Source organism: Faecalicatena sp. (assembly GCF_058819085.1).
The window spans coordinates 57,672-115,342 of record NZ_JBZUUL010000005.1; the positions used below are offsets into that span (position 1 = coordinate 57,672).

The 57,671-nt window shown below is 45.6% G+C and carries 47 protein-coding genes and 1 tRNA gene (2 of these 48 cut by a window edge); 13 read left to right on the top strand and 35 right to left on the bottom strand.

Translation table 11 applies throughout. The features are described from left to right. The 14 genes from AC4OGX_RS03955 to AC4OGX_RS04020 form a co-directional block, all read right to left on the bottom strand. Positions 1–112, bottom strand: the 5' end (the start) of a protein-coding gene (locus tag AC4OGX_RS03955) for an ABC transporter substrate-binding protein (protein WP_493328609.1). Its footprint begins 1,253 nt before the window's first position; only the first 112 of its 1,365 coding nucleotides appear in the window; it begins with the start codon at positions 110–112; the stop codon falls past the left edge of the window. A 217-nt stretch (positions 113–329) separates the two neighbouring features. Beyond that, positions 330–1,016: a FadR/GntR family transcriptional regulator gene (locus AC4OGX_RS03960; protein WP_493328611.1), complete on the bottom strand. Its 687-nt coding sequence runs from the start codon at positions 1,014–1,016 to the stop codon at positions 330–332. Positions 1,017–1,319: 303 nt separating this feature from the next. Next, a complete protein-coding gene (locus AC4OGX_RS03965) occupies positions 1,320–3,854 on the bottom strand; it encodes an ATP-binding protein (RefSeq protein ID WP_493328612.1) in 2,535 nt (844 codons plus the stop codon). A 21-nt stretch (positions 3,855–3,875) separates the two neighbouring features. Next, positions 3,876–5,189 carry an ABC transporter substrate-binding protein gene (locus AC4OGX_RS03970; RefSeq protein ID WP_493328614.1) on the bottom strand — a complete coding sequence of 438 codons (1,314 nt, stop codon included), beginning with the start codon at positions 5,187–5,189 and terminating at the stop codon, positions 3,876–3,878. A gap of 328 nt (positions 5,190–5,517) precedes the next feature. Continuing rightward, a tRNA-Lys gene (locus AC4OGX_RS03975) sits at positions 5,518–5,590 on the bottom strand. Positions 5,591–5,851: 261 nt separating this feature from the next. Next, positions 5,852–7,318 (bottom strand): sulfatase family protein, encoded by a 1,467-nt coding sequence (locus AC4OGX_RS03980; protein ID WP_493328615.1) that lies wholly within the window; start codon positions 7,316–7,318, stop codon positions 5,852–5,854. Positions 7,319–7,320: 2 nt separating this feature from the next. Beyond that, positions 7,321–8,067 carry an ABC transporter ATP-binding protein gene (locus AC4OGX_RS03985; RefSeq protein ID WP_493328699.1) on the bottom strand — a complete coding sequence of 249 codons (747 nt, stop codon included), beginning with the start codon at positions 8,065–8,067 and terminating at the stop codon, positions 7,321–7,323. After that, complete coding sequence (locus AC4OGX_RS03990; RefSeq protein WP_493328616.1) at positions 8,060–8,866, bottom strand: ABC transporter ATP-binding protein; 807 nt, start codon at positions 8,864–8,866, stop codon at positions 8,060–8,062. The genes AC4OGX_RS03985 and AC4OGX_RS03990 overlap by 8 nt, the downstream gene beginning before the upstream one ends. Next, positions 8,845–9,624: an ABC transporter permease gene (locus AC4OGX_RS03995; protein WP_493328617.1), complete on the bottom strand. Its 780-nt coding sequence runs from the start codon at positions 9,622–9,624 to the stop codon at positions 8,845–8,847. Before AC4OGX_RS03995 ends, AC4OGX_RS03990 begins: the two co-directional genes overlap by 22 nt. Positions 9,625–9,627: 3 nt before the next feature. Further along, a complete protein-coding gene (locus tag AC4OGX_RS04000; protein WP_493328619.1) occupies positions 9,628–10,395 on the bottom strand; it encodes an ABC transporter permease in 768 nt (255 codons plus the stop codon). Between the two features lie 91 nt (positions 10,396–10,486). Then, on the bottom strand, positions 10,487–11,575 hold the full coding sequence (locus tag AC4OGX_RS04005) for an ABC transporter substrate-binding protein (RefSeq protein WP_493328620.1): 1,089 nt from the start codon (positions 11,573–11,575) through the stop codon (positions 10,487–10,489). 51 nt (positions 11,576–11,626) lie between these two features. Beyond that, a complete protein-coding gene (locus tag AC4OGX_RS04010; RefSeq protein WP_493328621.1) occupies positions 11,627–12,697 on the bottom strand; it encodes an ABC transporter substrate-binding protein in 1,071 nt (356 codons plus the stop codon). Positions 12,698–12,831: 134 nt separating this feature from the next. Then, positions 12,832–14,274, bottom strand: a complete 1,443-nt coding sequence (locus tag AC4OGX_RS04015; protein WP_493328622.1) for a response regulator — start codon at positions 14,272–14,274, stop codon at positions 12,832–12,834. Positions 14,275–14,363: 89 nt separating this feature from the next. Further along, entirely contained in the window at positions 14,364–16,112 is a 1,749-nt protein-coding gene (locus AC4OGX_RS04020; RefSeq protein ID WP_493328623.1) for a sensor histidine kinase, read from the bottom strand. A 233-nt stretch (positions 16,113–16,345) separates the two neighbouring features. On the opposite strand from AC4OGX_RS04020, the gene AC4OGX_RS04025 reads away from it, so the two are divergent. After that, positions 16,346–17,068, top strand: a complete 723-nt coding sequence (locus AC4OGX_RS04025; protein ID WP_493328625.1) for an L-2-amino-thiazoline-4-carboxylic acid hydrolase — start codon at positions 16,346–16,348, stop codon at positions 17,066–17,068. A 136-nt stretch (positions 17,069–17,204) separates the two neighbouring features. Here the strand turns inward: AC4OGX_RS04025 and AC4OGX_RS04030 are convergent, their stop codons facing one another. From AC4OGX_RS04030 to trmB, 3 genes are all read right to left on the bottom strand, one after another. After that, entirely contained in the window at positions 17,205–17,516 is a 312-nt protein-coding gene (locus AC4OGX_RS04030; RefSeq protein ID WP_493328626.1) for a thioredoxin family protein, read from the bottom strand. Positions 17,517–17,555: 39 nt separating this feature from the next. Further along, a complete protein-coding gene (locus AC4OGX_RS04035) occupies positions 17,556–17,693 on the bottom strand; it encodes a hypothetical protein (RefSeq protein ID WP_493328627.1) in 138 nt (45 codons plus the stop codon). A 149-nt stretch (positions 17,694–17,842) separates the two neighbouring features. Continuing rightward, complete coding sequence (trmB, locus tag AC4OGX_RS04040; RefSeq protein WP_493328628.1) at positions 17,843–18,493, bottom strand: tRNA (guanosine(46)-N7)-methyltransferase TrmB; 651 nt, start codon at positions 18,491–18,493, stop codon at positions 17,843–17,845. 274 nt (positions 18,494–18,767) lie between these two features. Between trmB and AC4OGX_RS04045 the strand changes: the two genes are divergently transcribed. From AC4OGX_RS04045 to AC4OGX_RS04085, 9 genes are all read left to right on the top strand, one after another. Then, positions 18,768–19,079, top strand: a complete 312-nt coding sequence (locus tag AC4OGX_RS04045; protein ID WP_493328630.1) for a hypothetical protein — start codon at positions 18,768–18,770, stop codon at positions 19,077–19,079. A 3-nt stretch (positions 19,080–19,082) separates the two neighbouring features. Beyond that, positions 19,083–20,129 carry a V0D/AC39 family V-type ATPase subunit gene (locus AC4OGX_RS04050; RefSeq protein WP_493328631.1) on the top strand — a complete coding sequence of 349 codons (1,047 nt, stop codon included), beginning with the start codon at positions 19,083–19,085 and terminating at the stop codon, positions 20,127–20,129. Then, a complete protein-coding gene (locus AC4OGX_RS04055) occupies positions 20,126–22,072 on the top strand; it encodes a V-type ATP synthase subunit I (protein WP_493328632.1) in 1,947 nt (648 codons plus the stop codon). The genes AC4OGX_RS04050 and AC4OGX_RS04055 overlap by 4 nt, the downstream gene beginning before the upstream one ends. A 14-nt stretch (positions 22,073–22,086) precedes the next feature. Then, complete coding sequence (locus AC4OGX_RS04060) at positions 22,087–22,518, top strand: ATP synthase subunit C (RefSeq protein ID WP_493328633.1); 432 nt, start codon at positions 22,087–22,089, stop codon at positions 22,516–22,518. A gap of 1 nt (position 22,519) precedes the next feature. Continuing rightward, positions 22,520–22,828, top strand: coding sequence for a V-type ATP synthase subunit F (locus AC4OGX_RS04065; protein WP_493328634.1), 309 nt, complete (start codon positions 22,520–22,522; stop codon positions 22,826–22,828). A 17-nt stretch (positions 22,829–22,845) separates the two neighbouring features. Further along, positions 22,846–23,433 carry a V-type ATP synthase subunit E gene (locus AC4OGX_RS04070; RefSeq protein WP_493328635.1) on the top strand — a complete coding sequence of 196 codons (588 nt, stop codon included), beginning with the start codon at positions 22,846–22,848 and terminating at the stop codon, positions 23,431–23,433. Then, a complete protein-coding gene (locus tag AC4OGX_RS04075; protein ID WP_493328636.1) occupies positions 23,426–25,192 on the top strand; it encodes a V-type ATP synthase subunit A in 1,767 nt (588 codons plus the stop codon). The genes AC4OGX_RS04070 and AC4OGX_RS04075 overlap by 8 nt, the downstream gene beginning before the upstream one ends. A 14-nt stretch (positions 25,193–25,206) precedes the next feature. Further along, the gene (locus AC4OGX_RS04080) at positions 25,207–26,592 is read left to right on the top strand and encodes a V-type ATP synthase subunit B (protein ID WP_493328637.1); all 1,386 of its coding nucleotides are present in this window, start codon (positions 25,207–25,209) and stop codon (positions 26,590–26,592) included. A gap of 71 nt (positions 26,593–26,663) precedes the next feature. Continuing rightward, positions 26,664–27,290 (top strand): V-type ATP synthase subunit D, encoded by a 627-nt coding sequence (locus AC4OGX_RS04085; protein WP_493328639.1) that lies wholly within the window; start codon positions 26,664–26,666, stop codon positions 27,288–27,290. A gap of 94 nt (positions 27,291–27,384) precedes the next feature. On the opposite strand, the gene AC4OGX_RS04090 is transcribed toward AC4OGX_RS04085, so the two are convergent. The 12 genes from AC4OGX_RS04090 to AC4OGX_RS04145 form a co-directional block, all read right to left on the bottom strand. Further along, a complete protein-coding gene (locus AC4OGX_RS04090; protein ID WP_493328641.1) occupies positions 27,385–29,304 on the bottom strand; it encodes an EAL domain-containing protein in 1,920 nt (639 codons plus the stop codon). Beyond that, positions 29,294–30,757: a glycosyltransferase family 2 protein gene (locus tag AC4OGX_RS04095; RefSeq protein WP_493328642.1), complete on the bottom strand. Its 1,464-nt coding sequence runs from the start codon at positions 30,755–30,757 to the stop codon at positions 29,294–29,296. The genes AC4OGX_RS04090 and AC4OGX_RS04095 overlap by 11 nt, the downstream gene beginning before the upstream one ends. Further along, complete coding sequence (locus tag AC4OGX_RS04100) at positions 30,750–31,895, bottom strand: hypothetical protein (RefSeq protein WP_493328643.1); 1,146 nt, start codon at positions 31,893–31,895, stop codon at positions 30,750–30,752. Before AC4OGX_RS04100 ends, AC4OGX_RS04095 begins: the two co-directional genes overlap by 8 nt. Before the next feature lie 15 nt (positions 31,896–31,910). Beyond that, the gene (locus AC4OGX_RS04105; RefSeq protein ID WP_493328644.1) at positions 31,911–34,064 is read right to left on the bottom strand and encodes a hypothetical protein; all 2,154 of its coding nucleotides are present in this window, start codon (positions 34,062–34,064) and stop codon (positions 31,911–31,913) included. 15 nt (positions 34,065–34,079) lie between these two features. Further along, a complete protein-coding gene (locus AC4OGX_RS04110; RefSeq protein WP_493328645.1) occupies positions 34,080–35,528 on the bottom strand; it encodes a CotH kinase family protein in 1,449 nt (482 codons plus the stop codon). 6 nt (positions 35,529–35,534) lie between these two features. Beyond that, positions 35,535–36,212, bottom strand: a complete 678-nt coding sequence (locus AC4OGX_RS04115) for a DUF4956 domain-containing protein (RefSeq protein ID WP_493328646.1) — start codon at positions 36,210–36,212, stop codon at positions 35,535–35,537. Between the two features lie 45 nt (positions 36,213–36,257). After that, complete coding sequence (locus tag AC4OGX_RS04120) at positions 36,258–36,953, bottom strand: polyphosphate polymerase domain-containing protein (protein ID WP_493328647.1); 696 nt, start codon at positions 36,951–36,953, stop codon at positions 36,258–36,260. 83 nt (positions 36,954–37,036) lie between these two features. Continuing rightward, a complete protein-coding gene (locus tag AC4OGX_RS04125; RefSeq protein ID WP_493328649.1) occupies positions 37,037–37,990 on the bottom strand; it encodes a hypothetical protein in 954 nt (317 codons plus the stop codon). Positions 37,991–38,277: 287 nt separating this feature from the next. Next, positions 38,278–40,203 (bottom strand): 1,4-alpha-glucan branching protein GlgB, encoded by a 1,926-nt coding sequence (glgB, locus tag AC4OGX_RS04130; protein ID WP_493328650.1) that lies wholly within the window; start codon positions 40,201–40,203, stop codon positions 38,278–38,280. 157 nt (positions 40,204–40,360) lie between these two features. After that, a complete protein-coding gene (locus AC4OGX_RS04135; protein ID WP_493328651.1) occupies positions 40,361–44,137 on the bottom strand; it encodes a hypothetical protein in 3,777 nt (1,258 codons plus the stop codon). Positions 44,138–45,204: 1,067 nt separating this feature from the next. Beyond that, a complete protein-coding gene (locus tag AC4OGX_RS04140; protein WP_493328652.1) occupies positions 45,205–46,569 on the bottom strand; it encodes a sensor histidine kinase in 1,365 nt (454 codons plus the stop codon). Beyond that, positions 46,562–47,371, bottom strand: coding sequence for a response regulator transcription factor (locus tag AC4OGX_RS04145; protein ID WP_493328653.1), 810 nt, complete (start codon positions 47,369–47,371; stop codon positions 46,562–46,564). The genes AC4OGX_RS04140 and AC4OGX_RS04145 overlap by 8 nt, the downstream gene beginning before the upstream one ends. Positions 47,372–47,586: 215 nt before the next feature. Between AC4OGX_RS04145 and AC4OGX_RS04150 the strand changes: the two genes are divergently transcribed. Genes AC4OGX_RS04150 through AC4OGX_RS04160 form a run of 3 tightly spaced genes read left to right on the top strand, consistent with a single transcriptional unit; the run spans position 47,587 to position 51,520 of the window. Further along, positions 47,587–50,169: a YfhO family protein gene (locus AC4OGX_RS04150; RefSeq protein ID WP_493328700.1), complete on the top strand. Its 2,583-nt coding sequence runs from the start codon at positions 47,587–47,589 to the stop codon at positions 50,167–50,169. A gap of 33 nt (positions 50,170–50,202) precedes the next feature. Continuing rightward, positions 50,203–50,595, top strand: a complete 393-nt coding sequence (locus AC4OGX_RS04155; protein WP_493328654.1) for a GtrA family protein — start codon at positions 50,203–50,205, stop codon at positions 50,593–50,595. Beyond that, positions 50,588–51,520 (top strand): glycosyltransferase family 2 protein, encoded by a 933-nt coding sequence (locus tag AC4OGX_RS04160; protein ID WP_493328655.1) that lies wholly within the window; start codon positions 50,588–50,590, stop codon positions 51,518–51,520. Before AC4OGX_RS04155 ends, AC4OGX_RS04160 begins: the two co-directional genes overlap by 8 nt. Positions 51,521–51,607: 87 nt before the next feature. Here the strand turns inward: AC4OGX_RS04160 and AC4OGX_RS04165 are convergent, their stop codons facing one another. The 6 genes from AC4OGX_RS04165 to AC4OGX_RS04190 all read right to left on the bottom strand — a co-directional run. Then, positions 51,608–52,294 carry a D-lyxose/D-mannose family sugar isomerase gene (locus tag AC4OGX_RS04165; protein WP_493328656.1) on the bottom strand — a complete coding sequence of 229 codons (687 nt, stop codon included), beginning with the start codon at positions 52,292–52,294 and terminating at the stop codon, positions 51,608–51,610. A gap of 121 nt (positions 52,295–52,415) precedes the next feature. Continuing rightward, positions 52,416–53,444 (bottom strand): uroporphyrinogen decarboxylase family protein, encoded by a 1,029-nt coding sequence (locus tag AC4OGX_RS04170; RefSeq protein WP_493328657.1) that lies wholly within the window; start codon positions 53,442–53,444, stop codon positions 52,416–52,418. 33 nt (positions 53,445–53,477) lie between these two features. Then, on the bottom strand, positions 53,478–54,116 hold the full coding sequence (locus tag AC4OGX_RS04175) for a D-sedoheptulose-7-phosphate isomerase (protein WP_493328658.1): 639 nt from the start codon (positions 54,114–54,116) through the stop codon (positions 53,478–53,480). After that, positions 54,113–55,057: an ROK family protein gene (locus AC4OGX_RS04180; RefSeq protein ID WP_493328702.1), complete on the bottom strand. Its 945-nt coding sequence runs from the start codon at positions 55,055–55,057 to the stop codon at positions 54,113–54,115. Before AC4OGX_RS04180 ends, AC4OGX_RS04175 begins: the two co-directional genes overlap by 4 nt. A gap of 22 nt (positions 55,058–55,079) precedes the next feature. Beyond that, complete coding sequence (locus tag AC4OGX_RS04185) at positions 55,080–55,955, bottom strand: glycyl-radical enzyme activating protein (protein WP_493328659.1); 876 nt, start codon at positions 55,953–55,955, stop codon at positions 55,080–55,082. 27 nt (positions 55,956–55,982) lie between these two features. Then, positions 55,983–57,671, bottom strand: the 3' portion of a protein-coding gene (locus AC4OGX_RS04190; protein ID WP_493328660.1) for a pyruvate formate lyase family protein. The gene runs 570 nt beyond the window's last position; the window shows 1,689 of its 2,259 coding nt (coding positions 571–2,259); its start codon lies off the right edge, out of view; its stop codon occupies positions 55,983–55,985.

The following is a 57,671-nucleotide window of genomic DNA, read 5'->3' on the forward strand; positions in this document are numbered from 1 at the left end:
CTATATCGCCCTGACTTTCCTCTTCCTTCTTATCACCTGAGCATGCACACAATCCTACCAGAACTGAAGCCGCCACCAGGCAGGCTAAAATTTGTTTCATCCTTTTTTTCATAATCTTTCTCCTTCCTGTGAAATTTTTACCCACACTTCTTCCAAACGTTTGGACTAACGAACCATCACCCGTATCCTGATTGTTGTTAGTTGATACCTGTATTACAGCTATGGGTAAAATATAACATAGACTAACATTTTTTTCAATATATTTACGCACCGAAGTTTCTTTTTGTATATTTTGCACAATTCATTTATGTTTTATTTCGTTTTTGATTTCATTTGAAATATTCAAAATTCTTCTCAATATGATCTTTCATCATCTTAACAGCTTCATCCTCATTACGCTCTTCAAATGCTTTTACTATCTGCCGATGATAGAAAATCCCATTTTCAAAACCCATTTTATCAATCACGCTGTCCATAGACTGCTCCAGCACATCCTGTAAGATACTATTTGTCTTAATAAAAAGAGCATTCCTGGTGATTTGAGCAATTTTGAAATGAAATCTTAAATCAGCCTTGCTAAATCCCTTGATATCTGAATTATCCTTGCTTTTTTCCATTTCTTCTACAATTGCTTTTAGTTCTTCAATATCCTTTTTGGTTGCACGTCCCACTGCCAATTTTGTGCAGCCTGTCTCAATAATCTGTCTGAACTCGAAGACCTGTGCGTCTGACTGGTCTCCCAAATACATGACAGGTATCAACGCATTCATACTTTCTCCAATATCAAGCTTTCTGACATATGAGCCATCGCCCAGCCTTGTCTCAATTAATCCCAGTGCATTTAACTTCTGTAAAGCCTGACGCACTGTGATCCGGCTTACGCCAAACAGCTCCGCCAATTCATTTTCCGATGGAATTTTACTTCCTGGTTCCCACTCTCCATCAATCAACATTCTCTTTAGCTGAAATAATACTTGTTCCCCTACATTCACCTTTTTGATAGGCTTGATTCCCATTGTGTTACCTCCTGTCATTCATTACCTTTTAACTTATTTCGTACATATACAGATTTTCCAGCAATTCAGTAAAATTAGATTCATATACCTGAATCTTGTATGTTGTAATACAGATAATCCTATTATCAAGTATTTGTATAAAATTGTCAATCATTGGTATTATAAAGCCAATGAATAATTTTATAGTAAAAAACGGATTTTCATAAAGAAAAGCCCGGAGAACCTAATCCCCGGACTCTTTTCTTATCTACAATCATTACCACTTTCGATCATCATGATCTATAGCTTAACTTTTCCGCATCCTCATCTTCTTTCCTGCCCGGCCTCACTTAACGCCCTGGAAACCCGTTCCATATCGACAGGTTTTGCCACATGTCCATTCATTCCCGCATCTTTTGATGCCTTCACATCCTCTGAATATGCATTAGCGGTCATGGCGATGATCACAATCTTCTGTGCCTGGGGATGCTTGGAGCTTCGGATCGCCCGGGCCGCTTCATACCCGTTCATCACAGGCATCTGAATATCCATCAGAACAGCATCATAATAGCCTTCCTCTCTGGATTCAAAGAGCTTCACTGCCTCTGATCCATTTTCTGCGCACTCTACCTTGGCGCCGCGGCTCTCTAAAAGCTCAACAGCGATCTCCCTGTTCAATTCATTATCCTCAGCCAGCAAGATCCGCTTTCCTGAATACTCATAGTACTGCTGACTTCCCTCTTTCACACTGCTGCTTTCCATTCTGCTGAGATCTAATGTCGCAAGCTCCAGTTCCACACGAAACGTAGTTCCTTCTCCCTGCTTACTTTCCACCGAGATCTGCCCGCCCATGGCAGTAACCAGATTCTTTGTGATCGCCATCCCAAGCCCGGTTCCTTCCGTCTTGTTCACGATGCTGCCGTCCGCCCTCTCGAAGGGATTGAAGATCCTTTTCAGGAATTCCGGCGGCATTCCGATCCCTGTATCAGCCACTTGAAAACGATAAACTGCAAAGCCCGTATGCCTCTGCTCCAGCTCCTCCGCCAAAAAAGTGATCTTTCCATTTTGAGGGGTAAATTTCACTGCATTGGACAAAAGATTGACAAAAATCTGGTTCAGCCTTGTCTCATCTCCTGAAAGCTTCCTGTGCTCCACCCGAACCTGCATCTGAAATTCCTGTTTTTTAGCGTTAAACTGGTTCTGAAATACAGACTCTAAATTTCCCAGGAAGTCCTCCAGATCAAACGGCTCCTTCGTTAGAACCAGTTTACCGTTTTCAATCTTGGACATATCCAGCACATCATTAATAAGCCCCAAAAGCATCTTTGAGGAAATATCTATCTTATTTAGACAGTCCTCGACTCTGGCCCTGTCGTCCAGATTCATTCTGGCAATGGAAGTCATTCCTACGATCCCATTCATCGGCGTGCGGATATCATGGGACATGCTGGCCAGGAACTGGCTCTTTGCTGCATTGGCCTGTTCTGCCGCTGTTACCGCTGCAATAATGTTTTCTCTGGACTTATATTCCTCGGTCACATCTGTCACAGAAAAAATATATTTGCGGGAATCTCCCAGAAAAAACGGACAGCTGATCACCTTCAGCCACATATCCTGATTCATTCGGTCATTATAAAGCCGCATCTGATGCTCTTTCCACTTTTGAGGCCGTTCACTCTGCAGAAGTTCTTCCAGTTTATCTCTAAATTCGCTGTCACTGTGTTCCGGCCGGACTAAAAATTCCTGTGCCGCTATGCCTAATATCCGCTGACTGTTTTCAAAAACATAATCCAGAGTGGACGAAGCTTCATCCAAAATGAAAATGACAGTGTCGATATTCTCTGAGATAGCCTGATAGATCCGTCTGAGAAACTTATCATTTTCCTTCTGTTTCCGCTGGGTAAAAAAGTAAATTGAGATTCCGAAGATCAAAACTAAAACAAGTGCCACTACAATACTTGCGGCCATGTACACAGACATCCTGATGATCTGGTGCCCATCTGACTCCACTGCACTCAACGGCACAACCGTAATGATCTGCCACGCCTTATCCACTGTCAGAGGTTCAAAACAGATCAACTGCTCCTTCCCATCAAAGGAGAAGACAACAGATCCTGACTTCCTGCTGTCAAGCGCTTCCATGAAGGCCTCCACTTTTTCCTTCTCATTTCCGTTATTCTTTAAAAGATTCCCCATGTTCATATAGATCTGTTCATAGCTGTAACGAATAGGAGGAAGGACGATCTCCCCATCCTTTTTTACAATATAACTATATCCTTCATCCACATAAGTCGTTTCTCCATAAGCATTTTCCAGGCTTTCAGCCCCCAATGACCCATAGATACTGCCCCCTCCCGGTATGGACACGCCAAATAAAATCATGCGGCGCCCGCTTGGATCAAGTGCGGTATCCCATATAACCTCTGAAGGTTCCAAACGAAGTGACTTCTCAAATTCCTCCGGAATTCCATTCAGGCACATCTCATCTACATTTCCATAAATATCATTTCCGTCGGCATCCCTGACAGCCAGAGCCTCCATGGAATGCGTCGCCTGGAACTGCTCCGTGATCTGAACTCTGCGAGCGGGATCCTTCTCATCTCCCAGATATTTAGAATGGGCAGACAAGGCATCCTCTGTCTCTTCTAAAATGCCCACCAGTATCTTCGCCTTGTTGTCAGTCAGCTCACTGATGACCTGGACAGACGTGCTTCTGACTCGTTCCCGGATCCTGTTTACCAGATTGGTACTGATCACGGCAGCCAATATGACAAAAACAACCGATGTTATGATCAGGGCGATCCTGCCTCTGCGGTATCTTCTGGTATTCCCCTCTGCGTTTTCCACTACTTTTTCCACTGCTATTTCTCCTGCACTTTTCTAGGAAAGATTTTCCTCAATCTGTGCTGCCTGAATCTGATTATATTCCTCTGCTGCCTCCTCGGGTGTCATGCCGTCTATCACCTTTAAGCACAGCTCACGAATTGTATCCCAATAGGTAAAGCTAAGAGACATATCCTCGATGGGGATCTGCCCTGCTTCCAAAGATTTCTCATACAAATCGCTACATCTTTCATCAATCTCTTTCTTTTTGTCTCCCGTTATGGCAGACGGATAACCGCTGTCTGACCTTGCCAGCTCCTGAAATTTCATCGTCGTCAGATATTCTGCTGCTTCATAGGCCTCTTTGGCATGCTTTCCCTTTGCATTGACACAAAGTCTGGCCCCTGCCGCCGGAATACAGACAGAGCCATCGGAAAGTACCGGAAAGCCTGTCTGCACAAATTCGATCTCTCCGTTGTCCACATCGTCAATATATTTCTCACTTCCGAGAGGAGAGGCTAAAAAAACGTTCTCTCCGTTTCTAAACTTCTCGATCCCCTCTGCACCGGCTTTGATCTTATCCGTCTCCTCAGCGGTGATGTTGTCCCCGTAATATCCCTTTTGTACCAGCTCCTGGAAAAAACGGAAGCCCTCGACCATATAATCTCCTATCTTCACACTGCCGTCATTTAATCCGGCAAGGATCTCCTCTTTATTTTCTGCCTGATAAATCGGTGCAAGTCCCACACCCATGGTATATGTTGTCAATGCATACCACCGGTTCAGACCGATCGGAGTGATCCCGCCTTCTTTAAGAACCTGGCAGCAATGCAGAAACTCCTCCCGGTTTTTGGGTACCTCCAAATCAAATTCCTTCAATCTCCCTACATTCACATAAAGACCATATGCGGTCATCTGCAGCGGAACAGTGTATACAATATCACCAACCTTAGACTGCATCTTCGCACTTTCACTCAGCTGATCATACACAGGCAGGCTGCCCAGATCCATAAAATACCCTTCTGCATACAGATCCTTCACTCTGTCTGCATTGACCACAAAAAGATCTGCACCTTCCCCGCCTTCCTCTAATCTACGTTCCAGAGCCTCATTAAAACCGTCTCCCGTGGCGATCCCATCAACCCTGATCTCTACCTCTTCCTGTGCTTTATTATAATCTGAAATGGCATTCCGATATGTCGATACTGCCTGTCCGGTCCCATCTATGGGCAGAAACATTGTCAGCACAGTTTTTTCTTTTTTTGTTTCCTTGATCTTAAGGGAATCAGGATCTGAACTTCCCTTGCATCCGCCGAGCAGCATAGCCATAAAAACTGTCAAAGCCGCTATCCGCATACCTCTTCTCTTCATCCTCTTTATCCTCTCTCCGGCCTGGAAATCTCATCACAGGCTTATTGCATAAAATTATATCATAATACCTGCAATTTGTGTGCATTTGTTCCAAATTTGCCTCTTTTCACTCTGCCAGGCAGCCTTTTAAACTGCAGAATCACTGCTGATGCAGACATCCACTCCTGTATATAAAATTGAAATATTGGTGGGAATCCATAATGAAACGAATTTTATCCGGATATTTAAAGAAAAAAATCACTCCCGGAGAGTTTCGGGCGGTGAAATAGCAAATAAACGAAAAAAACACCGTCCCCGTGACTCCAACTCCACGAAAACAGTGCTTCGATGCGCGATCAGGGGTTCGAACCCTGGACACCCTGATTAAGAGTCAGGTGCTCTACCAACTGAGCTAATCGCGCAAGCCTTATTTTGTTTGCGTCTTTATTTCCTTGACGCAAGTGATATTATATCTAATGTTTCGGGAAAATGCAACCCCTTTTTTAAAATTTTTTTATTTTTTTGTAAATTCATTCAATTTCCTGCCTTCCAGCCTGAAAGATTCCACTGCTATGCTTCCATAAAAGCTGGCGTAATACCGCATAAACGGGGAATCTCAGGCAATATAGAAAATGCGGAGGACGCCTGCATTTTGCGTCCTCCATATATTCCTGCTGTCAGCTTCAATGATCTCCATATTCCCCGCTTGCCCTGATATCCTCAAGCACAGCGCCAAAGGATTCCAGCGGCTCAAATCTGACATCGTGGGGATACTGTGGGTAATCCCATTCCAGCTTATGGATGTCCCTTACCTTCACACTCATGACCCGCTTTAGCAAAAGCGTTGTCAGGTCATTTCTAACCTCTGCGTATGCCTCATCCTGATATAGATTTTTCAGTTCATGCGGGTCGGAATTCAGATCATATAGCTCCGCCCTGTCATCTGCATATACAGAGAGCTTAAAGCTCCCCTTTCTTATCATGGCACCCGGGCCGAATGAAGTCGGTGCATGGGGCGCCGTCAATGTAAATCCCGGAATCGGTTCTTTGTAAGTCGGGCAGCCTCCCCCGGCTTCACACAGGATCGTCTCTCTCCCGCTGTCATCCCCTCTGTCAAGCGCATCCGCCCAGGATCTGCCTGTCATGGTAGGCGGGATCTGAACTCCCAGGATATCCAGCAGAGTGGGCACCATATCCACCTCCTCTGTCAACCCTGCAAAAACTGTATTCTTCCATTTTCCGTCAGGATGCACCAAAATTGCCGGAATATGAGACAGGCATTCATAAAATGTTGGATTCTTATGGGTCATGCCATAATCGCCCAGCAGTTCTCCATGATCGGAGAAGAATAAGATCACAGTCTTCTTATCCTGTCCATTCGCTTTTAAGGCTTCCACAAGCCTTCCTACATTATCATCCACATAACGGATCTGCCCCATATAGTGTGCGATCGCCTTTTTCAAGTCCTCATCCGCACAGCGGTCCATTTCAGAATGTTTTCGGAACACCTCATTCTTCACCGGCTGACTGTCCTTATCATAGCCTCTAAAGGTGACCGGAATTTCAATCTCATCCGGGTCAAACATCGTATCATAAGGAGGCGGACAGCAAAACGCCGGATGCGGATCCTGATAGTTTATCCACAGGAGGTATGGTTTTTCCCGATTGTTTTCCACAAACTGAATGGCTTCTGTCGTCAGTCTGTGGGTAATGTTGAAAGGATGCTCCGTTTCCAATGTAAAGGATGAATAAGAATGCTCATATTGGGGATGCCCGTCATAATTGCCGAGACAGACTTCATCCAGCGCATCCCACAGCTTCGGAAGCTCGGAGTATGTGAAAAGGTGGTTTTTTCCAAACATCCCGGTTGTATACCCAGCCTGTTTCAGCGATGTAACAATATTCGGTACGGCCGGCGATATTGTGGACCAGTAATTCCTGTGGTTATGCTCCGAAAAATAGGTGCTCGTAGCAAAGCTGCACCTGCTCGGTCCGCAGAGCGGGGCGGCACAGTACATATTTTGAAAGCGCACCCCTCTTTCTGCCAGTGCATCAATATGCTTTGTGCCAATGCTCTCATGACCGTAGCATCCCAGATAATCGGCACGCATCTGGTCCGGTGTTATAATGATCAGATTATATTTCTCCATATTTACCACCATTTTATCAGATCCGTTACTTTATTTCTAAGCGCAACAAATTCCGGGTCTGATACCTTTCTTGGACGCGGGAGGTCATTGATGATCTCTGTTTTAATATGGGTCGGCTTATTTGTCAAGACGATGATCCGGTCAGACAGATACACAGCCTCTTCGATATTATGAGTTATAAACAATACGGTTGTTTTGACCTCCTCCCACATTTTCAGCAGTTCATCCTCCAGCTTATACTTTAAGGTCAGATCCAGCTGTCCATATGGTTCATCCATCAGAAGAAGGTCCGGCTCTATCGCAAACGCCCGGGCGATCACCACTCTCTGCAGCATACTTGCAGAAAGCTGGCTGGGATAATAATTACGGTATTTGTCAAGCCCCACCATCTTGATCACATAATCGGAGCGTTCCTTTAGCTTGTCAGGGGGAAACCGCTTCGCCTTCAGTCCAAATTCCACATTTTCCTGGATATTCAGCCATTCCATCGTGGAATATTCCTGGAAAATATAGGCCAGATTGTGCTTCTTAGGATGGATGTCCTCCCCATCTACCTTGATGCTCCCTTTATTAATATCGTAAACCTTGGTCAGTGAATTTAAAAATGTTGTTTTCCCACAGCCGGTCGGTCCTACGATACAAAGAAACTCCCCGTTATATACATGAAAGGAAATATTGTCCAAGACAAGCAGGTCTCCAAATGCCTTGGTCAGATCCTTAACTTCCACCTTTACCCTTTTCTCATTCATTTCCATTGCCAGCCTCCTTTTCGGGCCCGTTCACCTCTACGCACTGCGTGATCTCTTCCCTCAATGCCAGAAATTCTTTGCTTGTATAGTCTCTCGGCCGCGGAAGTTCAATGATATATTCCTTCTTAACTGCTGCAGGCATATCTGTCAGAACGACGATCCTGTCTGCCAGATAAATCGCTTCCTCAACGTTATTCGTAACAAAAACAACGGTACGCTTCTCTTTCGAACAGATCTTCTCGATCTCCTCCTCCATCAGATATCTGGTCTGTGCATCCAGATGTCCGAACGGTTCATCCATGAATATGACATCCGGGTTATTGCAGTATGCCCTTGCGATCCCCACACGCTGCTGCATTCCTCCTGAAAGCTTTACCGGATAGCTGTCCTCGAATCCCGTCAGTCCCACCAGATCAATATAATACTGTGCCCTTTTCTTCCATTCCTCTTTCTTTACGCCCTGCATCCTTGGGCCAAAAGATACATTTTTCATGACACTCATCCATGGAAAAAGTGCCGTTGTCTGGTAAACCATCCCTCTGTCGCTGCTGGGACCGTTCACCCTTTTTCCATTTACCTCAAGCTCTCCCGATGTAGGTTCTACGAGCCCGGCCATCAGGTTTAAGATGGTTGTTTTTCCGCATTGTCCCGGGCCGAACAGGACTAAGAACTCATTTTCCCGGACCTCCAGGTTCAGATCCCTTATGACCTCATTCACCTCGTCCTGTTTTCTGTTTTTTGCATAAAAAGTTTTACAGAGATCTTTACACCTGACTGTTATTTTCCCCTTTCCGTCCATGAACACAATCTCCTTTCTAAAACTCTCATAATATTGGCCAACGCAAACCCGATTACAGCAATAGAGATCATGCCTACCAGAATCAGTACTGTATCTCCTGAATTCATTCCCATGTTAATGATCCAGCCCGCCCCTTCATAGGAACTGATCATTTCTGCCGCCAGAACTGCCATCCAGGATGTAGACAGGGAAACCTGAAGCCCCGCAAAGATATACGGTGTGGCACTCGGCAGGATAATGTTCGTAAAAATTTGAAATTTATTTGCCCCAAGAAGCTCTGCTGCCCCCACTAATGTCGGATTCACTTTATTGGTACCATCGTAGGAATTCAAAACAATATTCGCAAAGCCGCCCATGAAGATAATAAAATACTTGGTCGTCTCTCCGATCCCAAACCAGAGGATTGCAAGAGGGATCCATGCAAGCCCCGGAATTGGCCGGATAATGTTAAAGATCGGCCTAACTATCGCGTTCACCGTTTGAGAATACCCCATGGCAACCCCCAGGATAATTCCGGTCACTGAAGACAGTCCAAATCCTATAAAAACTCGTTTCAGGCTATACAATACATGCATTTGAAGGGTATACTTCCCGATCGGCACGCGCAGTGACTCCATAAATTTGGTAAATACAGTCTGTGGAGTTGGGAAGAACAGCGATACCTTTGTATAGGAGGCCGCAAAGTACCATACTAAAAAAACGCTTAGAACCGCCGCTGCCCCAACACCCAGGGCAAGACTTTTTTCCTTTGTCTTCATCTTCTACCTCCTCACAAACTTCTTTTCCAAAAATTCCAGTGTCCCTGTTAAGACCGCTCCGACCCCGGCGATCACAAGCATTCCCATCACGATGATATCCGGTCGTCCGATCGTCCGGGCAATCTGGAGCATATATCCAAGCCCTTTTGTTGCTGCCACCAATTCAGCGGCTACCAGAGTCATCCATGCCACTCCAAGGGAAACTCTCAGGCCTGTAAAAATCATTGGAAGCGCAGTTGGTATCGCGATCTTTTTGAGAATCTCAAATTTTGTCAGTCCAAATGTCTTGCCCACATTGATATGTACTTCACTCGTCTGTTTGATCCCTGAATAAGAATTAATGATACATGGAATGACTGCCGATACGAAGATGACCATAGCCTTTGACTTGAGATCGATTCCCAGCAGAAGGATCATGATCGGAACCCATCCGATAGGAGGGATCGGCCTGATCAGATCAAAGATCGGCTTGATAAACAAGTCGACCGGCTTATACCATGCCATCAGAATCCCCATAGGAATCCCCACTGCGGCACCCAGAATATAACCTGTCAGAGCCACCTGCAGGCTGGCCGCCACATGAACCATAAGAACAGAGCCATCCGGTGAGGGATCCATAAGCTTTATAAAGAATGCCTGAAATGTCTTGATCGGACTGGGCATTGAATATACCGGAAACAGATGGAACACATCTGTGACCAGCTCCCATACGACGAAAAAGCAGGCCATGGAAATTGCTGAGATCACCATATACTTTTTGTTTCTCTTCATATCCTCATTTCTCTCTTTCTACCTTCATAGGGCTGCCGCAAAGTACATCCCCTGCCCCGGGCTGTCTCTGCAGCAGCACCTTACTTATGTCCTATTTCAGTGCTTCATCAAGGAACTCTGACGTGGTATTTTTCTTTACCGTCTCCACCTTGTCACTGTCCAGCTTATCCTGTGATACCATAAACTCAGCATAGGTTGCTTCATAATCTCCAAGTTTCAATTTTTTTGCTTCTTCTGTTGTCACGAAAGGCTTCAGATCGCATTCTGCCTGGATGTCCTCGTCTGTAGCCGAGCCGCCGTTTTCGTTGTACCATTTTTTAACAGCCTCGAACTTCTTCTGAGGATCTGCCTCCAGCTCATCATTTGCCTGGTAAAGCGTTTTCAAAAATGCAGGAATGACTGCCTTAATATCCGGATTATTATATGCTTTGTCTGTGATCGTGATCTCCTCATAAAGCTGCAGTCCCAGCTGTTCTAAGTCTGCCACCTTCACCATGGTGTCATCTGTCTGGAAACAGTACGGGGAAGTAAGGGCAGCCACATCGGCCTGTCCGCCTTTAAAGGCCTGATAGCACTGTGCAAATTCCATATGAACCATCTGCACATCCGTCTCAGGCACACCGATCGCCTCCAGCCATTTTGTCACTGCAAGCTGTCCCGTCGTTCCGGTCGTCTGCACGATCTTTGTCCCTTTTACCGTCTCCGGGGAACCAAGTACCTCCGGATAATCCGGATTGACTCCTTTTACCCCTGCCAGTGCAGAATCCTTGTAAGCCCATATCTCATTACCGCCGGTTCCGTTGATATGGCTGGCAATGACATGTGCATCGAAGTTCGCCACTCCAAATACAAACGCTCCGCCAATGGTTGCTACATCATAAGAATCGGATGCGATGGCCTCGTTCATGGGTGCTCCTGTCGGAAACATGACAGGCTCGATCTTAAAGCCATTCGCCTCATCCAGCTTATTGTCCATGATATAGCCGATCGGGGAACTGATATAATATGGCTGTACCGCTACCCTGATCACCTGAAGCTCTCCGGGATCGGTGCTGCCTTTTGAATCCTCAGACTTAGCTGCTTCCTTTTTGTTCTCCGTTTCCCCTCCAGACTGGCAGCCGGTTACCATGGTGAGTGCTAAAGCCAGCGTAAGAAAACCTGCTAAAACTCTTTTCTTCATACCCTTTTCTCCTTTTTCTCTTTCTTTTATTTTAAACAAGACCATTCTTGTTTAATTCTTCCGCCCCTCAAAAGCCTCCTGAAATAACTCCCTGTCAACATTATCCTCCACATTTGAAAGCCCGATGGGAGGGATATTCCCGATCGCCGCCATATATTCGGCATACTTTAATTCAAAATCCCCGAATTTATCAATATCGTAGTTTTGCCGTGTGACCAGAAGCTTATCTGCGCACTCTGCTTTCAGATCAGCGCCGGAAACCTCCTGTCCCTGTCCTTTGTACCAGTCCCCGGCTGCTTTTAGCTTCTCATCCTGATCGGATTCCAGTATTTCATTTGCATATAAAAGGCATTCCATAAAACGGACAAGAATCTCCCTTTTTTCTTTATGAGCCTCTTTTGTAGCCAGGATCACCTCATAAATCTCTGTATGAAGCGACTCTGCATCTGCTGTCTTTTTAAGGCCTTCCCTCTCAGCCCGGTAAGAATAAGGGGCACTGAGTACAATAGCATCACCCTCTCCTTCCAAAAAGCTTTCATAATTCCCCTCAAATGTGCCATAAGACAGCTTCACCAAGCTTTTTTTCACACCGACTGATTCCAGCCATTTCATTCCGAGATACTGCTGGGTCGTATTTACCTTCATCAGAATCCTTCTCCCGCGCACAGTTTCTAAATCACCGTACACCTCGGGATATGTGGGATTAAATCCCTTTATATCTAATATGCTGCTGTCATTTCTTACATAAACTGCATCTCCGCCTGTAGAACAGATATGCTCTCCAATAACAACACCCTTATTTTCCACGAGAGAATATAGAAATGCCGCACCCGAAGTAGCCACATCATACTGATCCTTCTCAATGTCCATGATCTGCTCCGCACCGGACGGGTACTTAACAGGGATCAATTTCAACCCGAATTCCTCATCCAGCCCCTGTTCCATAATATATCCGATCGGAGAACTGATATAATACGGCTGTACTGCTACCCGAAGCGGTGTCAGAGTCTGTTTACTTCTGCCGCCCTTCTGCCTGCCCTTGTCTGTATGCGTGGCACTGCTGCACGCAGATACACCGATCATCAGGATAACGATACCTATTAACAGTACTTTTTTCTTCATCTTCTCTCCCTGCCTCTAATCATATCTTACTAGATCCTTTAGAAAAACAAATGCACAAAACTGTTAGTAAATTGTACTTTTCTGACATCCCTGCTGCAGCTTATCAGAATTTTTTGCACAATATTGATATTTTGTCAATTTTTATAAAAGAATGGGTTTACTCCGGTCACCTTTTTGAACACTCTGGAAAAATAGGACAGATTAGAATACCCAACTCTTTCAGCCACTTCATACACCTTAAGCTCCGTTTTTGAAAGCAGCTCCACAGCCTTTTGTATCCTGTAGTTTGTCAAATAACTGTTAAAGGTTACCCCGGTTTCTGCCTTGAACAGCCGGCAGAAATATTCTGTGTTAATATTAACGTAATCTGCTACCTCTGTTAAGGAGCCTATGGAGTCATAATTGTTCACAACATAGGCGATCGCTGATTTCACATAACCAGAGTAGGCTTTTTCACCTATGACCATTGTCCCCTTAAGCTCCTTAAGAAATGTATCTATCCTCGTCTTAAGCTCCTCTAAACTCTCTGCATCTGAAATACTGTCTTTTACCTGGCTGCACAGCTCCTCCAGTTCATGGCCTGCAAATTCCATCTTAGACACCTTATATGCATCTACGATATCCCCGAAAAGCTCCTTCACCTCCACCAGATCCAGAATCTGTTCCTTTTCCAATACCCGAAACAGGTCTATGATATACTCCCGGGCTTCCTCCTGGCGCTCTTTATGGACCATAGAAACGATGCTTTTTCGGATCCCCTTTATCTTCTCTATGCTGCCAGTTTCCTCCCTGTACATAAGAATATTCTGATGCGGCTCATAAAATTTAAGGTTTAACGCCATTCTGGCCCGTCTGCATGCCTCAATCACATTCGTGCCAAATCCGGAAAAACCGATGGCAGTATCCTTCAAAACCGCGATGTCCTGACAGAATGACATTGCCTCTCCAAAGCACGCTCCCGCTGAATGGCGGTCTTTATAACTGCACACCCAGACGGAAATATCCTTCTCATAACAGGCATGTTCTATCTGCAGAACAAAAGTGTTCAGATAACTGTCAAACACTTCATTTAGCGGCTCTTTCTCTTCATATGCAATAGCAAAAATATGAGCACCTTCCTTTGATCCGATCGGAAAAGCCTCCGTTTTCCCGGGGTCTTCGATCCAAGACTTTATATACTGCGTTTTCCTTGGCTCCCCCCTTTCCTTCCTATTCTCCCTGTAATTGTGCAGGATCTGCTTTAAAATATCAGCCGTGATCTCATTTTTCAGTACATATTCATTTGCCTGATATTTGATTGCCTCCCGTGCATATTCAAATTCACTATACGAGGTCAGCATAACCACATAGGTATCCGGATGCGCTGTTTTTATCCGCTGCAATAATTCAAGTCCTCCCATTTTGGGCATCTTAATATCTGTGATCACCATGTCCGGCAGCCACCTGCCAAATTGTTCCCATGCCTCTTTCCCATTCGAGGCCGTATTTACCTCGCTTTCCTCACCCTCCAGATTCACCATGGACATTTTCAGCCATTCACGAATCGGAAGTTCATCATCCACAATTAGTATCTTCATAATCTCATCCTTTCCATACCGCCATAAGTCAAAACGGATATTCTAAATCCATCTCACTGCTTCTTTCATGAGCTGCCTGCTCCATGGGATTAATCTATGACTGGCATTTTCACAAAAATCCTGGCACCATCATTGTAATTTGTATCAATGCTCAGACCATACTTCTTCCCAAAGGTCATTTTGAGACGCTCCCTGATATTATTCATGCCGATCATATTAGACTGCTCCCCTGAGCGGATCCTCCTGCTCAGCTTCATAAAATTCTCATCCGTAAATCCCACGCCGTCATCTGTAACTGTAATGACCATATCATTCTCTTCGATCTGAAAGCTTACCGTGACATGGATGGAATCCACTTCGTCATCCAAACCATGGAACAATGAATTCTCCACAAGCGGTTCCAAAATCATCCGCAGTACCTTTTTTTGATATAATTCAGGCGGGCACTGTATCTGCAGGGAAAATTGTTCCCCGTACCGATACTTCTGCAGCACAGAATAGTCCTCCAAAAACTTAATTTCCTGTGACACATCCACAAACTCACTCTTATAAGACAAGATGTATTTCAAAATAGAGGTGAATGCATCAATGATTCCGATGGCCCCCTCTTTCTCTCCCATGTCCACCAGGCATCGGATAGAAAACAGGGTATTATATAAAAAGTGGGGACTCATCTGGGACTGCATGAAGCCCATCTCCGCGGCCCGCTTCTTCTTTTCTGAGTCCTTGATCGCGGTCACGAGGCTTCGGATTCTCTGATTCATATAATTACATTCCTCGCAGATCGTATTGATCTCACGCCATCCTGATACTTCAAACTTCTGCTCATTTTTCTCTGACCTTCCCACCTTTTCCAGCTCGTGTACTAATTCCCTAAGAGGTCTTGCCGTCCTCTGTGATATGTACAGGCAGATCAGCATGCTGACTGCAAAGATTGCCAATCCGATCAATACCATCCGTCTGCGTATGGTCTGTACCTCCCCCAAAAGCAGCTCCAGAGGGATCTCCTCCACCAGCATCCAGTTTAATTCCTGATTCTTAAATACAGAAAACAGATATTGCTTCTGACTTTTCTCGATGATGTTGTAATTCTGATGCTGAAACATCTGGTTCATCACATCCATATCATAAAAACGGATACCGATCAGCTCCTTATTTCTGTGGGATACGATATTTCCATCGCTGTCAACGATATAAATATCATTCTGATCCGACAGCGATTCGAACACCTGGCTGAAATTATGCTCATAAATATTAAATAAGAACAGGCCAATAAAATTCCCATCCTGATCTGACATGGTCCGCGCAATTGAAATAACGCTTTTCCCCCTTATGTCGTCATATGTTGAGATCCATTTCTCTTTTTCCTTCATGACATCTAAAAACCACAGCTTATTCCTGTAATCAGCCAATGACTGCATCCGGGTGTTTGGATCCGAGCTGTAGGTATATCCGTTTTCCATCAGAAATGTGTAGTAGAACTCAAGTCCTGTGGCTGCCTGGGTCATCCCTGTCATATTTTCTATACTCTTAAAATTCTCCTGTATCTGCTCCTTCTCCGCTTTTGTATAACTGCCTTCATGATATAGATCTGTAAGATTTTCATTATAAAAATACAGGTTGGACAACATCTGGGCATTCGATTTGATCGTAGAGACCTTCTCAGATATCTGGCTTAATACATCTACCCGGGAATTAGAAATCTTCTGTACGATCAATTTTTCGAACATCTGAAATGAAATGATCCCGCTGATTCCCAGTGTGCAGATAATAATACTTGCTGTTAAAATAATCAGGATCGTCTTTAACTTTAAAGGGGCATGTCTTTTTCTCATCATACATCTCTCCAATCAGCTGTTTAGCTTCTAATTTTTATTTTAAATGTAAATCAAAAATAAGCAACTGAAACTTAATAGTAAAAAAAGTAAACTTATATCTTTTCTGCCTTCATCCCTCCAGTCTGTTGCACCCTCATATCTCCCCGTGCTATACTTTTCTTAATCATAATTCACACCATAGAAATCAACTTTTTATGAAATTCAAGGCTGTTTCAGCCACTAAGGAGGCCCACATGACTACTACATCCCCTATCTCATGCACGATCGAGCACCACGCCACCCTTTTTGCTCTTCTCGCCAAGCATGCTGTTTTACAAAATGGAGACAAAGGCCGGGATGCCATCCTGGCAGGTATGACAACGTACGGCAATGAACGCGGAAGGCGCATGGCACAGAATGCACTTGCACACAACGACCCTTTAAATACGATGACCAGCCAGGCCTACGGAGAATGGGTGCCGGACTATCCTGGACAGATAGATGCCGGGACTCTTCGCACCGAGCCCACATTCCAGACCTATGTTTCCAAATGCGCCTGGTGTGATGCCTGGAAAAAACATGGTTTATTAGAATATGGGAAATATTACTGTGTGAATGTAGACAAAGCCGTTTATCAGGGATTTCGTTCTGATCTGACCTGCACACTCCTGACAGACCCGTTAAGCTGGGGAGGAGAGCGCTGCGAATTTGACTGGGAGTATCCGCTGACCCAGGAGGATACCCGTCTTCTGGCAGAGAAAAGAGAAGAGCTCGGTCTGTCCTGCGTAAAGAACTTTACCTTTCATACCGCACACATTTTATATACGCTTGGCAGCACTTTAGTAGAGGAACTTGGGGAAGACGGAAAAAATGCTGTAAAGGATGCTGTCAGGGATTACGTTGACCTTTTCGGCCGGGAATATCTTGATATTCTTGAGGGGGCATATGAGGGGAAAGCTTTTCCCGTTTCTCTATAAATTAAAAAGCAGAAGCTGCGTATCCCGCTTATATTTTTTTGCGATATAAGGAGCGTAGTTTCCTATATCACAAAAACGGCGGTATCACTCAGAACATTGAGAATACCGCCGCCTCTATATTTGGTATTTATGTTTTTTAAGCTTCCATCATCTCCGCCAGCACCCATTTATCGAGCACTCCGTCAGCCGCCGACACGGGTTCACCCGCCCGAAACAGTACAAAGGTAGGTACGATCTCTATTTCAAACTCTGCGGCAAGATCTTCGCTTTCATCAATATCGATCTGGCACACCTTGACCCGGCCATCGTACTTATCTGCAAGTTCATCCACGATATCTGCCATCATGGCACACTTTGCACACCATGCGGCAAAAAACTCCACTAAGACAGGAAGTTTAGAACTTAATACCTCCTGCGGATAATTCTCTTGTGTTACTCTGATCTTCATAGCAGACACCTACTTTTCTCTTTCCATTCTTTCATCCTATTACCCACGGCAGTTCCCGTTATTTAAAAATTCACATACCTCATCGAACGAACGCTTCAGGCACATCAGCTTCCGGTTCAGATCCGGCCTGCAATACATCCTGTGGCAAACATAATCCTTCCATCCTCTGCCTTTCATATCCTGCCTCCTGCCCACATCGTAATAAAAGAGCTTCCTATTGAGAAATAGATCTCCTCACACTTATCATATGAAAAGAGAAAAAAAATGTGAATGGGAACGCCGGCCTTTCCCGCCTTACGTTACTCCATTCACATCTTTGATGTCCCTTACTTTCTTACTGCGATCAGCTTATTGATCGGGTTTCCTTTTGCCGAAAATTTTTCCTCATACTCTGTCATCACATTGCCCTCGTTCATGATCTCATGGTGATGAAGGTCATATGTATAATGCTCCAAAAGCCATCCTGACTCTCTTACCTGTTCCAATGAAAAGTTGAACAGCTCGGTATTATCCGTCTTAAATTCCACCCTTCCTCCGGGTACGAGTACCTTCTCATACCGCGCCAGGAACTCCGCAGAGGTCAGCCGTCTTTTTGCATGGCGTGCCTTGGGCCACGGATCTGAGAAATTCAGATAGATCTTCCCTACCTCATTCTGCGCAAATACGTCCTCGATATCCCTCGCATCCATACAGACAAAACGAACATTTTCCAACATCTGAAACTCTTCTGTGTCAAATTTTTCTACTGCACGAAGCAGGACACTGGTATAACGCTCGATACCGACGAAATTAATCTCCGGGTGTTTCGCTGCCATATTCAGAAGAAACTGCCCCTTTCCCATACCGATCTCGATATGGATCGGGTTTTTATTGCCAAACACCTGGCTCCAGCAGCCTTTCTGTGCTTCCGGACGTTTGATCACGGTCTTGTGTGACTGGATCGTGCCCTCTGCACGTGGAATATTTCTCAATCTCATACTTTATAACTCCTTTTTATTTTACTTCCCCAATTTGTGTGTTTTATTTCTATTTATGGTAAGTATAATACAGTACAGCAAAAAATCAATCCACTTGCTGTAGAAAACTCAAATTTTTCTACGGAATATCATATCATACAGAGGCATAAAACATCAAATAAAAGTTGTAACTATTCAAGTCATACCGGCTCAATGTCACCTCTGTAACTTGCTTTTTTCGCGAAAAGGTGTATTATAGATACAACTACTATCAACGAATCACAGGAGGCAAAAAATGGACTCTATTGTAAAGAAATTATCAGAAATAGAATCTGCCGCTGCCGCCATCGTAGAACACGCTGAAGCTCAAAAATCGGTTCTGGATAAGGAATACGATGAAGCCCGACGCAGGTTCGATGAAGACCTGGAGGAAAAGACCCAGGACCGCATCAAAAAGATCCGCGATGAGCTGGAGAGCAGCACCACCAGGCTTTTGGACAGCCAGACCGGGGCCAACAGCGACTCTATCAAGGCACTGCAAAAAGAGTATGAAGAGAAGCATACCCAATATGCGCAGGATATTTTAAAACGGATCACAGAGGTATAGTTTATGGGGAATCTACTTGTTTACAGCGGGATCGTGACCAAGATCCGTGCTATGGAGGCCAAGCTTTTGAAGCCGGAACAATTCGAAGAGATCGCCAATCTCCACAATGTACCGGAAGTCGTTTCTTATCTGATGGAGAACTCTGCCTATGCAGATGTACTGGATGAGATCGACGAGACCAGGCTTCACCGCGGCGACATAGAGAAGGTTTTGATCCAGTCGCTCTATCAGGACTACACGAAGATCTACCGTTTCTGCAGTCTGGAGCAGCGCAAATTCCTGCACTTATATATCAAACGTTATGAGATTGATCTGATTAACTATTGTTTCCGTATCGTGATCAATCATTATGCCGAGCCCTTTGATCTCAACTATAAAAAGCCGTTTTTTGACCGGTATTCCCAGATCTCCATCGAGAAGCTGATCACCTCAAGGACGACAGATGAGCTGGTTGAGAACTTGAAAGGCACGGAGTATTACGAGCCTCTTAAGAAGCTGCGTGACAGTCAGTCAGTCACTTTATTTGACTATGACCTGACATTGGATCTGTATTACTTTTCTTCTCTGTGGAAGGAAAGGAAAAAGGTATTAAAGAAGAAGGAACTGGAGATCTTCACCCGGGACTGCGGTTCCAAGATCGACCTGCTGAACCTCCAGTGGATCTACCGGGCCAAGAGATATTATGAGATGGCGCCTGCGGATATTTATTCGCTGCTTGTTCCGATCCATTACAAGGTTTCTATGGAGCTGATCAAGGAGCTGGTTGAATCTTCTAATAAAGAAGAGTTTTACGCGGCCATGAGGAAGACCTCCTATTCGCGGCACTATGATTTTGCCCAGAAGCTTACGATCGAGCAGATGTACGCAGAATGCCTTTATCATCTCTATACCGTGGACAGGAGACGCAATCCTTACTCCATCGCCACGATCAATACGTTTTTATTTTTAAAGGAAGAAGAGCTTAAAAAGCTGACGACCGCTATGGAATGTATCCGCTACGGCCTTACACCCGGCGAGACGTTAGCGTACGTTGGAGGTAGAACGCAATGATAGTGAAAATGAAATTTATCAACATCTCCGGCCCCCGCAATGACATTGACCGCGTTACGGACCTCTACCTGTCGCGATATGAGATTCAGCTTGAATCTGCCCTATCAGAGTTAAAGACAGTGGATAACTTAAGGCCTTTTGTGGAGATCAACCCTTACCGCGATGCACTGAATAAGGCGATACAATTTGTGGGATATCTGCAGAATGCCGATGAAGTGGAGCCAGATAATTCCCTGGGCCTGGATGACATGTTCGAAGTCGTCCGCAAAGCCAACCAGGACTACATGGAGCTGCAGGACAAGAAGGATAAGTTAAAAAGGAAGATCGACGAGCTGCATAAGAAACAGCAGATCATCGCCCCCTTCCGTCCTCTGGACTGTGAATTGAGCAGGATCTTACAGTACAAGTATATTACTTACCGGTTCGGAAGGATCGCCGTTGAATTCTACCACAAGATGGAGAAATACCTGATGGATGATCTGGGGGCCATTTTTGTGGAAGGTGAACGGGATGACAGCTTTGTCTACGGAGCTTATTTTGTTTCCCCTGGTGAGGCTCAGAAGGTAGATGCCGTTTTCCGGTCTCTGCATTTTGAAAAGATCGAACTTCCGTCAGAATTCCGGGGGACTCCTGAAGCGGAGTACCGCAAGATCGTAAAGGAGATCTATAACGCGAACCAGGAGATCGAGAACCTGGATAAAGAGGCAGGCGAGATGCTCGCCGGGCGCGCCCCGCAGCTGATCGCGGCAAAGAACCGGCTGGAAGAACTGGCAAATAACTTTGATGTCCGCAAGATGGCGGCCCGCATGGAGGATAAAAAGGAAGATTACTACATCCTCTGCGGCTGGATGGCCGAGGACGATATTGAGAAGTTTATCAATGAGATCAAGGACGATGACAAGGTCTTTGTCGTTGTCGAAGACGACCATGATACTTATTTTGGCGAACCGCCGACCAAGCTGGAGAACCCGAAGATATTCAAGCCCTTCGAGATGTTCATCCAGATGTATGGCCTCCCTTCCCATGATGAATTTGACCCCACTGTGTTTGTAGGGCTGACCTACTCGTTTATTTTCGGTGTCATGTTCGGAGATGTGGGACAGGGGCTTCTGCTTTTGATCGGGGGCGGCCTGATCTACTACTTTAAGAAGGCACCTCTGGCAGGAATTATTGCCACCGCGGGTATCTTCTCCACGATTTTTGGATTCATGTTCGGCAGTATCTTCGGATTTGAAGATATCATCAAACCGTTATGGTTAAGGCCTATCAACCATATGACCACGCTGCCGTTCATCGGAAAGCTGAACACGGTGTTTATTGTTGCTGTCGCATTTGGTATGGGAGTGATCCTGATCGCAATGATCCTCCATATCGTCAACGCGGTACGAAGCCACGATATGGAGAATATCTGGTTCGATGCAAACGGTGCTGCCGGATTTGTATTTTACGCTTCTGTCGTTGTAACTATCGTACTGTTTATGACAGGGCATAAGACACCGGGCGGGATCGTCATGGCTGTGATGTTTGGCATTCCACTTTTGTTAATCTTATTCAAGGAACCTATTACAAGAAAGCTTCAAAAACGTGCGGACACTATGGAGGAGGGGGCAGGAATGTTCCTCGTACAGGGCTTTTTCGAACTGTTCGAGACACTGCTGAGTTACTTCTCCAACACACTTTCCTTCGTGCGTATCGGTGCATTTGCAGTCAGCCATGCGGCGATCATGGAAGTCGTCCTGATCCTTGCAGGCGCGGAAAGCGGCTCACCGAACTGGGTAGTTATCGTACTCGGAAACTTATTTGTATGCGGTTTCGAAGGACTGATCGTTGGTATTCAGGTACTTCGTCTGGAATATTATGAAATGTTCAGTCGTTTTTATAAAGGAAGCGGAAGAGCTTTTGATCCATATTCAAAAAAATCGAAAAAAACTAAGAAAAAGTAGGGAGGACCTCAACTATGACTTTAGCAACAAAAATCATTCTTATCGCAGCTTTAATCTTAAGCATCATCATTCCATTCGGATATTACCTGATCGGGGAAAAGAACAAGAAGCGCTATAAAAAGACCATCGGCGTGAATGCATTCTTTTTCTTCGGTGCGTTCGCCATTGCATCGATCATGATGCTCGGCGGCAAAGTAGAGGCAGCCGACGCAGCAGCTGCTGCCGCTTCTACAGCAACAGGACTTGGCTATATCGCAGCCGCTCTGGTTACCGGTTTATCCTGTATCGGCGGTGGTATTGCCGTGGCAAGTGCAGCAAGCGCAGCCCTCGGTGCTATCAGTGAGGACTCCAGTGTGCTTGGTAAATCCCTGATCTTCGTAGGTCTTGCAGAAGGTGTCTGCCTGTATGGTCTGATCATCTCCTTCATGATCTTAGGTAAACTGTAAGATGAAGATGTATCTGATCAGTGATAATGTTGATACCTATACAGGAATGCGTCTTGCAGGCGTAGACGGCGTTGTGGTCCATGAACGTGATGAGCTCCATGAGGCCCTTCAGAACGTCCTGCAGGACAAAACCGTAGGCATCGTCCTCCTGACTGAGAAGCTGGGACGTGAATTCCCCGACATCATCGATGAATTCCGTCTGGAGAGGAAGATGCCTCTTCTGGTTGAGATTCCTGACAGGCACGGAACCGGACGTAAAAAGGACTTTATCACATCTTATATTACAGAAGCAATTGGACTGAAACTATAAAAAAGGAGGTACCCCTCTTGACTCTGGAAGAAAAAATCGCACACTTACAGACAACCTCCATGGAAGAGGCGAGGACTGAAGGCAACGCCATCATTGACAACTACCGTGAAGCGTTGGAAAAAGTATTACAAGACCATAAAGAAGAGGCGCTCCGCCAGTCTGAGACCCGTATCAAGGCTGAGACAGTCAGCGCCAAACAGCAGTTAAACCAGGCAATGGCCAAGTCACAGCTGGAATTAAAACGCCGCCAGGGCAAGATCCAGTTGGAATTGAAGGATAAGATCTTCGAGGAAGCCTATGATCTGGTCAAGGAATTTATGAAGACAGAGGCTTATGAAGATTATCTGGTCAAGTGTATCAAGAAGGCGATCTCATTTGCCGCCGGAGACCCTATGGTCATCTACATCAATCCTTCTGATGACCTGCGCCGCTCCGAATTAGAGGACGCCTGCGGTGTGAGGCTTACGGTCAGTGCCGAGAATTTTGTGGGCGGAATCCGCGCAGTCATCCGAAGCCGCAACATTTTAATAGATAATTCTTTTAAAACATCACTGCGCAATGAATATGATAAGTTTATCTTTTTAGGAGGTGACGGAATTGCTTAATACTGGTACTATTTACGGAATCAACGGTCCCGTCATCTACTTGAAGGGCAACACTGGTTTCCGTATGTCTGAGATGGTCTATGTCGGCAAAGAAAAGCTGGTGGGTGAGGTCATCGCACTGGATAAAGACCTGACTACAGTTCAGGTCTATGAGGAGACCACAGGATTACGCCCCGGCGAAGAGGTCGTGGCGACCGGAAATGCAGTGTCTGTCACTCTGGCCCCCGGAATCCTGAATAATATTTTTGATGGAATCGAGCGCCCCCTGGAAAAGATCGCGGAATCAGGCGGCGCATTTATTACCCGTGGTGTCAGTGTAGATTCTCTGGACCACTCAAAGAAATGGAAGACACATATCGTTGTCTCAAAGGGAGACTATCTGCATGGCGGAGAGATCATCGCAGAGGTTCCTGAGACTCATGCCATTACACACAAATGCATGGTGCCTCCTGATCTGGAAGGAACCGTCGTGGACACCGCGGTGGACGGAGAATATACCATTGACGACCATTTGATCACGCTGGAATTGTCCGACGGCACTTTAAAAAAACTGACTATGACACAGCACTGGCCGATCCGTGTGGCACGTCCGACCCACCACCGTTTCCCGGCTTCCACGCCGCTGGTAACGGGACAGCGTATCATCGATACCATGTTCCCCATCGCAAAAGGCGGTACAGCCGCAGTTCCCGGAGGTTTTGGAACCGGCAAGACTATGACGCAGCACCAGATCGCAAAGTGGTCTGATGCAGATATCATTATTTATATTGGCTGTGGAGAACGTGGGAACGAGATGACACAGGTTCTCGAAGAGTTCGGAGAGCTGACTGACCCTCGTACCGGCAATCCACTGATGGACCGGACCACCCTGATCGCCAATACCTCCAACATGCCTGTTGCTGCCCGTGAAGCCAGTATCTATACAGGTCTGACCCTGGCAGAATATTACCGGGACATGGGATATGATGTGGCCATCATGGCAGACTCCACCTCGCGCTGGGCTGAAGCCTTACGTGAGTTATCAGGACGTCTGGAGGAGATGCCTGCCGAGGAAGGTTTCCCGGCTTATCTGGCATCCCGGCTTTCTGCATTCTACGAGAGAGCAGGCATGATGCACAATCTAAACGGAACTGACGGCTCTGTTACGATCATCGGTGCGGTCTCCCCGCAGGGCGGTGACTTTTCCGAGCCTGTTACCCAGAATACCAAACGTTTCGTACGCTGCTTCTGGGGTCTGGATAAGAGCCTTGCCTATGCAAGACATTTCCCGGCGATCCACTGGCTGACCAGCTATAGTGAGTACTTAGGTGACCTGGCGCCCTGGTATCAGGACCATGTGTCTCCGAAGTTTGTTGATTACCGCAACCGGCTGATGGCGCTTTTAAACCAGGAAAGCAGTCTCCTGGAGATCGTAAAGCTGATCGGAAGCGACGTGCTTCCCGATGACCAGAAGCTGGTGCTTGAGATCGCACGTGTCATCCGGCTTGGATTTTTGCAGCAGAACGCATTCCATAAAGACGATACCTGCGTATCCATGGAAAAACAATTCCTAATGATGGATATTATTTTGTATCTTTATAAACAATCCCGTGCGCTCGTTACCATGGGGCACCCGATGTCCGTACTGAAATCCGAAAACATTTTTGACAAGATCATTGCCATCAAATATGATGTGCCCAACGACAGACTGGAAATGTTTGCACAATACAGACGCGATATCGATGCCTTTTATCAGCGTGTGCTCGAGAAGAATGCATAAGGGGGAGATCGCTCATGTCAATTGAATATTTAGGACTTAGTAGTATCAATGGCCCTCTGATCGCATTAGAGGGGGTTCAGGACGCCTTTTTCGATGAGATCGTAGAATTTGTCATCGATGGTACAGAACGCAAAATAGGACGTATCGTAGAGATCTACGAGGACAGGGCAGTCATCCAGGTCTTCGAGGGCTCAGAGAATATGTCCCTTAAGAATACACATACCCGGCTCACCGGACATCCGATGGAGATCGCACTCTCACCTGAGATGCTGGGACGTACCTTCAACGGGATCGGCCAGCCCATCGACGATCTGGGACCGATCACATCCACATTGAAGCGGGATGTGAACGGACTGCCGCTGAACCCGGTGATGAGGGAATATCCAAGAAACTATATCCACACCGGGATCTCCGCGATCGACGGCCTGACCACACTGATCCGCGGCCAGAAACTGCCCATCTTTTCCGGGAACGGACTTCCGCATGACCAGCTTGCCGCACAGATCGTAAAGCAGGCATCACTGGGAGAAAACTCCGATGAACAGTTCGCCATCGTATTTGCCGCCATGGGCGTCAAGCACGACGTTGCAGACTTCTTCCGCCGCACCTTTGAGGAAAGCGGTGTGGCTGACCACGTTGCCATGTTCCTAAACCTGGCAAATGACCCGGTCGTAGAGCGTCTGATCACACCAAAGGTTGCCCTGACTGTGGCAGAATACCTGGCTTTTGAGCAGAACATGCATATCCTGGTTATTTTGACCGATATGACCTCCTTTGCGGAGGCCATGCGTGAGGTCTCCTCCTCAAAAGGAGAGATCCCCAGCCGTAAAGGCTTCCCTGGATATTTGTACAGTGAACTTGCCACCATATATGAACGTGCCGGTATCGTCCAGGGAATCAACGGTTCTGTGACCCAGCTTCCGATCCTGACCATGCCAAACGATGATATCACGCACCCGATCCCTGACCTGACCGGATATATCACGGAAGGGCAGATCGTACTGGAGAGAGAGCTCCACGGACAGTCCATCTATCCGCCGATCAATATCCTCCCGTCCCTGTCCCGTCTGATGAAGGATGGTATCGGAGCCGGATATACAAGAGAAGACCACCAGGACCTGGCGAACCAGCTTTTCTCCGCCTATGCCAAGGTAGGCGATGCCAGAAACTTAGCCTCCGTTATCGGTGAGGACGAATTGTCACCGATCGATAAAAAGTATCTCCAATTTGGTAAGGCTTTTGAGGAAAGATACATCGGCCAGGGACCGAATGAAAACCGCAGCATGGAAGACACTCTCGACCTCGGATGGGAGCTGTTAGGCCTGCTGCCGAAGGAAGAACTCGACCGTGTGGATACGAAGATACTGGATAAGTATTATAGGCCGGCGGTTGTGGAATAGCAAAGGGGTCAGACCCTTTTGCTCTCCGTATTCAGAATATTCAGACTAATTAACTATAAAGGAGGAGTTGCATGGATCCGCGTACCTTCCCTACCAAAGGAAACCTGATGCTTGCCAAGAACTCTCTTGCCCTGGCAAAGCAGGGATACGACCTGATGGACAAAAAACGTAATATCCTGATCCGGGAACTGATGGATCTGATCGACGAGGCCCGTGATATCCAGGACGAGATCGACAGCACGTTCACCTATGCATATCAATGTCTGCAGCGTGCCAACATCGAGCATGGTATCAACATCGTCTCGCAGCTTGCCTATACGGTGCCGATCGAGAACTCCATCACCATCCAGACCCGAAGCATCATGGGCACGGAGATCCCCCATGTCAAGTACACCCCGGGAAGTAAGACTCCGACCTACTCTTTTAGTACGACAAGAGAGTCCATCGATATTGCTACAGAGGCATTCCGTAAGGTGAAAGATCTGACGGTTAAGCTCTCCATGGTGGAAAATGCTGCCTACCGTCTGGCATCCAATATCAAGAAAACACAAAAGCGGGCGAACGCTCTGCAGAATATTACGATCCCGATGTATACACAGCTTGTGTATAATATCACCAACGCTCTGGAAGAGAAAGAACGTGAAGAGTTCACACGTCTAAAGGTGATCAAACGGATGAAGCAGAAGAAGGGCGCTTAACAATAGAAAGCACGCTTGCGCGAACTTTCTATTGTCATGAATTACAAAAAACGCAGTCGAAACCGGCTGCGTTTTTGTATACGTTTCTGATTCTCTATTTTCCGATGATCTCCCGAAAATTTCTCTGCTCCACCGGATAGTAATAATAGAACCCGCTGGCCATCTCACATCCAAGCCCCTTCAAGAGCTCCTCCTGCCTTTCATTCTCCACTCCCACAGGAAGCACCTTAAGCTCCAGCTCCTGACAGAGCCTGACCAGATTTTCGATCACTTTATACCCCTTAGGTGTCTCGATCTGGCGCACCAGATCCTGACGCAGCTTTAACCCGTTTGCCCCGCAGTCCAGATAGTCCAAAAATACCCTGTCTAACTCCAGACCTGCCAGACAGACGTCAAACCCGTACGCCCGCAGCTGCCGGATGGTCTTCATGTAGATTTCTGACCGTGTAATCTCCACCATCTGATTCAGCTGTACGATGATCTGCCGGGGATCAACTTCATATTGCTGTGCCATCCCGTAGAGCTGCTCAGTAAAATTCTCATCCCCCACATTTTCCACCGTAAAGTTGAAGATCAGATTCAGGGAAACTCCCCGGCACTTCATATCCTGCAGAAAACGTAAGCCCTGGCGGTAGATCTCCATATTCATCCTGCCTGCCAGCTGCTTTTTCTTCATGATCTTTAGGAATTTCTCAGGCCCCAAAAGACCTCTGTGCGGATTCTCCCAGCGTGCCAATGCCTCTGCACCACAGATGTGCCCCGTTTCCAGGTCAATGATGGGCTGCAGGTACATAATAAACTCCTGATGCATCAATCCATGCACTGCCTCGTGTCCGATCGCATATCCCGAGATCGTCTCCCGCTCCACAAATTCATCGTAGAGTGCATACTGCAGATAGTGATTTCTCGCATAACGCATGGCCACCTCACTGTACTGAAGTGTTTTTAACGGCTCACTATCCGCCCCCGTCAATCGGTAGATCCCTGCATTCAGCTCCAGGAAATACCTTTTTTCTGCCTGTCTAAAAGCCCCTTCCAGGGATTCTTCCATATCCGAAACTCTTTGCTTCAAAGCCTCAACAGAAGTATACTGCACAAAGAATACAAAGCTAAACTCATTAAATCTGGCTGCCGCCTCTGTACTTTCATCCAATCCTTCCATACAGACATTACTGATCAGGCGGAGTGCTTCCTCCCCCTCTTGATATCCGTAGATCTGTGAGACAATGTCTACTCCTGTATGTAGATATAAAACCGCATAGTGTTCTCGGTTCCCATCCCTTATACATTCCAAGTATCTCCTTTTCCAGACCGCAAAATTCCCCTTTTGGGTCACCTCATCCAAAGACGCAAGAGCCTGAATCCGCCGTTTTCTCTTTCCCAGGATAAAAGGCATACACAACAGCACCAAAACCGCAGCGGCCAGACAGGCTGGGATCACATAAAGGTACAGATAAGATAAGGAGCCCTTCTCATGCCCTTTCTTAGCATACTCAAAGTACCGGGTCTCTATTTCCTCCCGGCTCAGCCTGCTAAATTGAGCCTCAAGAAGCTCCTTTGACTCCTGGGGCATACTTTGACTGTAAGCAGGGCGGACTTCCTGTTTTTTCCCGTCCTCTGTAAAGATCAGCACCGGATCCCCCGGGGTCAGTCCGGCCTGGTCCATTTCTTCCTCTGACAGGCCATATGTCCAGACAAGATCCACCTGCCCCTTCTCTGCCAGCTTTAACCTGTTATCCTCCTTAGAAGGAACTGCATAACGAACGCTGATCCCTGCATCCTGTGCCGCCTCCTTGAGAAGCCCGGGCAGGATCCCCTGATATTCCTGATCCTCATAATATTCCAGCGGCCACCTATCCGGCGCCCCGGCGGCATAGATCTCATCCCCTGCTGCCCGGACGTCATAAGATCCCACTGCGCCTAATACACCAAGAAGCACTGCCGCAATAAAAACTGCTGCTTTCCCTGCAGCGCTCTTATGTCTTTTTCTTTGATACACCTCTCTATTTCGCATCAGCCACCCGCTCCTTTTTCTCCCCGTCTGCCTTCGGAGAAGCCGCTCCTTCTCCCATATTCATTTTCTGGCGCTTGATCTGCCCCCATACATTCTTCTTTTTCTTATATCCGAAAAATGCTGTCATCCTTGTAAATGCCTGGATAAAACGGAAAAACACACTCTCTGCCAGGCACAGATAGACCGACTTTACTACATCCATAAACGACAGCTTTATATTCTGCGTATAGATCCTGGAAAAGAAAGCTGTAATGGTCAGGACCGCCCCATATAAAGCATAGATGACAAAAAACGTAATCATAAAAGGCACATTGATCAGGTCCACTAAATAGGCCATGATCATGGTCACAATTCCAAACAGCTCTATAAAAGGGGACAAGAGTTCATATAAAAGATAGTAAAGATAAGACACATATCCCACCGCCCCAAACTCCGGTGAAAAGAACATCCTCCGATGCTTTTTCAAACTCTGGTACAGCTCCAGGTACCATCTGCGCCGTTGTTTTTTTAAGTCCCGTATCGTTGTGGGACACTGGCTCCAGCAGATCGCATCCGGTGCGTACTTGATCGAATACGGAAGCTGGTTGATCCGGCAGAACGCATGCAGCTTAACTACCAGCTCCATATCCTCGCCCATAGTTGTAGAATCATAGCCACCCACATCTGTGACCGCACTCTTTTGGAACAGTCCAAATGCCCCTGAAATGATCAGATTCCCGTTGAACTTATCCAGCAGGATACGGGATGCCATAAAGGAACGGTCGTATTCCAGTATCTGCATTCCCACGATCGGATTCCAGGGCATATGATAATCCACCAGCTCCCCTTCTTTGAGAACGGCACAGTTGGAAATTCTCACCAGGCCACCCACAGCCGCTGCGCTGTCATCCTCCAGCACCGGTTTTACGATATTTTTCAGGGAATCTCTCTGCAGCACGCTATCCGCATCCATACAGATAAAATATGGATACCTGGACGCATTGATCCCCATATTCAGGGCATCCGCCTTCCCTCCGTTCTCCTTTTGCACCAGAGTGACAGAAATATGATTGATCTTCCCCTCATATACATTGATCTCCTTTTTACAGCGGATCTGCCGGTTGATGGGACGGCTCACCTTCTTAAGTCCGAATGCATCCAGTAAAACCTGAGTCGTCTGATCCTTTGACCCGTCATCCACCACAACGATCTCATACAGCCGGTAGTCCATCATCAGAAGAGACTTTACCGTATCCACCACCGTGATCTCCTCATTGTAAGCCGGGACCACGATAGAGACAGGCACATAATACTCATGCTCTATCTCATTGTGATAGCGCCGCTTTTTATGATCCCGGTATAATTCCAGCGCACCCAGAATAACAGAGGCCATAAGGAACGTCGAATATCCCATCAGATACAGTACGAAAAAGACACCGACTATACTGTAAAATGTTTTCACAAAATCAAACATGTATCTCCTCCAAATCTATCTGCTGATCTTCTATCTCCTGTAATTCTGAGACATACCTTAAAATCTCCCTTGCATATCTGTCATGCCCGTTATAGACATCATAGAGCTTCACCTGGGGCACTTTAAGCCCATAGATCAACGACTGTGCACAGTTAAAACGGACATACCAGTTCGCTGCGCCTAAGCCCTGCTTTAAACACTCCTGCGTTTCTTCTCCGGGATAGGAGGACAGGGCTGCGGCTGCCATAGCTGCATATTCCCAGTCTATAAACTCCTGATACCTAAGGAAATTCATAAGCACATCCCCGGCAGGTCTGTACGGATATCTTCGAAAATATCGGATGGCCTCTAACCGCAGCTCTTTATCCTCCGTTTCCTTTTCCAATAATCCAAGGAACTCCTTTTTAAACCCGTCATCTGAAAAACGGATAAACTGCATTACCGGAAGATTCAGATGCTCACCGAACCCTTCCCGGTGGGCATACAAAAGCACTGCCAGCTCATGCTTGTCGCCGCAAAAGCTCAAAAGCCCGTCTGCCAGCAGCTTTACACTGTGGATGATCCCATTGTCCTCCATTTTCTGCCATGCAGCCAGGACTGCCTCCTGATTCCCGATGGAATATAAGGCACCCAGCGCATTCTCTCTGGCATATACATCCGGTCCTATGACCAGGGTAACTAAGAAATCCATCAGACCGTCATAAGTCTTATGCCCCCTGTCGATCCTGAATTTCCTGACCAGGCTGGCAAAATAGGCCTTCTCGATCAGATCTCTCCTGCTGTAATAAAACGCCAGGTCTAAAAACACACTTCTAAGCGCTGTAAGATACCGGGCATATTCCTCAGAAGCTGTCTGCTTTTCTACTTCCTCCATCGAATGTTCGAAAGCCCTGAGCTTCTCCAGCTTCCTCAGATTTCTCTTCAATCCCAAAAGCTGCTCCTCCTTAAGCGTCCCGGACGCAGTCAGCCCAAGTATCTGCTCCAGGATCGTATCAACCATGCCAAGGCTTCGCCTTTCGAGCTTCTTCCCTTTGCGTCTGTCCCAGAAAATATAACCAATATTATAGATAAGGACAGCTATGCAGCCTGCCATATAAAAATACAGGATCATTTCCGGTTTTATCCCTAGTATATGCATAACCCTCCTCCTTTCCTATTCCGCCCACATCTTCTGCACAGCATAGTAAGACTGCTTAAGCCGTTCATGACTGGCCGGATTCTTTCCCCAGCCCTTCAACGGCACTTCACCCATCTGAATCCTGACACTCTCTTTGGCTTCCGCTCCGATGCCTGCGTATATCTCCCTGACCGCCAGATTCTCGATCCCGCTCTTCTCATAATAATCGTCATGCACCTGCATCTCAGAAGGGTTGGAGAAATTCAAAAGCTGCCAGGGAAGCCTGATCTCTATGTCATCACCGCTGATCATGAAATCGGAGACGGAATTAAAATCCTCAGCCTTTGGATTTCCATTTCCGTATACCAGCTTTCCTGTTTCTGTCTTCTCCGCTTTCTGGCTGGTCCCCCCGGCAGAAAGCGTTTTCCCCATCTGAAGCCCCAGATAGATCTTTTTAAAAACCGGGGAATCCTTTTCCGGCGGATCAAAATATGGATTTCCCTCTCCGAAATCCTCCGCAAAATTCGCTTTAAATGCCTCATACCGGTCCTGCACCAAGACTCTGCTGTTTTCCTTTCCGTCCAGTATCATCAAAAAATCTGCCGGCCTTTCAAATCTCAGCTTCTCTTCCCGTGCATAATAGCTTCCCGTTTTCGGGGTGACATCAATCGGAATATATAGTTTTCCTCCTTCTTTGGAGAGCCCTTCCTTATGCACCCTGAAATACAGAAACTTCTCATCGTATTTTACAGAAAGCTCCATCTGGTCCTGACTGATCACAACATCCTCCTTGGACCATTCCTCCACATTGCCGTCGGTATAACAAACACTTTCCGTCTTTCCCGGATCAAAGGTAAGAATTCCAAAAAACTGCTCATTTGTCTGATAATCACTCCAATAAGCGGTTTTAGATAAGTCCACATTTGCCATCGTATTCCAGGTTCGTTTGAACCATTCATCCTGCCAGGAAAAGATGATGCTGCCCGCACATCCTGCCTGCTTAATGTCCTGATAGGATTGCACTAAAGCCTCCCCCTGCTCCTTCTCACTCATATGTCCCTGGGATCTTCCTGTATTGTAATCAATCTGCGATAATCCCCTGGAAGTGGGGACTCCAAACTCGGAGATCACCACCGGCATATCATGATGTCTGTTCAGCATATCCAGATAGGCGGCGTAGGTATTATATCCCCCGTTCTCAAGCTTGTATTGATCCATATAAGACAGGGCTTTCCATCCGTCATAAAACCGCAGATAATCAGGATGATAGGGATACACGTGATAGGACGCAAACTGACCCGAAAGAAACGCATCTGTTGTGTGGATATGTTCAACATCAATCTGGGCACATTTCATAAAGTAATCATCTACCAGCTCCGGATATTCCAGCGGATCTGTGGTCGGCCAGTTTGAAAATGCAACAAGCCGCTGCTCTTTATACTTTCCTGTTTCATAAGCAATGATCTGATCTCCCACTTCTGCAAGCAGAGCTTCAAAAGGGGATGCATTTTCTGTCGTATACATATATTTTCCGTTAAATATCCCTTTTGTATCCTGCATCCGGTCCGTATAAGCAACCGTCATACTTTCCCATTCCACTCCCAGAATATATCCCAGAACCCATGGAGAGATATCCTTTGTATAAGAACCGCTGGTATTGGTCGTCCCATACCCCAGATTTAACTTCTTTCTTCCGTGAAGAATGTCCACCAGCGATCTGCAGTCTTCTTTAAACGTTTCAAGAAACTGATCATCATATGCATCCACATGGGAGTTCTGGATATAATCATCCACCCAGACTCCATGGATAATGTAAAGGGGATCAGGATTATGATCGTTATACTCATAGACCGCTTCATAAAAGGCCGGGCTGAGAATGGTGTAGACACGGATCGTATTAGCCCCCATCTCCGTGATCTGCCCAAACCACCTCAGATAAGTTTCCTTATCAATGGCATACTCTGTGGCAAAATGCCCGGGGATTCCCGCTCCGATATCAACGCCCTTGATCTCAAAGGGCTTCATTCCGTCTCCTGCATCCACCAGTATCTCTTTCCCTTTTGTGCCTGTAAACGTATGGATTTCTTTATCATCTGAAAAATTGACATAGAATCCCCATCTATAGTAGGCCGTATCCAGAAGGAATACAGCCAGAATTATGATGACCGCAGCGGTCAGAAATTTTTTCACTGTACATCCCTCCGTCTAATGATTAAATTTTTTATTCTTGGACTCATGACTGTAAGAGCGGATACCTTCAATATGCTGATCCATCCATGCCAGACGGCTGAGCAGTCTTTCTTCATACTGTTCTACAGCAGCATCATAGGAACCGATCGAACGCCCCGTTTCAGTGAGTAAGTCTTCCTCCGGTTGGAAGGTATATCCCCACACCTGAAAGTTTCTGTCAATGGCAGGGCCCAGGTAGATCGAAACCTCTTCGATATATTTTTTGATATACTCATCACTCAAAACACCTCTGCGCAGCTCTTTATACCTGTCAATGATCTGGTCTGTAAACCCTTCATCTTTCATAAGCATAGTAAACCATATACGTTCCTGGATAAAAAATCCATCCACCGGAGTCTGAACGTCAATATAGTTATCACAGCAGTTATTAAAATCCCACACGGCTGTCTTCAATTTTCCGCCCACGTCTTTATATACATATGTGGAGAAGACTCCTGCATCTGAATTCTGAGTCACCTCATTTATGATCACATAATCCACAAAGCTGTCCACATCAATATCATTCCTGAACCCGTACCTTCTGGAATCATAGTCATAGGAATATAAGGCTCTTTCAAACTTTGAAAAATCACGGCTGATATAATCCTTGATCTTTGGATTCATCTTCTTATCATTCGGATATTTTATCTCAATTCTGCTTTTTGAGATTCCTGAGTAATAGGTGAAATTATCCAGATAATCCACGACATTCACACTTTCCCGGTCTGCACACACGATATAGCTGGAGGCGCCTGCCTTCCCATCATACTTTGACACCTCGACGCGGCCCTCTCCGACACTGATCTGCTCCATCATGAGGTAGACGCCCTGGTACTCACCATTTAAAAACACCTCACAGAACCGCACATCAGGAGCCCACTCCATGATCTGTCCCGACAGGTTATACCACATATAGTTGCGCATCAGCGTTTTGTCAAGATACGGCCCGTTCAGCACCCAGGTACTGTCCTTTTCCATCCCCATGACCGGATATCCCTTTTTCTGGCCGTCTTCCCCGATAAAGTGTAACAGATACCCTTTTTTGTCAAAACGCCTGGAGGAGTTTCCCCGAATCCGGATCTGTACATCAGAATCTATATCCGGCTCCTGTGAAAGGGTATGCAGAGTTCCCTCCTTTTCCCTGATCTGTATGTGGGCTGTAATATACGAATTCAAAACCTTACTGACTAACTGCCCCTTAGGCGGGGTTCCGGGAATCGTCTTTCCGTCTGTATTGATATCCACAACAGGCAGACGGCTTGAAAAATCCTTCGCATCAATAGACAGATTGTGATCTGCCACCTCTGTATTATACTCGAGATGCTGCTGGGTACGCACCCGGCTGGGATCTGCATTCCCCGCGATCAGAAGCACAGCTGCCAGCAGTCCGCCCACTGCCCCCGCATACAATTTTCTGCTGTTCATACTCATCTACCCGCTAATCTCATCATTCTGCGTTACAATGTTTACATACTCTATTGCTTCCAGCTCGTAAAGCATTTCCGCGATACTCTTTTCCTTTTTATTGGAGATCAAATATACCTTTCTCGGCATCTCGAAGATCAATTCAATAGACTCTCTGCTTGTGTTTTTCACACGCAGCATGGCCTTGGATTCAAAATAATCAAATACCACCGCTTCGATCCGCCGCTCCATATTTCTGGCTCCGCGTATGACCAGAAGGATCCTGTTATCATTCTTGACCCTTCCAAGAATCAGCAGAATGAAAAATACTGCACCGCTTCCCACTGCTGCCACCATATAATCACCTACGCCGCAGCAAATACCAACGATAATGGTCCAGAAAATATAGGTAGTGTCTCTGGAATCCTTGATCGCAGTCCTGAAACGTACAATAGAAAGTGCACCTACCATACCAAGGGAAAGCGCGATGTTATTGCCGATAACCGTCATAACGGTAGCTGTCAGTACAGTCAGCGTGATCAGTGAAACATTGAATTTCTTAGAGTAGACGCTCCCTGCATGGGTAAAATAGTAGGACAGGTATATCACACACCCCAAAATAGCTGCCACCAGGATATGCAGGACGATCTCCTCCAGGGAAAGCGCCCCCGTCTCCTCAAACATAGAATAAATGTACTCTTTCATATTACTTATGTCTCCTTTATTGTTTTATCACAGCCCCTGTGATCTTTAAAACAGATAATGCAGGCCTGCACTGCGTGAAAGACTGTATTTACTAACAGATGTGGGACTTTTTCCCTCCAGGTTCACCATCTGTTTGATATAGCTTAGAAGAAAACCGTTATACTTCACTTCCAGCACCGCCAGATAAGCATCAAACACCGGATTTAGATTCAGTGCCGGCGAAAAAATACGAAAATCGCTTTCCGTTGCCCGAATATCCGTGTCAAATGTGATTCTCGTCTCATTTTCATTCGCTATATAGGCCTTTCTACGGTATTCTACAATAGATTTCGGCCGATAACAATATAGATTTAGCAATCCGTAGCATTCTTTTGCAAATGCCTCTTCATAACCCAGCAGACAGGAATATCTCCCCTTCGCCAATTCTTCTGCATCCTCCCGCTTTACCTTAAGGGAACGCTTCTTCTGATATTCTCCCTGCTTCTGCTTCATCTCAAGCATGGCAAAATCAGAATCCGGGCTGTATATACGCAGCCTGATCTTCCGCCTGATCTCCAGTCCGTCCTCTTTTTCATAAAAATCCCGTTCCTGCAGGGTATCAAAGTACAAACTGCGGATCAGATATCCATGTGTACCATTATGTTCATCTGCCCTCAAAACCTTTTCAAATGTATTGTCCAGCTTTCTATACTGCTCCAAAGACAATAGGTATTTCTTTTCCTGTCTCAGGACTTCATGCATTGTCATTCCTCCCTGTACCGTTTTCGTCCGCGAGTTTATCTGCCCGCGGACTTCTTTATTTTGGAACTTACTTATCTCCCTGGTCACTCATCCAAAAGCTTTAAAACCGGCCGCAGATAATGCCACGAGAATCCCAGCTTCGGGTAATTAAATTCCTTCTTAAGCTCTTCAAAACTTTCCTTTACTGCATCTATTCCATCATGATAATACGTGTTTACTTCCGTCAGCTCATGGGACCCGGGTCTCTGAAGCTCTGCAATGTGGATGATCCCTTTATCATAAGCCTTCGCCAGCTCTACCTCTGTCCTGATCTGCCCGGCTTCATCACTTTTATTATAATTCATCACGGCCAGCGCATCCAAGCCGTGTTCTACCAGATCAGCAAGCTCGTCCTCATACCCTTTCTTATCATAAAAATTAGGAATGCACACGATCACCCGAAGATCGTTTTCAGACGCCTTCGTATACGCTGTTTTACAATTTTTTATATACTGTTCCATGACCTCATCCTGTCTTGTATCCCATTCCTCTGTCAGATAAGGCTCCACGTCCCAGACGATCCCGCAGAAACGGTTTCCTTTCCCGCCCTTTCGATTCAATTGGATTACCCGCTCCACCTGTTCTAACATGGAAGCAGCATCCTTTTCCAGCCCCCACTCAGCCGCACCGGCCAGATAGTATACATCCTGCTTCCTATCACCGCGCCGTTTCAGATAATCTGTCACAATATCCTCGTCCATATCCTGGGGAAACTCCTGATAGACGGCTTCACATCCAAGTGCTTCCATTGCCGCAGCCACCTGCTCCTCCTGTTCTGGCAGGATATAGTCCTCTTCCCATGAAAATATACTTGTCTTCACAGCTTCCTTTGAATATGCCTCCTTTTTCTCGCAGCCGCCCAGCAGCATCCCTGCTGCCGCCCAGATGAGAATAAACAGAATGCTCCTGCTGCCTGCCTTCCTTCTTTTAAAGTTGTGTCCTATCTCATTTGGGCCATTCCCCCACACCTGCGCAGATTTATTTTTTCTTCTCATCATGCAAAACCTCCCCTCTGTTATTCTAGCATTACCAGAATCCCCCATGGCTATCTCCTTAAGCCGGAACAAAGTGAGCAAAACCCAATTTAACTCTCCACCTTCTTACTCACGAGGGGCTTGCACACCTTTGCGCTGCCGCTTCGCGGCTATCTGCCTTATCGCAGCATGTGCATCCCCCGGAGGTTTTTGTGATATAGGAAAGTCCAAGGAATTTTCCTATGTCACAAAAAAGGTGCCGCTTAATAACTGTAACCCAGCTATTCTGCGACACCTCAGTCTAAATACCTTTAAAATTCAAATACCGCCACTCCATATCCCGGTAATGAATAAGCAAAAGAATATTTTCTTCCATCACATTCCTGCTTGACAGCTTTGTAAATTAGAGGTCTCTCCTCACCGCTTCCGCCATACTGCACATCATCACTATTAAGGATCAGCTTATACTGCTTCCTTCTCGGCACTCCGACCCGGTAATCCGGGCGCTCCACCGGTGTGAAATTACATACAAACAGCAGATTCTTCTTATTATCCTTAGAATGTCTTACAAAGCTAAATATGCTTCTGAAGGTATCATCTTTATTGATCCATTCAAATCCATCCGGATCATTATCTAACTCATATAAAGCCTTATTCTTCCTGTATAGATGAAGCAGATCACGGTAAAAATTCTGAAGCTGCTGATGTTCCTTCTCCGCCAGCAGATACCAATCCAGCTCCCTCTCTTCGCTCCATTCCCGAAGCTGTCCAAAATCCTGTCCCATAAACAGCAGCTTCTTTCCCGGATGTCCGATCATGAAAGCATAGCCTGCCTTTAGATTCGCAAACTTATCGAATCCGATCCCCGGCATCTTATTGATCATAGAACACTTCAAATGCACTACCTCATCGTGGGACAGCACAAGAATATAATTCTCACTATATGCATATTCCATGGAAAATGACATCTGATAATGTGCATTCTTCCTGAATAACGGATCCAGCTTCATATACTCCGTAAAGTCATGCATCCAGCCCATGTTCCACTTCAGACTGAATCCAAGTCCTTCCTCCTTAGGTGAGCCTGTCACCTTCGGCCATGCAGTAGATTCCTCCGCGATCATCATCGCGCCCTGGTTTCTCTCCAATACAACAGAATTGAGATGACGAAAGAAAGCGATCGCCTCCAGGTTCTGATTCCCGCCGTCCTTATTCGGAATCCACTGTCCATCCTGCTTGCCATAATCGAGATATAGCATAGATGCAACTGCATCCACACGCAGACCGTCCACATGATAATGCTCGATCCAAAATAATGCATTGGCGATCAGGAAATTCTGTACCTCCGGCTTGCCGTAATCAAAAATCTTCGTTCCCCAGTCAGGATGCTCCCCTTTTCTCGGGTCAGCATATTCATATACCGGTGTGCCGTCGAAATCTGCAAGACCATGTGCATCCTTCGGGAAATGGGCCGGAACCCAGTCCAGGATTACACCGATCTTATTCTTGTGCAAATAATTGACCATAAAAGCAAAATCTTCCGGTGTGCCATATCTGGCTGTCGGTGCATAATACCCCGTCACCTGATATCCCCAGGAGCCGTCAAAAGGATGCTCTGCGATCCCCATCAGCTCTACATGGGTGTAGCCCATCTGCTTCACATACTTTACGATCTCCCTGGCAAACTCACGGTATGTATAAAAGCCCTCGTCTTCCCTGCCAGGATGCCTCATCCAGGAACCCATATGGACCTCATAGATCGATATGGGACTGACCCGGTTGTCCCACTTCTCACGGGCGGTCATCCACTCACGGTCAGACCATTTAAAATGATCGATATCCGTGATCCTGGATGCGTTTCCCGGGCGCAGCTCCGCATAATTCGCATAGGGATCTGCCTTGAAAATCCTCTTTGCCTGGGCCGTCTCTATACAGAACTTATACAAGTCCCCTTCCTTTGCTCCCGGCACAAAACAGGTGTAAATCCCTATGGGGTCATGGCGCTCCATATAATCAGCCTCGAAATCCCAATCATTGAAATCACCGACCACCGCTACCCGTCTGGCATTCGGAGCCCAGACTGCAAAGTAGACGCCTTCTTTTCCCTTTATTGTCACCTTGTGGGCACCTAGCTTTTTATAGATCTCATAATGTGTCCCCTGCCCAAAAAGGTATTGATCCAATTCCCCAATTTCATAAGGCTGCACTTTCTTTTGTACGGTTTTCTTTCTTCCCATAAGCCCACCTCACAACTCGTATTTTATAAATACAATTATACTTGATACAGAGTGAAAAAGAAAGGGAAATCCGCCGCTATACATAAAAATAGGCAGACCGTTTTCAGTCTGCCTATTTTACCGTCTTAAAACAAACGGCACTCTTTATCTTCTTTTCTTAAATATTAAAATCCTTCTCTGACAAAATAATTCTGTCTGCATCATCTGTATTCTTTCCGAATACCCTCTTAACAAGCTTCTTAGCTGATGCCTTTTGAGAATGTGCCATCGCTTCATCCATCACTTCCTTGACCTCTGCAACTGTCACGGCATGATCTTCTCTCTGCAGAGCATCGATCCGGCTGTAAAGAGCCAGGATTCCCATCTCATCGATACGGTATCCATTTTCCTGTGCATAAGTCTGTCCGAAAGTAACCAATTCATCATTGATGAAAATCGGCACCTCTAACCGGCTGGTAAACTTCCTGCGGAACTCTCTGTTAGAGGACAGCAGTCTGTCCAGAGGTTTTCTCTGCTCCTCCAGAACGATCAGCATCTCTCCTGTATCCCGTTCCATCGCTTTATTCATGCGCGCAACTGTCTTCTCATTCATCTTAGAAGCCTTTTCAATGATCAGTGCGCCGCCGTATAGCTTATCAAAAATATCGCCGATCTTCTTCTTGTTCAGGGAATCACCTGTCACAATCGCAACTTTACCCTGACGGATATTTCTCTGCTTCTGAATGGCTTTCACAACATCTACAGCCAGAACGGTTTTACCATTCCCTTTATTACCAATGATCAAAAGGTTGCCTGTACGTGATGTTCCTTCACGGTTGGTACAGTTGCGGTCCTGCTCCAGCACATCAACAAGCTGTTCACTCATACCACGGACCGGGACAAAATAGGAGAACAGCTTCTTCTGCTCCTCTGTAAGTCCTGCCCGGGTTCCTATACCACTCTGTGCCGCAAGATCATAACGTCCGTGCACCACAAATCCCGTATCAGATAATGAAAGGGCATCTGAGATCTCATCGAGCGGCAGAGGAGAAGTCTTCCCTGTAGCGATCAGTTTTGCTGTCTCTTTTCGGCTCAAAGGAGTCGTTGCGGATAAAATATCAATTCCATCGTCATCATCAGGGATCTCCCTGTCATCCGGTTCATTCGCGTGGGCCGGATTCGGGCGGAACTCCTCTTCAAAACTTGCTTCTATATCTTCGTAGTCAGCTTCTTCATAGCTGTCAGCAGCATCATATTCTTCATCAGAATATTCCTCCGCATAGTCTTCCTCGTACTCATCAGCGTAGCTGTCTTCGTACTCACTGGCATACTCGTCTTCTTCATCGTAGCTGTCTTCGTACTCGTCGGTGTATTCCTCTTCTTCGGCGTAGCTGTCTTCGTACTCGTCGGTATACTCCTCTTCCTCAGCGTAGCCGTCTTCGTACTCGTCGGCATACTCGTCTTCTTCGGCGTAGCCGTCTTCGTACTCGTCGGTGTACTCGTCTTCTTCGGCGTAGCTGTCTTCGTACTCGTCGGTGTACTCCTCTTCCTCGGCGTAGCTGTCTTCGTACTCGTCGGTGTATTCCTCTTCTCCGTCGAATTCGTCTTCTTCATAGTCGTCAGCATATTCGCCTTCTACAGCATATCCGTCATTTTCATACTCGTCTTCATATCCGTCATCGTATGCTTCTTCCTCAGCATAGTCATACTCATCACCATACTCTTCAATGATGTCGTCTTCTACAGCATGATCAGCCTCGTAAGAATCACTCTCATATTCTGCTGATTCCGCTCCTGTAGGAATCATTTCCTCCTCCGCAGTATAAACTAACTCATCTTTGTAGGAATCATCATACTCATCGTCTGAAAGCTCATCCTGCATCATACCACTGAAATCATCCAATTCCTCTTCCGGTTCATCTGCTGCAGCCAAGAACTCTGCAATATCATCGATTCTAAGCTGCTGTGTGATTGCGCCCATATCCTCCCGGACATCATCTGTTACTTTTCTGGCTGGACGTACCGGTTCCGGTTCTTCCGGCAGGACCCCTTCAATCTCATCAATCATACGCTGGATATCAGGCGGTAAAATCGGTTCTACCTTTTTCTTCTTTTCTTCCATTTCTACCTCTTCCGCCGGCTCTTCTTTCCAATCCATCAGAATATCTTCAATACTAAGCTGACCATCTATCTGGTCATCCGCTGCCGGCATGCTAAATTCTAGTTTTGTATCTTCGGCTGTTTCAGATTCCTCCATGGAATCTTCCAGCTCTTCCTCCTCGAAATCATCCTGACTATCGTCTTCTAATTCCTCGGAAATACTATCGTCTTCTGGTTCCTCAAGGAGTTCTTCCTCTTCTATCTCTAACTCTTCTATTTCTGCTTCTTCTAACTCTTCTGAAGTCTCGGGAAGGTCTTCTCCCTCTTCAAGTTCTTCCAGCTCTTCTGGTTCCTCAAGAAGCTCTTCCTCTTCTATCTCTAACTCTTCTATTTCTGCTTCTTCTATCTCTTCTGAAATCTCGGGAAGGTCTTCTTCCTCCTCGAGTTCCTCCAGCTCTTCTGGTTCCTCGGGAAGCTCTTCTTCCTCTTCAAGTTCTTCCAGCTCTTCTGGTTCCTCGGGAAGCTCTTCTTCCTCCTCGAGTTCTTCCAGCTCTTCTGGTTCCTCGGGAAGCTCTACTTCCTCCTCGAGTTCCTCCAGCTCTTCTGGTTCCTCGGGAAGCTCTTCCTTGTCTTCTGTTTCTATGTCTTCTGAAATTTCAGAAATATCTTCTTCCTCTTCTAAAGGCTCCGCCTTTAATTCTTCCAGATCAGAATCAAAATGGATGCCGTCCTTTTTAACCTCTGACTTGTTAGCGAGTTCGTTCACCAATTCCAGATCAATGACAGCCTCTATTTCTTCGATCGCAGCCTCCAATTCCTGAATTTCTTCCTCCATCTCATCCTCATCCGCGTCAAGGCTCACATCTGCAGCATCTGATTCTTTCGGGCCAAGCAGGCTCTTAAGGGCATCCTGCAGTTTCATCCTGCTGCCAATTCCCTTTTCCTCAAGCTTTTGTATCGTCTCATCCACCTCAGGTTCTTCTTCCGGCTCTGCCTCTTTCCCCTCTTCTAACTGAGCCTCCAGCTCCTGCTCTGTGGGTATTTCCAATTCTACTGTATTATCCAAATCTGAACCGCTATGCAAAGCTTCCGTCATCTGCGAAGCTCCCGGAAGTTTCTCTTCCAATTCTCTTTCTGCTTCTTCGTCTAATACTTCCCTGTCCAGTTCTTCACTTTCATATTCTAGCTTACGTGCCTGATATTGAGTCAGATCAGGCAGTTCTTCCGTTTCAGATTCTAGTTTTTCATATCTATGATCATATTTCTCCTGCTGTGAAGGAGTCAAAGGTTTATACTGCATCTTAAGCTCCATCGCTTTAAATACAAATTTTCCCTCACTGAACCAAAGAATCAGATCATCACATTCCTCAAGGCATTCTGCCGTCATCCCTGCCTCTTGGTATAACTGGGCAAGCTCATATGCCCACTCTTCAATATACTCTGCCTTTTTAAACTCCTCAAGTGCCTCGATCTGCTGCTCAATCGGGGCTCTGCGGGCTCTCAAAATCTTATATCTTAAGATATGCTGATTGGGATCTTTCGGAGCAACCTGCATAAAGTCATCATAATAATCGATAGCCTCATCCACATTCCCAGTCTTAAGTGCAAGAGTGCAAAGACGATAAAGCACCTTTCTGCTGCCTTCGGCACGATGATAAGCTATATTCAGAACTTCATAACCCTTCTGATAGTCTCCATTTTTTTCGTAGATATCACTGACATTCGTCAGCATCGTAGCGTTCCTGACCCGTTTCCAGTCAATGGCATCCGCAATTTCCGCGGCCTTGTTGTATGCACCGTTTTCCATAAGTTCAAGCATCTGTTCTGTCTTTAACTTATATTCGTACTTATCCACTGCACTCACCTCGTAATATAATATTATTTATACTCTCCAAGCACCCCGTAATTCATGCCCCGCAGGCTACACTTTGAGATAATTCTGTCCTTAGTTTACCATAAGCACTTCTCAATGTCAAAAAAATGCATCCTCAATTGACATTGAAGATGCATTTTAAGATTTATTTAATTTTCTCATTCTATTTATTTTATAAATCGGAGGAATCTTCTGATTTATTGTTCCTGTAAGACCTTTACCGCTTTGTCTATTGATATCTCAGTCTGTTCACTAAGACTGGCTTATTAAACCTCCTGTTCTTCAATAATAACAAATCGATTTATTTTATAACGAGAACCCATTCTCTTTCGATCCTGGTATCCCTTCATACTTTAAAAGTATAACCTTAAGTTATTCATCCTATAACCTTTCAGCTTCCGCAGTATTGTGTATCAATATTCCAAAAACTTATTAAGCTATTTCTTCTATAACTATGTACACTTTTTTATGAAATGATATCCTCTTCATGTTTCTTTACACATTACCGGGAATTCTGTTATATGTGGTATCTATATTCAATACGTTTGCAAATGATTAAATCTTTTGATTATAATCCAGCTTTCCGAACTCTCCGATCAATTCCTTTTCATTCTTCTTTTACTGGATTCCTTTATCTTCTACTGGTAAAGGTCTCTTTTTCACAGGAACTTTCATTTGCCGTACCACTAACATATTGAATTATAACTGACGTTAAACTGTCCATGGGACCCCTGCCTCCTTAATCTAGTATTTTAATCCTTCTGAACACTTATTTTTATGTTCATTAGATAATATCCTTTGAGATGTTTCTTTGTTTTGTTATCTCTTTTGGATTGACTTTATATTAGCATACGCATTTTTATTTGTCAACACATTTTTATTATTTTTTATAAATAAATTTTTAATTGTATTATTTGTATATAATTAACTGATTATTTATCCGTATAATAGTATTTAACACTCTTTTATCCCCCTACATTTTGTGGATGTCCAAAAAATTGTAAAAACTATTCTGAAAACGGACAGCAAAAGGGTCTGACCCCTTTGAACTATCCCACCGGCAGAATGATCTGCACATTATACACCCCTGCCTCATTAATTACATAGATGTCCCCCTCCAGCAGTTCTACCATTTTCTCTACGCTTTTAAGTCCGATACGATTGCTTTCGATTCCACCCTTCTCGCTTTTGACGGTATTGATCAAACTGATCTTCATTTTTTTCTTTTCTAATTGAAGGCATAGTTTTACCGGGTTTATTTTATCTCCGTATTTTAGGATATTTGAAAAAAGGTTGCTGAATATTCTTTTGAGCAGCACTTCATCACCGAGAATCACTCCCGCACATTCTTCCATGGTAACCTCAGTCTTAAAACCCGCCAGCTGTAGGAAATCCAGGTTTTCGCAAAGATTCTCGTGGATCGTTTCCATACTTACCTTTGTGATCTTCACGTCTTCGGTTACTTCATATACAAGAGCGTATTCAAACATCTTATCTGTCATCTCTTTGATATCACTGGATTTCTGCAGGCACCTGTCCAGATAATCTTCTTCCATTTCCGGAGGGATCCGCTTATGCTTTAAGACCTCCAGATAGCCATTGAGTATTGTGAGCGGCGTTCTCAAGTCATGGGACATGGCAGTGATCAGATCCTGGTTGGCCTTCCTGCTTTCCTCTTCCTGCAGGATGTTTTCTCCCAGAGCAATACGCAGATGATCCAATTCACTGGAAAGGATTCCAATCTCATCCTCCCCGCACGCAGGCACCGGATGTGCTAATTCCCCGGATGCCATCAGCAGGATCTCATCTTTGATACTTAAGACTGCTTTCATTTTACGGTTGATAAAGATCAGATTGATGAACAGGAAAATACCCAGACTAAGCAAAACAGTGATAAAAAGATACCAGGATACGATCTTCACGGCATGATAGGAATATATGATTACATTGTATTCTCCGTTATGAAATTCAACCGGCACTTCATCATGCAGCTCAAGCTGGCCTAACGTCATTCTGTATTCTATATCCAATACCCAGGAAAGCGGCGAATCTGCCATAATGTGTGAATATTCTCCTGCCCGGTAAAGGCCTTTTCCGCCAAGCTCGTAGATGTATATGCTTGTATACTCATCCCCTACCTCCTCAAAAAAAGGGGCGATCGCTTTGGTTCCTTCGATATCCTCTTCACTGTCCGGAACATCATAATATTTTGCATTCTCCTTAAGCTCCTGGATCAATGCCTGTTTATCCCATGAAAGCGCAGGGAATTGGCACAAAAACACCCATGCATTGCCCATGTTATACCACAAAAATGCAAATGTCATAAGACTGAGGGCGGCGGATATCACCAGCAGTATGGAAAACTTGGTACGGATTTTCATCCTTTTGATTCTCGCGACGGTATTCTTAATCACAGCGGTACCCCTTTCCCCAGATCGTCCTGATCAGTTCCGGATTTTTTGGGTCCTTTTCTATCTTCTTACGCAGGTTTCGGATATGGACCATGATGGTATTGTTAGCCCCATAATAATAAGGCTCGTCCCACACCGCTTCATAGAGCCGCTCTGCAGAAAATATCTGGCGCCGGTTCTTTACCAGAAGATGCAGCATGGCGTATTCCGTATCTGTAAGCTCGACCGGCCTTCCTTCGGCATACACGGTTTCAGCGGTCTCATCTATCTCCAGATTGTGAAAATACAGTATACTCCGGTGATTTTCTTTTCCCGGGGCTGCTTCATCCTTCCCCTTAAAATCATTTTCCTGGATGTCATTCCCCTGCCCTTTCCCTGCCTGCGCGGCCAGATCATTTCCGGCACCATTTACAGAAGCAGCATCTTTTCCTTTATAGATCTGATATCTGCGGATCAGGGCCTTGGCACGGCTGACCAGCTCATTATAGGAGAATGGCTTCACTAGATAATCATCTCCTCCGCTGGAAAAACCAAGCGTTTTATCGCTCTCCTGCCCCTTGGCACTCAAAAACAGAATCGGTGCATTGCTCTGCCTGCGGATTTCCAGACATGTCTGATAACCGTTCATCCCCGGCATCATAATATCCAGTATGATCAGGTCAAAATCATCCACCCCCAGTGCGGACAAGGCTTCGGCCCCATTCTTTGCCTGTTTGATCAGAAACCCTTCTCCCATAAGCAGGATCTGAATAATCTCCCGTATCTCCGGATTATCGTCTACCACAAGTATCCTGGACGTGTCCATATCACTTCTCCTCCTTTTGACAGATTCTATTATACATGAATTTTTAAGAAAATTACTGCATCTTAAGAATTCTTCAGATTCACTTTGGGCAATCTTTAAGAAGCGGCACGTATACTTAGTAATGCAGATGGATCAACAGAACGATCCTCCTGCACTACACCAATGAACAAAGGAGAGGGTTATGACACAAAAAAAAAATTTTCTACCCCGTACTGCTGACCGGGCTCTTCATAACTTTTATATTACTGACCATCCCGGCGGGTGCTTTATATGGATCCCATACTGACTGGCTCAGCCAGCATGTGCGCATTGCCGAGACGATCCGCAGTGCCTGTCTTGAGCAGCGCACCCTCACACCCGCTTTCCTGCCGCTTGGAGGAGGCAGCAATGGATATCAGTTCTCTTATTATGGTTACCTCCGGCCGGATATCCTCATCGGATGTCTGCTGCCCCGGGTTCCAATGATATCTCTTATGATCGGATATATGCTGGCGGGTTATCTAAGCTCTGTACTGCTTTGTTATGCCTGGCTTACAGCCCGCAGCCCGGATCAGCAGGAAGAGAAGGAGATCCTGCCCTTTCCAGCTTTTATCGGAAGCCTGCTTTTTATGACAGCCGCATGCTTTTTCCATACCCACCGGCAGATTATGTTTGTCAATTACATGCCATTTTTAATGCTTTCACTGCTGGCTGTAAAAAAAAGACGGTTCGGTTTCCTCCCGCTGACCCTATTCTTCCTTTATGTAAATAGTTTCTACTACTCCATTGCCTGCCTGGCTGTGATCGGCTGGTATTGGCTCAGACAAGAGGGAGGAGGATTCTGGAAAAGAGGTGCTGTCTGTTATTTGAAATCTGTTTTTCTCTCCATCGGAATGGCTGCCCCGCTTCTTCTGCCTACTGCCCTGGTGATCCTGGAGCACCGCCGGGCCTTGGAGCCTTTCAGCCTGAAAGAAATACTGGGCACAACGGAAAATTTAAGCGGACTATTGTATAGTCCTTACGGGATGGGACTTACATTCATTTGTTTGTATTTTCTGCTGCTGGGGCTAGGCTATAAAAAATACCGGATGGACAGTCTTTTTCTGCTGGTGATCTCCACCTGGTGCTTCGCCTCCTGGATTCTTAACGGAACACTGTATACAAGAACCAAGATTCTGATTCCGTTTGTTCCCCTCGTCATCCTGCAGAGTACCAAAATTCTCCAGGCACTGACAACAAATGTTTCCGGCCCCACCAGGGACCGTGTCCCCTGCTGGAGGCTTTGGCCCTGCATCCTGACAGCCCTATCGATCCCCCTTTGGATCACATCTACTGAGGCGGCCCATATTACTGCTGATTTAGGCATTGTCACCCTGGTCGTACTACTGTATATGTTCATGCACACCTTTTGGTATAAGAGAAATTCCAGAAAAAATATGGAACGGTTCTTCTCCCCTCTGCTATGCCTCTTACTCTGCATTATGCCCTGCCTGTTATTTTTGCAGACCATGCAGAAGGATAACTTTGTAAAAAAGCAGGAGGCGGCGGTTCCTGATATCTTCATAAAAGAGGATCAGACAACAGGTGTAAATCCTAAAGTGAGCCCTCTTTACCGCAGCGAAAGTCTGATCCATGTATTAGACACCTGCAATCTTGTTACGGAGAAAGGCGTCCAGAAGGGGGCCATGTATTCCTCCATTACGAATAAAGAATACGCCTCTGTGTACTATGACACCTTTCTGGCTCCGATCCAGATTAATAACAGCCTGGCTCTCCTTCCGTCACGCGACCCGTTTTTGTTGAATTTTCTTGGTGTGCAGTATCTGCAGACAACAAAGGAACATCTTCCCTGCGGATATCAGGTTGTCTCAGCAGCCAAGAAAGCGTCAGGCAGCACAGACATCGTACTTGCCCAAAACCGAAATGTACTGCCTATTGCCTATGTCACAGATGAGATCATGAAGGAATCCCGGTTTCTAAAGCTGGACCGGTATGAACGGCTGGATGCAGCAACACGCTATACCATCGTTCCCGATACGGGCAGCAACAGCGCTTCTGCCCGTATTCCTGACGCCAGATCCGCTTACGTTTCCCATATGCAAAGGTACTCTCCTGATTTTCAGGACACAGACCTGCCGGACACGATCCATATTTCCAGAACAGATAGGGGATGGCAGCTGGAGGCAGAAAAGAAAACAAATGTCACGTTTCCTCTGAAGCAGGCCTTAAAGGGGAAGATACTGCTGCTGGATTTCCAGGTGGTCAATCAAAGTAAAAAGGCAGTTGTCATTGATATCAACGGCATGAGGAACAAGCTCTCCGGGGCCTCTGCACCTTATCCGAATGGAAATGACACATTCCATTATCAATTTTCAGATTCTTCCTGGAAAGGGATTGACAGCCTTGAGGTCACCTTTTCTAAAGGTACCTATCTGATCCAAAATATTGACTGGCACACATATGATGAGCAGCTTTTATCCCGGAAACAATACACTTCCGTGGCCGCCCGCAAAACAAAAGGCAGCGAGATCCTTTCTTGTACCGCTGATGCAGCGGCCGATGGATATTTTGTCACCTCCATCCCGCTTCAAAAAGGAATGGAAATCATAGTTGATGGGAAAAATGTTCCTATAATAAAAGTAAATCAAGCCTTTGCAGGGACAACGCTTAAGAAAGGAAAACATGACATTAGAATTCTTTTTCATGCTCCCGGTCAAAAAGCCGGATATTGGATCAGCACTTTAAGCTTATTTGCGTGGCTGTTTCTGATCGGCCGTTCAAAACGTAAAAACTTAGCAGTTTCTCATCCAAAGGTTTAAGTGAAATATACGATTAAGAGAGAGAGGTTACAAATGAAATCAAAAAAAGAACTGTTCTGCTACTGCGTAAGCGGCGGAGCCACCACTCTGGTAAACTATATTATATACTTTATACTTCTTATGCTGAAAATGGAGTATTTAGCTGCAAATACTTTTGCATGGATCGGTGCTGTACTGACGGCTTATATCATGAACCGCAGATGGGTATTCCATTCAAAAGGACATGTTTTTCAGGAATTCTGCTCCTTTGTCTTCCTGCGATTTTTGACCCTGCTGGCCGAAAACATACTGCTCTGGGTATCCGTCAGCTTCCTTAATATTCCTCCGCTTCCTTCTAAAGTGGTGGTAAGTATCATTACGGTATTGTCAAATTATGTGTTATGCAAATATAAGATTTTTCATAAGGAGGAACCTAACCATGGATAAAATCAGTATTATCGTCCCCTGCTACAACGAAGAACAGGTGCTTCTCATGTTTTATCAGGAAACAGCAAAGGCGGTCAGTGAGATTAAAACCGCGGAATGTGAGTTTATTTTTATAGATGACGGAAGCAGAGATCATACCCCGGATATCCTGGAAAGCCTGGCTTATAAGGACAAGCGCTGTAAATACTTATCCTTTTCCCGGAATTTCGGAAAAGAAGCTGCCATGTATGCGGGGCTGCAGCATGCCGGTGGAGATTACTGTGTGTTCATGGACGCGGATCTGCAGCATCCGCCGTCTCTCTTAAAGGAAATGTACCACGTCCTGAAAAATGAAGGCTACGACTGCTGTGCCGGATTTCGGGAAGACAGGGATGGGGAGGGGAAGATCCGCAATTTCCTGTCACGAAGCTTCTATAAGATCATTAACAAGCTGTGCGACCTGAACATGAGTGACGGAGCCGGTGATTTTCGGATGATGAACCGCGCAATGGCGGATTCGATCCTGGAATTTAAAGAGTATAACCGTTATATGAAGGGGATTTTTTCCTTTATCGGTTTTGATACGAAATGGATCCCTTTCCATAATGTAGAGCGTGCCGCAGGGGACAGTAAATGGAATTTCAAGAGTCTGTTCCGTTATGCCCTGGACGGAATTTTCTCTTTCTCCACTGCGCCTGTCACACTGGCCGGGACGACCGGGAGCATTCTGCTGGGCATCGCTGTCCTGCTTGGCATCGCGGCGGCTGTTCGGGCGGTTTTCTTTGGATATGCCATCAGCGGGATCATGCTGATCGTGCTGCTCATCCTGGTACTCAATGGGATACAGCTTCTGTTTATCTCCGTGCTGGGACAGTATGTTTCCAAGGATTATATGGAGACGAAAAAGAGGCCGCTTTATATTGTGAAGAGAGAGGAAGGGTTTTAAAGAAGGAGAACCAGTCACTTATAAAGGATTGCTGTTTCTAATCTATAAAGATTGTCAGCAATCCTTTATAAAACATAAAATGTCATCCTACATTTTATTTGCCCCCGGATATTCATTACAAAGGAGACGGTATGGTTTTTCATCCTCCTCTATTTTGGGGAAACGTCCCACCTTCTCATAAAAACGATTGTCTGTTTCATCATCATTGCACATCGACACTTCTCCAAGAAGTACGTCGCCCGTCCCATGTTTCACATCAAAGTCATGATACATATACGGATATATGGTAATACTTTCACCTGGCTTTAGCTCAATCTGTGTTCCCGCCTGCACGGTTAATCTCTGCCCATCACGATGGATGTCCACAGGGGTATCTGCCAGTTCTCCATCTTCTGTGGAATTATAGACCCGGATCAAGACCGTACCGCCGCCTCTGTTAATGATATCCTCCATCTTTTTCCAGTGAAAATGCATAGGGGAATGCTGTCCCTCTTTTAACATCAAAAGCTTCTCCGCATACGTCTTTGTATACTTAGGATTTTTTAGATTCCCATTCCGAAGGGTAACCAGTGCAAATCCTGTTTTTTCAAAATCACCTGTGCCATAATCTGTGATATCCCATCCTAATCCATTATCACGTATCTCATCATATTCCTCACCTAACGATTCCCATTCATCAGGAGAAAAAGAACAAAACAAAGGCAGCTGCATTCCATGTGCTTTCGTCAGTTCTTCCATTTCACGTATAGCTTTGTTAATTTGAGATCTCTTCATTTTACATTTTCCTTTCCATACTATATTGACTGTTTTTTATAGCCTCGTCCAGCTTATTATTCCTATGTCACAGAATATATCCCCAAAGGGCACACTGTAACACATGCCCTTCGGGTATAACCTATTCCCTGGCAGCCTCAGCCATAGCAAGAATATTTTCAGGCGGAACATTCGGCAGCAATTCCTCATGGCTTGGCGACACTACCAGCCCCGGGCCCAAAATATCCCTGACCCTATGTACCTCGTCCTTAATCTGTCTGGGAGTTGAATTTACAAAGAACGACTGGGCATCGATCCCTCCTACAAAAGCGATATCATTCTTGTACTGTTTTAATTCCAGGGCACTCATTCCAAAGGCTTGTGCCTGCAGCGGATGGAGAATATCGACACCTGCATCAATCAGATCCGGTATAATCTGATAAATGGATCCACAGGAATGCACCATTACCTTTTTATTATGTTTTTTTCCTACATCAATCAATCGTTTCAGCGAAGGCATCACAAATCTTCTGAACATCTCCGGTGAAATCATCAAATTTCTCTGTGTCCCGAAATCATTCCCTATAAACATTACATCTGAACGGTCTTTTGTTTCTGTCAGCATTTTGTCATTAGCTGCTACATAAAAATCTACGATATGCTCTGTAGCGGCATCTACAACTTCCGGATCTGTATACATTTTAACAAAATAATTTTCCATACCAAAAAAATTACACAGATCCTGGAAAAAACCGCTCCATATACCTCCTAATATCATTTTATCCTGATGCTGATCCATCTCTGCAATTACCCCGGAAAAATCAAAATATTTGACATCCGGCCATGGATATGCCTCTACTTCGCGAATTGTTTCACAGTCAGCAAAACATCCCGGACAACTTAAGGATATCCCCTTCTCCATATTCCAAAAAGGATCCAGTGCCGGTCTTCCATCCGGCGCCTGATAGCAGTTCACACCTCCAATCCAGCGGACATCATCATTCAGATAGTTAAAAATAGCCTCTCTGTCCGGTTCTATTCCCCATGCCTGTGCAAGAATAGGAATGATCTCATCACTTGGATGCCCTGTCCACATAGCTCCTTTTGGAGCTTCTTTTCTTTCAAAAATCCTTAATACTTTTTCTCTCGCATTCATTTTTTCCCTTTCCATATACATTCATATATTAGCACAATTTTTTATCAGCTATCCAAAATTTTCATACTCAACCGCAGCACACAGTGCATGATAAACCGGCAGGTGTAATTCCTGCACCCTGTACGTCTCCTCTTCCGGCACCATGATTGTGATATCACACAGCTCCTTTAGTCTTCCGCCCTGCACACCTGTTAATCCGATTGTCTTCATACGCAGCGCTTTTGCCACCTTCACCGCATTCACAACATTTGAGGAATTACCAGAAGTACTAATGCCAAGCAGTATATCACCCTCTTTTCCGTACCCCAGTACCTGCTGGGCAAAAACCGTTTCTGCAGATACATCATTATTAAATGCAGTTGAAAGTGCCGTATGGGCCGTCAAAGAAATAGCAGGGAGAGGTTCCTCTAGATGGTCTGCCAAATTTTCACCCGTGCTTTGAAACTCGATTTCTTTTCTAAGAGTCTCAGGAAGTGGTCTTTTTAATCGAAATCCTTTCATCAACTCTCCAACAATATGCTCCGAATCAGCAGCGCTGCCTCCGTTTCCACAAACCAATAGTTTATTACCATATTGATAACCTTTGATAAGAAGGTTTAAAGCCCCTTCCATCTCCTGTGAAATCATTTGAAGTTCAGGAAACTCTATATACAGTGCCTTCAATATTTCTCTTGTCTTCTCTTTCAATTTCCTTTTCCTCCCACGCCTAAGGCCACCGCCAATGCCGCCATATCCCCAATAGATTCTGAAAGCATTGCGGGTAGTATCTTGCAGCTTTGTGCAGCTTTTGGAATACATTCTTTCTCTATCACACTTTTTACAAACGGCATCAGTAGTTCATAATTCCTGGCAAATACGCTGCCGCCGATAATCGCCTGCGGATTCAGTATATCGATCAGGACTGCCATCCCCCGCCCCAGATACTCCCCTGCTGTCCGGCAGATTTCCTTACATAATTCATCGCCCCCTTCTGCAAGCTGAAAAACCTTTTTAGCCGTGATACTGTTTTCCATCAAAGGGTGTCTCTTTCCCATCTGCTTGTACTCCATCACCTTGAGCTCTGCTAAGCGGGCGATTCCGGCACCACTGCAGAAGCCTTCGAAACTTCCACATTTTCCATAGCCCACGGGACCAAACTCCGACAATCTCACATGCCCGGCCTCACCAGCCATATCATCCATTCCAGTATAGAGCCTTCCATTTAAGATTAACCCGGCGCCTAATCCCGTTCCACAGGTCAGGAAGATTAGATTTGACAGCCCTCTGCCTGCACCAAATCTCCACTCTGCAAGTGCCCCTGCATTTGCATCATTCTGAAGATAAACGGGAATTGCAAACCTCTTCTTAAAATAATCTACTGCCATAACATGATCCCAGCCCGGCAGATTCGGCGGCGACATGATACATCCCGCAGCGCTGTCTAACGGGCCGCCGCAGCTAATTCCAAGCCCTTCATAAGAGCAGAGTTTGTCCCCGGCAGTCTTTTGAATAATCTCTGCCATTTTCTCAAGTGCACTCATCGGATCATGATATCTGCCCGTTTCAAAAACCTCTTTGGCTGTAACCTGAAGATTCTCTCCATTATACTCTCCGTGAAGGACTGCACATTTTGTGCCTCCAATATCAATTCCTAATAATTTTTTCCCATTCTCAACCCCGAATCATTTTTTCCCATTCTGTTTTCTTATCTCTTTCCATAGACTTTAAGTCCTTTAAAGTGTAATCAAGCCCAATTTTTTCCCATTTCCTGCTGCCAGTACTGTGATATGGCATAACTTCAACACTACTGATGCACGGAAAATCGTATGCTACTTGTTTAATCATCTCCATCTGTCCGACGTCATCATTGATACCGGGTATGACCGGACATCTAAGTATGACATCTTTTCCTGCTGCCGTCAGTATAGATAAAAGCCGGAAGACGCTTTCATTACTCTGTCCCGTGTATTTGATATGCCTGCATGGATCAGATATCTTAAAATCCACCAGAAATAAATCTGTTACTTTGATCAGCTCCTCAAACTGCTCCCGCTCTCCAATGCCATTGGTCTCTACTGCTGTAGAAATTCCCAGCTTCTTACAGCCCTCAAGCAGAGTCATCAGGAATTCGTATTGGACCGTCGGCTCTCCTCCGGAAAATGTAACTCCCCCTCCGCTTTGGTCATAATACCTTTTGTCCCGCATAATAAGATTCAGAATTACCTCCGTGTCCACCCACTCCCCGATCCTTGTGACCGCTTCTGTTCTGCAGACTTCGAAGCAGGCTCCGCATAAAATACATTTCTGAAAGCTGACACTGTGTTTTCCATCTTTAAATGTATGTACTTTCTGCTGACAAACTGTTTCACACCTCCGGCATCCTGTACATTTTAAATGATCGTAAACAAGCTGAGGTGTTTTCCTGAAAGATTCCGGATTATGGCACCAGCGGCACCGGAGATTACACCCCTTTATAAAAACCGTAGTCCTGATCCCCGGTCCGTCTTCCAGACAACATCTTTGAATATCGAAAATACATCCTTTCACTTTCCCACCTCTTTGCTTCTTCTCTTTCTAATATAAAGTCCTTGCAATGATTTCCCGCTGTTCTTCTTCCCCAAGCTCTATAAACCTTGCACTGAATCCGCCTACCCTTACTAACAAATTCTTATATTTCTCAGGCTCTGACACGGCATTTTCCAGATCCATACGTCCAACAGTGCTGATCATTGCCTGGCTTCCCCCCGATTGGAAATAAACCTTAAGCATTGCCTTGACTTTATCAGGATGTTCAAGAAACATCTGTTTAGAAAACTTCATATTTTGAACACAGCCCGCATGAATCGAGGGATCTAATTTCACCAGTGAATTCAATAGTGCTGTCAGTCCTTTGGTATCATTTCCATTGAACGGATTATTTGCATTAGACATAAACGTATGCGCCATACGCCCGTCTGCTGAGGCAGATGTATGTTTCCCTAATACAGTATTGGCATTATTATTTATAATAACGATCAGGTAGCTGGACAGATTCGTATATTTTCTTCCGGCCTCTGATGCAGCCCTGCAGATATGCTCATGTACCGTTACCGCCATCTCATCCGCTGTATCATCATCATTCCCATATTTAGGCGCTAAAAGCAGCATATCACGGACCTCTTCATATCCACGGAAATCACTCTTTAAGGCTTTGATAAGAGTATCCGGCCGAATTTTCTTCTCTTCATAGACAAGCTTCTTGATTGCTGTCAGGCTGTCTGCCGTATTCACATTTCCATAGGATTCCAGTGTTCCTCCGAGATAGCGCGCCCCTCCATTCAACAAGGAGCGGCCCCGCTCTATGCAGTCATCATACAACAGACTGAAATATAGAAAGGCGCACTCTCTGCCTGCAGCTTCGTACTCCTTTTCTTCCTGGACTGCCAGATATTTAAGGAAATATTCGCACTGTTTCTTATAAACCTCCAGCAGCTCTTCAAAAGAAGCGTATTCCTCAATACTCCCCCACTCCGGTGCCAGTTGTTCATCTGTATGTATGTCATGTCCGTTATTGAGGGTAACCTCCAAAACCTTGAGAAGATTAATCAGGCCACTCGGCGTTCCTATGCTCTGATGATAAATCACATATTCCCCACATCCGTAAGGGCAGTAATCCTGTGCCGTTTCTAAGTCTACTTGAAAGGCCTTCTGTACGGCAGGTATATTTACCTCATCACAGTAAAGCATTGGAAAAGTCGCCCCTTTCCCAATGGCTTCATATGCTATTTCCATAACCTTTTCAGGTGTTTCTTCTGAGAACCGCAGTGTGAGCTGCGGAACTACATCCATCCTTTCCAGTGTTGCCTTGACCGCCAATATGCAAAACCGGTCTGCTGCCTCTTTATTCTTTCTCCCCTTTCCTCCGATTACCACACGTGTATCATATGGTTTGTTACGAAGGGAAAGTGCACGCCACATCCCCTTGAGCAGTTCAAGTGCCCGCTCCTCACTGATTCTTCCGCTGTCCACATCCCTGACATAATAAGATGCCAGGTAAGTGTCCATTCTTCCGAGATTAAGACTTCCTGATAACAGCCAATACAATATTACTAACTGAATTGCTTCCATAAAGGTGGCCGGCTTTTTTCTGCTGATGTTGTCCAGGGCCTCTGTCAGCTCTTCCAGGTGCCTCACACGTGCCCGGTCTTCGGTATGCTCCAGCATTTCCAATACCATCTTTCTGTAATACAAGCAGGTATCTGATAGAATATCCAGGGCCGTCTG

What these genes read in the sequence shown, in the direction of transcription:
- AC4OGX_RS03970 (WP_493328614.1), bottom strand. Translation starts at nt 5,189, where the DNA reads ATGAAGAGAAGAGGTATGCGGATAGCGGCTTTGACAGTTTTTATGGCT.
- AC4OGX_RS03990 (WP_493328616.1), bottom strand. Translation starts at nt 8,866, where the DNA reads ATGGACGGAAAGGGGAAAATAACAGTCAGGTGTAAAGATCTCTGTAAA.
- AC4OGX_RS04035 (WP_493328627.1), bottom strand. Translation starts at nt 17,693, where the DNA reads ATGAAAGGCAGAGGATGGAAGGATTATGTTTGCCACAGGATGTATTGC.
- AC4OGX_RS04020 (WP_493328623.1), bottom strand. Translation starts at nt 16,112, where the DNA reads ATGATGAGAAAAAGACATGCCCCTTTAAAGTTAAAGACGATCCTGATT.
- trmB (WP_493328628.1), bottom strand. Translation starts at nt 18,493, where the DNA reads ATGAGATTGAGAAATATTCCACGTGCAGAGGGCACGATCCAGTCACAC.
- AC4OGX_RS04010 (WP_493328621.1), bottom strand. Translation starts at nt 12,697, where the DNA reads ATGAAGAAAAAAGTACTGTTAATAGGTATCGTTATCCTGATGATCGGT.
- AC4OGX_RS04100 (WP_493328643.1), bottom strand. Translation starts at nt 31,895, where the DNA reads ATGCATATACTAGGGATAAAACCGGAAATGATCCTGTATTTTTATATG.
- AC4OGX_RS03980 (WP_493328615.1), bottom strand. Translation starts at nt 7,318, where the DNA reads ATGGAGAAATATAATCTGATCATTATAACACCGGACCAGATGCGTGCC.
- AC4OGX_RS04045 (WP_493328630.1), top strand. Translation starts at nt 18,768, where the DNA reads ATGGACTCTATTGTAAAGAAATTATCAGAAATAGAATCTGCCGCTGCC.
- AC4OGX_RS04055 (WP_493328632.1), top strand. Translation starts at nt 20,126, where the DNA reads ATGATAGTGAAAATGAAATTTATCAACATCTCCGGCCCCCGCAATGAC.
- AC4OGX_RS04125 (WP_493328649.1), bottom strand. Translation starts at nt 37,990, where the DNA reads ATGATGAGAAGAAAAAATAAATCTGCGCAGGTGTGGGGGAATGGCCCA.
- AC4OGX_RS04085 (WP_493328639.1), top strand. Translation starts at nt 26,664, where the DNA reads ATGGATCCGCGTACCTTCCCTACCAAAGGAAACCTGATGCTTGCCAAG.
- AC4OGX_RS04165 (WP_493328656.1), bottom strand. Translation starts at nt 52,294, where the DNA reads ATGAAGAGATCTCAAATTAACAAAGCTATACGTGAAATGGAAGAACTG.
- AC4OGX_RS04160 (WP_493328655.1), top strand. Translation starts at nt 50,588, where the DNA reads ATGGATAAAATCAGTATTATCGTCCCCTGCTACAACGAAGAACAGGTG.
- AC4OGX_RS04005 (WP_493328620.1), bottom strand. Translation starts at nt 11,575, where the DNA reads ATGAAGAAAAGAGTTTTAGCAGGTTTTCTTACGCTGGCTTTAGCACTC.
- AC4OGX_RS04110 (WP_493328645.1), bottom strand. Translation starts at nt 35,528, where the DNA reads ATGAACAGCAGAAAATTGTATGCGGGGGCAGTGGGCGGACTGCTGGCA.
- AC4OGX_RS04095 (WP_493328642.1), bottom strand. Translation starts at nt 30,757, where the DNA reads ATGTTTGATTTTGTGAAAACATTTTACAGTATAGTCGGTGTCTTTTTC.
- AC4OGX_RS04080 (WP_493328637.1), top strand. Translation starts at nt 25,207, where the DNA reads ATGTCAATTGAATATTTAGGACTTAGTAGTATCAATGGCCCTCTGATC.
- AC4OGX_RS04050 (WP_493328631.1), top strand. Translation starts at nt 19,083, where the DNA reads ATGGGGAATCTACTTGTTTACAGCGGGATCGTGACCAAGATCCGTGCT.
- AC4OGX_RS04170 (WP_493328657.1), bottom strand. Translation starts at nt 53,444, where the DNA reads ATGGAAAGGGAAAAAATGAATGCGAGAGAAAAAGTATTAAGGATTTTT.
- AC4OGX_RS04015 (WP_493328622.1), bottom strand. Translation starts at nt 14,274, where the DNA reads ATGAAGATACTAATTGTGGATGATGAACTTCCGATTCGTGAATGGCTG.
- glgB (WP_493328650.1), bottom strand. Translation starts at nt 40,203, where the DNA reads ATGGGAAGAAAGAAAACCGTACAAAAGAAAGTGCAGCCTTATGAAATT.
- AC4OGX_RS03960 (WP_493328611.1), bottom strand. Translation starts at nt 1,016, where the DNA reads ATGGGAATCAAGCCTATCAAAAAGGTGAATGTAGGGGAACAAGTATTA.
- AC4OGX_RS04000 (WP_493328619.1), bottom strand. Translation starts at nt 10,395, where the DNA reads ATGAAGAGAAACAAAAAGTATATGGTGATCTCAGCAATTTCCATGGCC.
- AC4OGX_RS04090 (WP_493328641.1), bottom strand. Translation starts at nt 29,304, where the DNA reads ATGCGAAATAGAGAGGTGTATCAAAGAAAAAGACATAAGAGCGCTGCA.
- AC4OGX_RS04060 (WP_493328633.1), top strand. Translation starts at nt 22,087, where the DNA reads ATGACTTTAGCAACAAAAATCATTCTTATCGCAGCTTTAATCTTAAGC.
- AC4OGX_RS04025 (WP_493328625.1), top strand. Translation starts at nt 16,346, where the DNA reads ATGACTACTACATCCCCTATCTCATGCACGATCGAGCACCACGCCACC.
- AC4OGX_RS04155 (WP_493328654.1), top strand. Translation starts at nt 50,203, where the DNA reads ATGAAATCAAAAAAAGAACTGTTCTGCTACTGCGTAAGCGGCGGAGCC.
- AC4OGX_RS03995 (WP_493328617.1), bottom strand. Translation starts at nt 9,624, where the DNA reads ATGAAGACAAAGGAAAAAAGTCTTGCCCTGGGTGTTGGGGCAGCGGCG.
- AC4OGX_RS04115 (WP_493328646.1), bottom strand. Translation starts at nt 36,212, where the DNA reads ATGAAAGAGTACATTTATTCTATGTTTGAGGAGACGGGGGCGCTTTCC.
- AC4OGX_RS04030 (WP_493328626.1), bottom strand. Translation starts at nt 17,516, where the DNA reads ATGAAGATCAGAGTAACACAAGAGAATTATCCGCAGGAGGTATTAAGT.
- AC4OGX_RS04145 (WP_493328653.1), bottom strand. Translation starts at nt 47,371, where the DNA reads ATGGACACGTCCAGGATACTTGTGGTAGACGATAATCCGGAGATACGG.
- AC4OGX_RS04120 (WP_493328647.1), bottom strand. Translation starts at nt 36,953, where the DNA reads ATGCATGAAGTCCTGAGACAGGAAAAGAAATACCTATTGTCTTTGGAG.
- AC4OGX_RS03985 (WP_493328699.1), bottom strand. Translation starts at nt 8,067, where the DNA reads ATGAATGAGAAAAGGGTAAAGGTGGAAGTTAAGGATCTGACCAAGGCA.
- AC4OGX_RS04065 (WP_493328634.1), top strand. Translation starts at nt 22,520, where the DNA reads ATGAAGATGTATCTGATCAGTGATAATGTTGATACCTATACAGGAATG.